This window comes from Modestobacter sp. SYSU DS0511 (assembly GCF_054050755.1).
Window position 1 is genome coordinate 1 of sequence record NZ_JBJGZY010000026.1, and the last position, 55,274, is coordinate 55,274.

Here is a 55,274-nt window from a genome sequence, read left to right on the forward strand (position 1 = left end):
GAACAGCTCCTTGCGGGCGCCGTTGACGAGCAGCCACGAGCGGGCGATCTCTGGGTCGACGTTCCTGCCTCTGTGCACCCGGTCATTCTGGGGCCCCGGTCGCCGTCCGGCCCGACCCGGGTCCTGCCGTGTCGCGGTGGGGGGGGGGGGGCGGGCGGGGGGGGGGGGGGTGGTGCGGGGTGGGGGTGGCGGGGGGCCGGCGCGCCCAGGCCGCGCGGGCGGCGAGCCGGTCGAGCAGGCCCACGTGCCAGTCGACGTCGACCCGCCGGCCGATCGTGCCCCGGGGTCGGACCAGGTCGAGCCGGACGAGCCCCGGCCCACCGCCCGGCAACCGGCCGTCGGCCCACAGCAGCGCCAGGTGGGAGCGGGCGGGAGCGGCCTCGGGCGGGTCGTCGAGGGCCAGCTGGGTCTGCAGCACCGGCCGCTGCCGGTAGAACGCGCGCAACCCCTGGGTGTCGGCGGCCGGGAGCTCGCCGTCGTCGGAGTGCCAGACCCGCAGCACGTCGGTGGGGGTGTGCAGGATCAGGCCGCTCATCGGCAGGCCGAGGTTGTCGGTGCCCAGGTCGAGCAGGTCCAGCTGGCCGCTGAGCGGACCGTCCTCCAGGTGCGCACCGAAGGGCCGCAGCCGCTCCATCGCCTCCCGGCGGACCAGCTGGTGGTCCAGGTGCCGGTCGGCCGAGGGCTGCCACCCGTGCTCGGCGTGGATCCGCCGGCTGACCGCGATGCCCGCGGACAGCGCCTCCTGCACCGCGAGCAGCAGCGGACGCAGCCGGGCGACCACCGCCTGCGGCCGGCTGTCGTCCTCCGGCGCGCTGTCCGACGCCGCGTTGTCGGGTGCCACGCTGCTCGACACCGGGTTGTCGGGGAAGTGCTCCACACCCCCGAGTCTGCCGTCGGGGGGTGACAGGACCGAGGATCACCGCCGTGAGCATCCCCGCCGAGTCGCCGTCCCGTCCGGTCACCGTCGTCACCGGTGGAGGGCGGGGCATCGGCGCTGCCGTGGTCGCCCGGCTGGCGCGCGACGGCCACGACGTCGCCGTCGGCTACCGGGCCGACGAGAGCAGTGCCGAGGAGGTGGTCACCGGTGCACGCGGGGCCGGCGCGCGGGCGGTGGCCGTCCGGGCCGACGTCAGCGAGCCGGCCGACGTCGACGCGCTCTTCGCCACGGCCGCCGCCGAGCTCGGCCCGGTGACCGGGCTGGTCGCCAACGCCCGGGGTGACCGCGCACCTCGGCGACCTGGCCGACACCCCGGTGGACGTCGTCCGGCAGGTGCTCGACGTCAACCTGCTCGGCGTCGTGCTGTGCGCCCGCCAGGCGGCCCGGACCATGTCACGGCGGCGCGGAGGGCCGGGCGGTGCGATCGTCGCGGTCTCCTCCAGCGCGGCGACGCTGGGGTCACCCCACGAGTACGTGCACCACGCCGCCGCCAAGGCCGGGGTCGACGCGCTGGTCGTCGGCCTGGCGAAAGAGCTGGCGGACGACGGCGTGCGCGTCAACGCCGTCGCGCCCGGACTGGTGGAGACCGGCATCCACGCCGGTGCGGGGATCCCGGGCGGCCCGCCCGCGTGGTCGGCCGGGTGCCGCTCGGACGGGCCGGGCGGCCCGACGAGATCGCGCCGGCGGTCGCCTGGCTGCTGTCCCCGGAGGCGTCCTACTGCACGGGTGCGGTCCTGCGGGTGGCCGGCGGGCTGTAGCGGCCAGATCCTGGGGCGAGCGGCCTGCGCGTGCCGCCGGAACTGTCGTACCTCGAACGTATGTTCGGGTCGTGTCGCGGAGGCGTGGTTCGAGCGTGGTCGAGGGGGTGTTGCTCGACTGGACGCTCGAGCACCCTGTCGAGCCGTCCCGGCTGCCGGCGGCGTGGCTCAGTGAGGAGGAGCTGGCCGCGGAGTTGCAGCGGGTGCAGCAGCGCCGTGCCCGGGACGCCGCCTACGAGGCGGAGCTGATCCTGGGCCTGGCGGCTGACCGTCCGGGGTCGGCTGATCCGCCGCCGGACCATCCGGGTGCGCGGCGGGCGGGGTGGACCGCGCAGCCGGCCGAGGGTGAGGTGAGTGAGTTCTTCACCGCCGAGCTGGCCACCGTGCTCAACGCCGGTCGGGGAACCGCGGCCATCCGGCTGACCCGGGCGTTGACCTGGGCGCGGAAGCTGCCGGCCACCTTCGCCGCGCTGCGGGCCGGTGAGCTCGACGAGCGCCGCGCCCAGCAGCTCGCCGACGCGTTGCAGCACACCAGTGCCGAGGTCGCCGCCCGCGTAGAAGCCGAGCTGCTGGGTGAGGCGACCGACGTGTCGGTGACCGGGCTGGGCAAGCGCGCCACCGAGCTCATGCTGCGGTTCGATGCGGCCGCGGCCGAGGAGCGCCGGGCGGCGGCGGAGAAGACCGCCGAGGTGCGGTTGTACCCCTCGGCCGCCGACGGGCGGTCGGTGCTGGCCGCGGACTTGCCCAGCGACGAGGCCGCCGAGTGCCACGATCTGCTCGACCAGTTGGCCCGGATGCTCAAGGCCGACGGTGACCCCCGGCCGATCGGGGCGCTGCGCACCCACGTGCTGTCGGCGCTGGTCCGCCGGCCCGCCGATCACGGCCTGCCGCTGGTGGCGGCGAACCTGACGGTCACCGCTGCGCTGGAGGCGCTGGAGGGCGGGGTGACGCCGGGTGAGGTGAACGGGCTGCCGATCACCGCCGCCCACCTGCGCGACCTGCTGGCCCGGGTCGGCGCCCTCGGGCTCACCGCTCCTGAGGGCGGCACGCTCACGTTCGCCATCACCGGCCCCGACGGGGAACTGCTGGCCACCGTCACTCCCGCGGAGCTGGCTCGGCTGGCCAAGCGCGGCTGCCCGCAGCACCCCGACGGACCGTGCGACTGCCCGGTGCTGGGCCCGCCACCACCCACCGAGCGCTACGAGCCCACCGCGCGGCAACGGGCCTTCGTCACGACCCGCGACCGGCGCTGCCGCTTCCCCAACTGCGGGCAGCGCGTGGGGTGGGCCGACCTCGACCACGTCGTCCCCCACGCCTGCGGCGGCGCCACCGACTGCGCCAACCTCTGCTGCCTGTGCCGCAGCCACCACCGGCTCAAGACCCACGCCCCCGGCTGGCACTTCGCCATGACCCCCGACGGCACGCTGCAGGTCACCACCCCGAGCGGGGTCACCCGCACCACCCGACCACCCGGCCTCCGACCACCTCCGCCGGAACCCGCCGAGCGATCCGGCGGGCCCGAGCCACCAGTCGCCGGCCCCGAATCACGACCGACCGAGCCCGCCGACGACCCGCCGCCGTTCTGAGATCGCGGGGAGAGGTGCTGCGACCGTGCGCGGCTCTGGTCAGCGAGCCGGGTCGCCGTCCAATCGGTGTGACTGGTGTGCCGGTAGTTGCTGTGCCGCGCTTCGTCGACCACTCGGGTCCCGGCGACGCAGGCTCGTGCCGATAAGAGCAGCGTGATCCGTCAGGACGTCCCGCAGGGCTCGCCGCGGAGCCCGCAGTGGTTCGACCCCGAGCACCAGGCCGACATCCTCGCGGCCTTCGACCATCACCTGGCCTCGGGGCTGCACGAGCGCACTCCGTTCTGCCCACGCCCGGAGCGCGTGCTCGAACTGGGTCAGCTCGCTGCCGCCAGCGCACTCCCCGCCCGTGCCGCCCTCCTCCGGTGGGGCGCGCTGCCTGCCTCGGTGCGCAGTCACCTGCTCACCGGCTGGTACGGGGTTCGCGAACCCCGCCGCCACGCCGCCTGACCGCACGCGCGCTCCGCCCACGTGCGGCTGACCCACGCGCGTCAGCCGTACGACCGCCGTGCCCGTGCGATCCGGCCGCATGACCGCCCTGCCCGTGCGATCCGGCCGCACGACCGCCCTGCCCATGCGATCCGGCCGCACGACCGGCTGACTGCACGACCGCCTGACTGCACGCTCGCGTCATCAGCGCGGGCGGTGGGCGGCCGCACTGGCCGGCGTCAGCCGGCGCCGCGGTCGCGGACCGGCGGTGGTGTGGGCAGCGCGCAGGCCACCGTGCCACCCGGCAGCCGCATCCGGTTCGCCGCCACCAGCCGGTACACGCCCGCAGCCACCCAGCGCACCGGCGGCAGCACCAGCAGCAGACCCAGCAGAGGCAGCGGCCGGCGGCTCACCAGCAGCGCGTGCGCCACCGCCTGTGCGCCGCCGTCCACCCGCCCCGAGCGCCGCACCCACAGCACCTCACGCGCCGCCCGCTCGGCCGTGGTGCCCAGCGCAGGCAGGTCGGCCGCCTGCCAGGCCAGCACCTCCGCGTCGGCGGGCAACACCCGCGGCGCCCAGCCGGCCACCCGCTGGCAGAAGCCGCAGTCGCCGTCGAACAGCAGCACCGGCCGGGCCACGGTCACCTCCACGGACGGGTGCGGGTCACGGCCGCGGGACGTTCCGCAGGTTGCTGCGGGCCAGGTCGATCATCTTCCCGACCCCGCCGCCCAGGACCATCTTCGACGCGGTCGCCGCGAACCCGCGGATCTGCTCCCCGGTGATCGCCGGCGGGATGGACAGCGCGTTCGGGTCGGTCACGAACTCCATCAGCACCGGCCCCGGCTCGGCCAGCCCCGCGGCGAGGGTGTCCCGCACCTCGCGAGGGTCCTCCACCCGCATCGACCGGATGCCGACCGCGGCGGCGATCGCCGCGAAGTCCGTCGGCTCGTGGTCGGTCTCGAAGTCCGGGATGCCGTCGACCATCATCTCCAGCTTCACCATGCCGAGCGACGCGTTGTTGAACAGCACGATCTTGACCGGCAGCCGGTGCAGCCGCGCCGTGATCAGCTCACCCAGCAGCATCGCCAGGCCGCCGTCCCCGCTCATCGACACGACCTGCCGCCCCGGCGCGGCGAACTGCGCGCCGATCGCGTGCGGCAGCGCGTTGGCCATCGACCCGTGCCGGAACGACCCGATCACCCGTCGCCGGCCGTTCGGCGTGAGGTACCGCGCCGCCCACACGTTGCACATCCCGGTGTCGACGGTGAAGACGGCGTCGTCGGCGGCCAGCTCGTCCAGCTGCGCGGCCACGTACTCCGGGTGGATCGGGCGCATCTTCTCCACCCGGTGCGTGTAGGCGTCGACCACCTTCTCCAGCGACTCGGCGTGGTCGCGCAGCATCCCGTCCAGGAAGCGCCGGTCGGTCTTGCGCGCCAGCAGCGGCAGCAGCGCGTGGATCGTCTCCCCGACGTCGCCGTGCACGGCCACCTCGACCGGACTGCGCCGGCCCAGGTGCGAGGCGTCGGCGTCGACCTGCGCGGTGTGCGCCTGCGGCAGGAAGTCCACGTACGGGAAGTCGGTGCCCAGCAGCACCAGCAGGTCGGCCTCGTGCGTCGCCTTGTGCGCGGCGCCGTAGCCGAGCAGGCCGCTCATCCCGACGTCGTAGGGGTTGTCGTGCTGGATGAACTCCTTGCCCCCCAGCGCGTGACCGACCGGGGCCAGCACGTGCTCCGCCAGCTGCATCACCTCGTCGTGCGCGTCCCGGCAGCCGGCGCCGCAGAAGAGCGTGACCGTGCCCGCGGCGTTGATCGCGTCGGCCAGCGCCTGCACCTGCTCGACCGGCGGCCGCACGGGGGAGGGGTGCGGCACCATCGCCGACTCCACCGTCGGGCCACCGGACTCCTCGGCGGCCAGGTCGCCGGGAAGCACCATGACCGACACGCCCCGCTGCCCGACGGCGGTCTGGATCGCGACCCGCAGCGCCTGCGGCATCTGCTTCGGGGTGACCACCTCGCACCAGTACGAGCAGTCCTGGAACGTCCGCTCCGGGTGGGTCTCCTGGAAGAAGGCCGTCCCGATCTCCTGGGACTGGATGTGCGAGGCGATCGCCAGCACTGGCGCTCCGCTGCGGTGCGCGTCGTACAGCCCCTGGATCAGGTGGGTGTTCCCTGGCCCGCACGAGCCGGCGCAGACGGCCAGCCGGCCGGTGACCTGCGCCTCGGCGGCCGCCGCGAACGCGCCGCCCTCCTCGTTGGCCACGTGCACCCACTCGATGCCGTCGGTGTGCCGCACGGCGTCCACGATCGGGTTCAGCGAGTCGCCGACCACGCCGTAGATCCGTTCCACCCCCGCGGCGCGGAGCATCTGCACCAGCTGGACGGCGACGGTCGGATGTGCCACGGGTGCTCCTCCAGACGGTGGGTCAGACGGCTGCCGTCGCACTCCTACCCGCGGTCGGCGAGCTGAACATGGCGCGGCTCAGTACTCCCCGGGCGGCGCGAAGCACTCCTCGGGCGGCGCGGAGTACTCCTCGGGCGGCGCGGAGCCGGCCAGCGCGTCGACCGCCGGGCAGGTGTCGGACGCCCCGGTCAGCGGCGTGAGGTAGCCGGTCGGCCCGTCGCGCACCCCGTCCCGGCGCCGATGATCGGCTCGTCGAGGCCCGGGGTGTCGGCGGGCGCGTCGGCCGGGGCGACGGCGGCCCACAACTCGGGCCGGAAGCCGACGACGACGTTCACGCCGCCGGTCGAGGAGAGCGGACCGGTCAGCCCGGCCACCCCGCGGACCAGGTCCGCCGCGGAGCGGCCGGGCGCCAGGTCGGGCGCCGGGTCGAGCTCCAAGTAGCAGTGCTCGGGCGTCCCGAGCGCGACGATGCCGGGCTGCGGGGCCACGGCCTCACTGTGCCCGACACCCCGCAGCCGAGGGCATCAGTCGTTCGACGGCGGCTCGTCCTTGCCGGCCTCCTCGAGCGCGTCGGCCTCCTCCTTCGTCTTGTGCACGGCCTTGTCCGCGTGCTCCGGCGGCCCGTAGACGGTGTAGAGCACCAGGGGGTTGACGCCGTCGTTGACGAAGTTGTGCTTCTTGCCGGCCGGCACGACCACCAGGTCGCCCTGCGCCACCTTCTTCTCCTGGCCGCCGACCTTGGCCTTCGCGGTGCCGCTGACGAAGGTCAGGATCTGGTCGACGTCGTGCACCTCCTCGCCGATCTCCCCACCCGGCGGGATCGTCATGATCACCAGCTGGGTGTGTTCGCCGGTCCACAGCACGCGGCGGAAGTCGGCACTCTGCTCGGCGACGGTGGCGATGGTGAAGTGCTCCATGGGCGCCGTTCCTCCGTTCCCTCGATCGACTGGCCGGCGCGCGCCGGCCTCGATGACGAGTCAAGAGCAGGTCCGCCGTCGGCGCGATCCGAAGCCCCCGCCGGAGCGCCGTCCCTCGTGGCGGACACCGCCGAACCGGACGCCGACGGCTGGCTGGGGGGGGCCGGTGCCGGCGTCGGCGGGTCCGGGACCTCCGGCCCTGTGCGGTCGGGGGTCCGGTGGTCCAGGCTGGGCGCGAGCAGCCCGGTCGTCGGTGAGGGTCATGGGACGGCAGGGCACGGACAGGAGGACACGGTGACCGAGCAGGACGGCACGCGGGACGCGCTCGCGGCGGAGGTCGACGAGGTGATGGGCAACGCTGCTGGGGACGCGGCGCCCGCGGAGTCGTCGACCGGGGCGGTCGGGGGCGGGGTCGTCGTCGGCCACGACGGCTCCGGGTGCGCCCAGGAGGCGCTCGTGTGGGCGGCCGGCCTGGCCGAGCGGGCCGGGTGGCCGCTGCACGTCGTCCGTGCCTGGCGGATCGCCACCGCGCCCCAGCCGGCCAGCTGGTCGCCGGGGTACGTCCCGCCGGTGAGCGACTACGAGAAGGCGGTTCAGGCCGACCTGGAGGCCGACGTCGTGGCGGCGCTCGGCCAGGACCGCGCTACGGGCGTCACCTGCCACGTCGCGCACACCGCACCGGTGAAGGCGCTCATCGCCGCCGCCCGGCAGGCCGATCTCCTGGTGGTGGGTGCCCGCGGCCGCGGTGGCTTCGCCGGCCTGCTGCTGGGCTCGACCAGCGACCAGGTCACCCGGCACGCGCCCTGCCCCGTCACCGTGGTCCGGAGCGACCGCGAGGACTGACCACCCCGGCGGGTCGCGGCCGGGCCCGTGGGTGTCCACTGTCCGGGTGCCCGCCCCCGATCGCGTCCCGCCGTCCTTCCTGCAGGCCCACACCCGGGTCGAGCGGCCCACCCTGGTGCCCGAGGTGCAGCTGCACGTCGCCGACGACGTCGTCGCCCTGTGGGAGGCGATGGAGACCGAGGCCGGCGGCGCCGGCCAGGACCCGCCGTTCTGGGCCGCGGCCTGGCCGGGCGGCCAGGCCCTGGCCCGGTACGTCCTGGACACGCCGGACCTCGTCGCCGGCAAGCGGGTGCTGGACCTCGGTGCCGGGAGCGGCCTGGTCGCCGTGGCTGCGCGGCTCGCCGGGGCGGCGCAGGTCGTCGCCAGCGACGTCGACCCGTACTCGCACGCCGCGGTCGCGCTCAACGCCGAGCTCAACGGGGTCACCGGCATCGAGGTGGTGGGCGACGTGCTGGGCGAGGACGGGCCGGACGTGGACGTCGTGCTGGCCGGCGACGTCTGCTACGACCGGGAGATGACCGCCCGGGTGCTGCCGTACCTGGGCACCCACTGGCTGCGCGGCGCCACCGTCCTGCTCGGGGACCCGGGCCGCGCCTACCTGCCGCAGGAAGGGCTGCTGCCGGCCGCCACCCACGACGTCCCGGACGCCGACGGCGGGGAGGTCCGCCGGACGACGGTCTGGCGCCTGCCCTGAGCCGCGTGCGACCGGTGCGGCCTGCGGGACGGATCACACCGCGCTGACCAGGGGCGCCGTGGCGCATCCCGACGAACTGCCGGCGGAGCATTGTCACGAGGTCGTAAAGCGCCTTACCGTGGACAGGTCCGGCCGGACGTCACGTCCCCACTCGGGGAGCCCGCGCCGGATGCCGCCGAGTCGCTGTCCGCAGCGATCCGGGGACCCACCGAAGCACTGGGGTGAATCCCGCCCGGGCACGTGCCCGGCCGGGTAGGGCGCCTTCCCGCCCGAATCCGTCAGCTAACCCGGTAGGCGGCCACGGAAGAGCCCGGAGCCCCCTCCTTCATGTCCCCACGCGCCACCCCGCACGACCACGCCGGCCACGACCTGCCGGCCGACGGAGAACTGCCCACCACGGTCCTCCCCGTCGCCGGGGAGGAGACCTCCCGCCGTGCCCGCCGCCTGGCGCCCCCGGCCGGCCTGCGCCGTCCGGCGATGTACCTGGCCGCCGCCGCGGTCGGCGCGGTCGTGGTGAACGTCGTCGTGAGCGGGCAGACCGGCGCGCAGGCCACGGCGGCGCCCGAGCCGGTGAGCATCGCCACCCAGCTGGGCCTCACCGCCCAGCACGCCAGCACCGTCGTCGCCGAGGGGCAGGTCGGCGACCGGCTCGGGGCGCTCGCGGCCGACCGCAGCCAGCGCCAGGAGGCCGAGGCCGCCGCCCAGCAGGCGCAGGCCGCCGCTGTCGCCGCGGAGGAAGCGCGGCTGGCCGAGGAGGCCCGGCTGGCCGAGGAGGCGCGGCTGGCCGAGGAGGCGCGGCTCGCGGAAGAGGCGCGCAAGGCTGAGGAGGCGCGCCAGGCCGAAGCGGCGCGCCAGGCCGAGGAGGCGCGCCAGGCCGAGCAGGCGGCTGCGGCTGCAGCCCCGCGGTCGCAGTCCGGCTCCCGGTCCTCCGGTGGCGGTGCGCCTGCCCCCGCCCCGGCCCCCGCCGCGCCGGCCGGCTCCTTCCAGAGCTACGCGCTGTCCCAGCTGAGCGGGGACGCCGGTCAGTTCTCCTGCCTGGAGAAGCTGTGGGGCAAGGAGAGCGGCTGGAACCCCAACGCGCAGAACCCGCGCAGCACCGCCTATGGGATCGCGCAGTTCCTGGACTCCACCTGGAAGGGCACCGGGATCGCCAAGACCTCCGACGGCTATCGTCAGATCGACGCGGGCCTGATCTACATCAACAACCGGTACGGCTCGCCGTGCGGCGCGTGGTCGCAGTCGCAGTCCGCCGGCTGGTACTGATCTGATCGACCTGCTCCTGAACGAACCAGCACCGACGAGGAGGGGCCGCTCGCACCGGGCGGCCCCTCCTCGCGTGCCCAGCACGTCACCGCCCTGCCCGAATGTCACCCCCATCGGTCAGGATCACCGGGTGGACCACCCCGACCAGGAGGGCTGAACCGTGGGCAAGCACCGGGCACCCGAGCCCGCGGCCTCGGACTTCGACGCCGCGACGGCCGCGTTGGCCGACGTGACCGGCGACTACGTCGTCGACGCCGCGCACACCCGCATCGGCGTGCGGGCGCGGCACGCGATGGTGACGACGGTGCGCGGCGCGTTCACCGAGTTCGCCGGCACCGCCCATCTCGACACCGCCGACCCGGGTGCCAGCACCGTGTCGTTGCGCATCCGCACCGCCAGCATCGACACCGGCGCCCCCGACCGCGACGCGCACCTGCGCTCGCCGGACTTCCTGGACGTCGAGCGGTTCCCGGAGATGCGCTTCGACTCGACCGCGGTGCGCCAGGTCGACGACGAGGTCTACCGGGTCACCGGCGACCTGACCATCAAGGACGTCACCCGCACCGTCGAGATCGACTTCACCCTGACCGGCTCGGCCCTGGACCCCTTCGGCAACACGCGGGTCGGCTTCGAGGGGGCGCTGGCGATCAAGCGCAGCGACTGGGAGCTCACCTGGAACGCGGTCCTGGAGACCGGTGGTGTCCTGGTCAGCGACCGGATCCAGGTGGAGTTCGACGTCTCGGCGATCCGGGCCGGCTGACCCGCCCTGTTCCCGCCCGCCGGGTCGCGCGCCGCGGCGGCCGGTGTCCGGGAGGCGGAAGGGTTGTGTCCCAGGCCACTTCACCCCGCTACGGTGGCACTGAGTGCCAGCGGCTGCGGCCGCGGGCAGCGGGGGACGACGGCGTCCTCCGGTCCGAGCAGCAGGGGAGTGCGCAGATGGCGAACGCGTGGTTCGAGACGGTGGCCGAGGCGCAGCGGCGGGCCAAGCGCCGGTTGCCGAAGGGCGTGTACGGGGCGCTGGTCGCCGGCTCCGAGCGCGGGCTGACCGTCGACGACAACCTGGCCGCCTTCGCCGAGCTGGGCTTCGCCCCGCACACCGCCGGGCTGGCCAACGGCCGGCAGACGGCCACTCGCGTCATGGGCCAGGACATCGCGCTGCCGGTGCTGATCAGCCCGACCGGGGTGCAGGCGGTGCACCCCGACGGCGAGGTCGCCGTCGCGCGGGCCGCGGCCGCCCGCGGCACCGCGATCGGGCTCTCCTCGATGGCCAGCAAGCCGATGGAGGAGGTCATCGCCGCCAACCCGCAGACCTTCTTCCAGCTCTACTGGGTCGGCGACCGCGACCTGATGGCCGCCAAGGTCGAGCGCGCCCGGCGGGCCGGGGCGGCCGGGTTGATCGCCACGCTGGACTGGTCGTTCTCCTACGGCCGCGACTGGGGCAGCCCGTTCATCCCCGAGCGCATCAACCTCGAGGCGGTGCGGCGGTACGCCCCCCAGGTGGCCCTCAAGCCCAGCTGGCTGTGGGACTTCGCCAAGACCAAGAAGCTGCCCGACCTCACCGTGCCGAACATGGTCGCCAACCCCGGCGACCCGGCGCCCACCTTCTTCGAGGCCTACGGCATGTGGATGCAGTCGCCCATGCCGACCTGGGACGACGTCGCCTGGCTCCGGGAGCTGTGGGGCGATGACCGGCCGTTCATGCTCAAGGGCGTGATGCGCGTCGACGACGCCCGGCGGGCCGTCGACGCCGGGGTCAGCGCCATCTCCGTCTCCAACCACGGTGGCAACAACCTCGACGGCACCCCGGCCTCCGTCCGCGCCCTGCCGGCGATCGCCGAGGCCGTCGGCGACCAGGTCGAGGTGCTGCTGGACGGCGGCATCCGGCGCGGCGGCGACGTCGCCAAGGCCCTCGCCCTCGGAGCGAAGGCCGTGATGATCGGGCGCGCCTACCTCTGGGGCCTGGCAGCCAACGGGCAGGCCGGCGTGGAGAACGTGCTCGACGTGCTGCGCGACGGCCTCGGCTCGGCGATGGTCGGCCTGGGACGGGAGTCGGTGGCCGACCTGTGCCGGGACGACGTCGTCGTCCCGCCCGGCTTCGAGCGGTACCTGGGCGTCGACCAGGTCGCCGACGCCCCCCTGGAGAGCGTTCCCGCGCAGCACCGGCCCGCCCGGGGGTAGGAGCCGGGGGCCGTGGCGAGGGACTGCGGGCACCGATGACTTCGGGGCGGCTCGGCGGTCTGGGTGGGCAGAGGACCCGCCCGGTCGCCGAGGAGGCCGCCCATGTGCCCGCTGTCCCGCTTCGTTCCGCTGTGGTCGGTGCTCGAGCAGCGGGTCGCCGACGGGCGGCTGCCCGGTTACGCCGCCGCCGTCCGCTACCGGGGCGACACCGAGGTGCGCACCGGTGGCTGCCTGGTCCGCGGCGGCGGCGATCCGGTCACCTCTGACTCGCTGTTCCGGCTCGCGTCGCTGTCCAAGCCCTACGCCGGCGTGCTGACCCTGGCCCTCGTCGAGGACGGGGTGCTCACGCTGGACGACCGGGTGGCCCGGTGGCTGCCCGAGCTGGCCGACCCCCGGGTCCTTTCCGGGCCCGGGGGTCCGCTGACGGAGACCGTGCCGGCGGCACGGGAGATCACCGTGCGCGACCTGCTGACCAACACCGCCGGGTTCGGTGCGCTGTTCGACGGCAGCCCGCTGGACGTCGCCATGGTCGCCGCCGGCCTGGGGGCCGGGCCGTCGTCCCCGGTGCTCCCACCCGAGGAGTTCCTCGCCCGGCTGGCCGGGCTGCCGCTGGCGGCCCAGCCGGGGGAGCGGTGGCTGTACCAGACGTGCACCGACGTCCTCTCCGTGCTGCTCGTCCGCGCGACCGGCTGCTCGTTGGGTGAGCTCCTCGCCCGGCGGGTCACCGACCCGCTGGGGGTCGAGGCGACCGGCTTCTGGGCGCGCGACGCCCGGCGGCTGACCGCCGCGTACCTGCCCGAGGGAGGAGACCTGGTGCTGCTCGACGGCCCCGACGGGGCCGCCGCCCGGCCGCCGGTGTTCGAGGGGCTGGCCGCCGGGCTGGTCGCGACCGCCGGGGACGTGCTGACCTTCCTCGCGGCGCTCGCCGACGGCGGCGGCCCGGTGCTCGCGCCCGGGTCGGTCGCCGAGCTGACCACCCCGTCGCTCACCGAACGGCAGCGGGCGACGGCCGGGGCGTTCCTGCCCGACGGTCTCTCGTGGGGGCTGCAGACCGGCGTGCGGGTGGACGACGGCGTGCCCGGCGGCTTCGGCTGGGACGGCGGCACCGGCACCACCGGCTGGGCCGACCCCGCCCGCGACCTGGTGGCCGTGCTGCTGACCACCCGCGGGTTCGGCGGCCCGGGGGAGGGCACCGACTGGTTCTGGCCGGAGCTGCACCGCTGCCTGTGACGGTCAGCCGCGGCGCAGCCGGCCCAGCAGGCCACCCGCGCCGCCGAGGGTGCGGGCGGCCAACTGCAGGAGGGGACCGCCGGGGATGCCGGGCGCGGACTCGACGACCGGCGCCAGCCGCATCAGCCCGCCCAGCTGGTGCACCGTGAGCCGGCGGCGGGCGAGCGCGGCCACCGGGTTCGCCCGGCCGGAGGCGGCGTCCAGCAGCAGGTCGGCCGGAGCCTCGACCGCGGGGCCGGCCGGCCGTCCCGGGGGCACGCGCGTCACGGTCCAGCCGCCGTCGGCCGCGGCGAACGTCCAGCCGCCGTCGGGGGTGGTCAGGGTGGCGCCCGCGGTGATGCCCGCGGCCGTGGTCAGCGCGCCGGTGACGTCGGCGAGGGCGGCCAGGCCGGCCTGCAGGCTCTCCGGTGGCGGCGCGGGCGCACCGGCGGAGACCAGGTCCAGGCCGTGCACGGCCAGCTCGTAGGCCTGCCCGAGGACGACGCTGAGCAGCGGCAGCCGGCCCACCGTGGAGACCGTCGGGGCGGTGTCGAGCGCGGCCGGTTCCTCGGTCAGGTAGTGCACCGTCGCCGCCCGGGCGCGCTCGAGGGCGGCGAGCACCTCCGCGCGGCTCGCGTCCCGGTGCGCCGTGGTGACCTGTGCGTTGACCACGTCCGGGTCCGCCGGGGTGCCGGTGGCGCCGGAGCGGGCGCCGGCGACCAGGTCGTCGAGCGCGGCGGCGTCCGGCCAGACGCCCAGGTGCGTGCAGACCTCCTGGGCGCGCCAGCCCGGCAACCGGGTGCGTCGGTGCAGGTCGACGGCGCGCGCCTGGGCCAGGAAGCCGTCCCAGGCCCCCAGCACCAGCGGGCCGACCTCGTCCCGTCCGGCGTCGGCCATCCCGCGGGTTGCGCTCATGCCCGGCCCCTACCCGCGCCCCGCGCCGCTCAGGCGGGCCGGAACCGGGCCGACAGCGGCTCGACGAACCGCGCCAGCACCGGCCCGCCGATCGCGAGCACCAGCACGTACCCGGTGGCCAGCGGCCCGACGTCGGTCAGCCCGGCGGTGACCGCCAGCCCGGCGATGACCACGGAGAACTCCCCGCGCGCCACCAGCGCCGCCCCGGCGCGCAGCCGGCCGGGCACCGCCACGCCGTCGCGGCGGGCGGCGAACCAGCCGGTGCCCAGCTTGGTGGCCGCGGTGACCAGCGCCAGCAGCAGCACGGCCGGCAGCACCGGCAGCAGGCCGCCCGGGTCGGTGGACAGCCCGAAGGCGACGAAGAAGGTCGCGGCGAACAGGTCGCGCAGCGGGGAGAGCACCGCCCGGGCCCGTTCGGCCAGCGACGCCGGGACGGCGATGCCCACCAGGAAGGCGCCGACCGCGGCGGAGGCGCCCAGCGCCTGCGCCGCGCCGGCGACCAGCAGGGTCAGGCCGAACAGCCGCAGCAGCACCTGCTCGTCGTCCGGGTGGTCCAGTACCCGGCCCAGCCGGTGCCCGTGCCGGCTGGCGGCCAGCAGCACCAGCAGCACGGCGCCGCCGGCCAGCGCGACCCCGGCGACGGCCTGCAGCGGTCCGCCGCCGGCCAGCGCGACCACCAGCAGCGGGAGGAACAGCGCCATCGCGACGTCCTCCAGCACCAGCACCGACAGCACCGCGGGGGTCTCCCGGTTGCCCAGCCGGCCCAGGTCGCCGAGCAGCCGGGCGACGATCCCGGAGGAGGAGATCCAGGTGACGCCGGCCATCGCCAGCGCTCCCTGCCAGGGCAGCCCCAGCAGCAGGCCGGCGGCGAACCCCGGTGGTGCGTTGAGCAGCAGGTCGACCAGCCCCGAGGGCCCGTGCCGGCGCAGCGAGCCGAACAGCTCGGCGGCGGAGAACTCCAGGCCGAGCGCCAGCAGCAGCAGGACGACGCCGATCTCGGCGGCCGCCTCGAGGAACGGCTCGGCGGTGGTCAGCGGGGCGACCCCGCCCTCGCCGAGCGCGAGGGAGGCCAGCAGCACGAACGGGATGGGGGACAGCCCGAGCCGGCGGGCGAGCAGTCCCAGCGCCGACAAGCCGAGGAACAGCAGACCCAGCTCGACGAGGAGCGCCGCGACGTGCTCCACCGCCGGCTCTCAGGACTGGCCGGTGAGCAGTGCGGCGAAGGCGGCCAGGCCGGATCCCGAGCCGATCGCCACGAGCACGTCGCCCACCTGCAGCACCTGCTCCGGCCCGGGTGCGGTGACGACGTCGCCGCCGCGGACCAGCGCCACGATCGAGCAGCCGGTCAGGGTGCGCGCGCGGGTGTCGCCCATCGGCCGGCCGGCGAACGGCGATCCGGCGGGCACGGTCACCCGGGTGGACTCCAGCCCGGGCACCTCGCGGGACAGGTCGGCGAAGCGCTGGGTCACCCGGGGCGCGCCCAGCACCTCGGCGACCGCGGCCACCTCGTCGGCCTCCAGCTGCAGCACCTCGCGGGCCTGGTCGGGGTCGCGCCGGTCGTAGAAGACCAGCTCCACCGAGCCCTCCCGGCGGACCACGATGCCGATCGGCTGGCCGGCCCGGGTGGTCAGCTCGTAGCGGACACCGACGCCGGGCAGCAGCGTCTCGACGAACTCCACGGGGCTCACCGTCACCGGTCCATCGTGGCAGCCGGCCGCCGGTCAGCGCGCGGACGGGGGCTGCAGCGCCAGCTGCGTGCGCAGCGCGGCGACCAGGGCCAGCGGCTGGTCGAGCATCGGGTGGTGCCCGGCGGCGGGCAGCTCGACCACGGGCAGCGGCCCCGGGGTGAGGCCGGCCATCTCGGTGGCCATCTCCGCGGTGACCAGCCCGTGCGCGCAGCGCAGCAGGGTGGCCGGCCGGCGCAGCCGGGGCAGCAGGTCGCGGAGCCGCAGCCGGGTGCCGAAGAACTCCGGGTCGAAGGCCCAGGTCCACCCGCCGTCGACGGCGCGCAGTGAACCGCGGGCGACGTGGTCGCGGACCTCCGGCAGGTAGACCTCCTGCGGCGGGAGGGTGCGGAACCTCGCCATCGCCGCGTCCAGCGTGGGGTGCACCGTGTGCGGGCGGCGCCGCTCGCGCAGCCGGCTCTCGTCCGGGGGCGCGTCGTTGAGCGGGGAGTCGATCACCACCACGCCGCCGACCTCGGCCGGGTGCTCGACCGCGGCGGTGACCGCGACCCAGCCGCCCATGCTGTGCCCGACCACCAGCGGCCGGTCCAGCCCGGCGGACGCGGCGACCGCCACGACCTCGCGGGCCCACACCAACGGGTCGTACTCGGGGCGGTGGTCGCTGTCGCCGTGCCCGGTGAGGTCCAGGGCGACCACCCGGTGCCCGGTCAGCTGCGGGGCGATGTGGTCCCACCAGCCCGAGTGGGCGGCGCCGCCGTGCACCAGCACCACGCCGGGGGCGCCGGCCGGCCCCCAGGTGCGCACGTGCACGCGGGCGCCGGCCACCACGACATCGCGGTGCTCGGGCTGGGCGGCGAGGGCCTGGGTGAACCACGTCGGCGGGGTCATCCCCGGATCCTGCCCGACGCGGTCACTGGCCCTTCAGCAGCTCCTCGAACGACGTCGTCGGGTCGGCGAACGGATCGGCCGGGCGGGCGCTGACCGGCCGGCCCGCGACCAGTCCGGCCAGCTCGCCGGCTGCCCGCTCGACCCGCTCGGCCAGCGACCGGTCGATCCCGCCGCCGGCCCAGTCCTCCGCGGCGGCGAAGACCCCGGTGGGCGTCGGCGCCGCCCGCAGGTAGGCGAACAGCGGCCGCAGCGCGTACTCCACGACCAGCGAGTGCCGCGCCGTCCCCGCGGTGGCGCCCAGCAGGACCGGCTTCCCGATGAGCGCGTCCTTGTCCAGCACGTCGAAGAACGTCTTGAACAGCCCGGAGTAGCTGGCCGAGAAGACCGGGGTCACCGCGATGACGGCGTCCGCCCCGACGACGGTGTCGATCGAGGCCTGCAGGGGCTCGTTGGCGAAGCCCGTCGTCAGGTGGTCGGCCAGGTCGCGCGCGTGCCCGCGCAGCTCGACGAGCTCGACGGTGGCGTCGTCGCCACGGACGCGCAGCGCCTCGACCGTGGCTGCGGCCAGCCGGTCGGCCAGCAACCGGGTCGAGCTGGGGGTGCTCAGCCCGGCGCTGACCACCGCGAGGGTGCGGGTGGTCATCGGGCCGGGACCTCCTGGACCTGGCCGGTGACGTCGTCGGCCGGGGCGTACACCGTTGCGTCCTTGCTGCCGCCGGCGGCAGCGACCAGCGAGGCGTGCGTCGGCGCCTCGGGGACGTGCGCCGGCTTGAGCGCGGCGAACTCCCGGCGCAGCACGGGCACGACCTCCTCGCCGAGGATGTCCAGCTGCTCGAGGACCGTCTTCAGCGGCAGGCCGGCGTGGTCGATCAGGAACAGCTGGCGCTGGTAGTCACCGACGTAGTCGCGGAAGCCCAGCGTCCGCTCGATCACCTGCTCCGGCGAGCCGACGGTCAGCGGGGTCTGGGTGCTGAACTCCTCCAGCGACGGACCGCCGCCGTAGACCGGCGCCTTGTCGAAGTACGGGCGGAACTCCCGGACGGCGTCCTGCGAGTTCTTCCGCATGAACACCTGCCCGCCGAGGCCGACGATGGCCTGGTCGGCGCTGCCGTGGCCGTAGTGCTCGAACCGCCGGCGGTAGAACTCGACCATCCGCTGGGTGTGCTCGGCCGGCCAGAAGATGTGGTTGTGGAAGAAGCCGTCGCCGTAGTAGGCCGCCTGCTCGGCGATCTGCGGGCTGCGGATCGAGCCGTGCCACACGAACGGCGGGACGCCGTCGAGCGGGCGCGGCGTCGAGGTGAAGCCCTGCAGCGGCGTGCGGAACTGCCCCTCCCAGTTGACGACGTCCTCGCGCCACAGCCGGCGCAGCAGCTGGTAGTTCTCCACCGCGAGCGGGATGCCGTCGCGGATGTCCTTGCCGAACCAGGGGTAGACCGGGCCGGTGTTGCCGCGGCCCATCATCAGGTCGACGCGGCCGTCGGCGACGTGCTGCAGGGTGGCGAAGTCCTCGGCGATCTTCACCGGGTCGGTGGTGGTGATCAGCGTCGTGGACGTCGACAGGACGAGCTTCTCTGTCCTCGCCGCGATGTAGCCCAGCGTGGTGGTGGGCGAGGAGACCACGAACGGCGGGTTGTGGTGCTGGCCCTGGGCGAAGACGTCGAGCCCGACCTCCTCGGCCTTGAGCGCGATCGTGATCAGCGACTTGATCCGCTCGGCCTCGGTGGGCACGCGACCCGTGGTCGGGTCGGGCGTCACGTCGCCGACGGTGAAGACCCCGAACTGCATCTCGTCCTCCTGGTGGTGGGAGCCGCACTGGTTGAGAGTGCAACTACTGTCGCACGGAACCCTCCGGGCTGTCCGGCCATTCCCGGCTGCGCCGGGACCAAAGGCCCCCGTGCGGGGGACCTGCTGCAGTCCCAGGCCGGCGGTCGATCGGGCATCGTGGGGAGCATGCCGACGTTCCTCTGGGTGCTCATCGTCCTCGCCGTCTGGGTCACGGCCGGCGTCGTCGCGGTCGTGGTGCTGCTCGGCCGGCAGGGGCACCGCACCGGGCGGTGGTGGCTGCCGGGGGTGGTGCTCGGCCCGCTCTTCCTGCCGATCGCGGCAGAGCGGGGACGCCACGGTGTGGTCGTGCTGGACCGCCGGGCGGCGCGCGGTGGTGACCCGGAGGAGCCGGGGCCGGGGCGGACCGTCCTGGTCGCGGTCGACGGGTCGCGCGAGTCCGACCAGGCGGTCCGGGACGCGGCCCGGCTGCTCGGCGGGGCGGGGACCCGGTTCGTGCTGGTCACCGTCGTCGACCCGGACGTCGCCGAGTTCGACGACGCCGACGTCCGGGCTGCGGCGCACGACCTGCTGGCCGAGCGGGCGCGCTGGCTGGACGCCGACACCGAGCCGGTGCTGGAGATCGGCTGCGGCCGGCCCAGCCGGGTGCTGGTCGACGTGGCCCGGACGGAGGGCGCGGACGTGCTGATGCTGGGCCGTCGGGGACGGGGCCTGTCGCAGCGGGTGCTGGGCAGCGTCGCGGAGCAGGTGGCCAGGCAGGCCACGACGCCGGTGCTGCTGGCCGGCCCGCCGGAGGCGGGTGGGCAGAGCGAGGGTTCCCGGGGTGCGGGTGTCCAGCAGGCTCAGCCCAGCGGGTCGACCGCCGGGTAGGAGTCGACCGAGGCGGCCAGCCGGGACAGCGCCCAGTCGCCGTCGCCGAGCAGGTGGTCGATCGCGACGAGCCGGCTGGTGCAGTGGCCCACCGAGTACTCGGCGGTCACGCCGATGCCCCCGTGCAGCTGGATCGCCTCCTCGCCGATGTGCCGGCCGGCCCGGCTGACCTGCAGCCGGGCGCGGTCCGCGGCGGCGACCACGTCGCCGTCGGCGTCGACCACCAGGGTCGCCCACAGGGCCGTGCTGCGCGCCAGCTCCAGGGAGACGTACATGTCCGCCGCCCGGTGGGTCAGCGCCTGGAAGCTGCTCAACGGAACGCCGAACTGCCGGCGCGTCTTCAGGTACTCGGCCGTGGTGGTCAGTGCGGTCTCCATCGCGCCGAGCGCCTCGTGCCCGTACGCCACCCGGGCCCGGGCCAGGGCCTTCTCGACGGCGGCCGCCTGGTCGGCGGGCCCCTCGCCGAGCGGCTCGGCCGGGGTGCCGGCGAAGGTGAGCTTCGCCGAGCGGGTGCCGTCGTGGTTGCGGTGGCCGGTCCGGGTCAGCCCCTCGGCGTCACCCGGCACCAGGAACAGCCGGGTCGTGTCGCCCACCCGTGCGCTCACCACCAGCAGATCGGCGCGGGCGCCGTTCGGCACCGGCTCCTTGACCCCGGTCAGTGTCCAGGCACCGCCGGCCCCGTCGTCGGCGCGGCGCGCGGTGACCGACCGGGCCACCGGCTCCCACCGGGTGCCGATCTCCGCGTGCGCGAAGGCCGGCAGCAGTCGACCCTCGGCGAGCGCACCGAGCACCTGCGCCCGCTGGGCGCCGCTGCCCAGGTCGGCCACCAGCCCGCCGGCGAGGACGACGGCCTCGACGAAGGGCTCGGGGGCCAGCACCCGGCCGATCTCCTCGGCGACGATGGACACCTCGACCGGGCCGGCGCCCATCCCGCCGTCGGCCTCGGCGAACGGGAGCCCGAGGACACCCATCTCCGCCAGCCGGGCCCAGGTCTTCTCGTCGAAGCCGGGCGCGGTGGCGACCACCGCCCGGCGCTGCTCGCTGTCGCCGTACGCGCGGCCCAGCAGTGCTCGTGCCGCCTCGCGGAGGGCGTTCTGCTCGTCGTCGTAGCTGAAGTCCACGGTCAGGTCACAGTCCCAGGATCGAGCCGGCGATGATGGTGCGCTGCACTTCGTTGGACCCCCCGTAGATGGAGACCTTGCGGTGGTTCAGGTAGTGCGGTGCGGCGACCTGGGCCCACTCGGGGACGTCGGAGTCCGCACCGGTGAACGAGGCGACCGCCAGCGGTCCGGCGACGTCGACCAGGAGCTCGGTGGCCGCCTGCTGCAGCTCCGAACCGCGCAGCTTGAGCACCGAGGACGCCGGGTGCGGCTTGCCGTCGGCGGAGTTCGCGACCACCCGCAGCGCGGTCAGCTCCAGGGCGAGCAGCTCGTTCTCCAGCTCGGCGATCCGGGCCCGAACGTAGGGGTCCGCCGCCAGCGGGGCCCCGTTGACCGTGATGCCGCGGGCGTGCTCCTTGGCGTCGATGAGCATCCGCTTGGTCGAGCCGATGCGGGCGATGCCGACCCGCTCGTTGCCGAGCAGGAACTTGGCGTAGTCCCAGCCGCGGTTCTCCTCGCCGACGAGGAACGCCCCCGGCACCCGGACGTCCTCGAAGAAGACCTCGTTGACCTCGAACCCGCCGTCGAGCAGCTCGATCGGTCGCAGCGTCACCCCGGGGGAGTCCATCGGGAACAGCAGCAGCGAGATGCCGCGCTGCTTCTTCTCCGCGGTGGGGTCGGTGCGCACCAGGCAGAAGATCCAGTCGGCGTGCTGCCCGAGCGTCGTCCAGGTCTTCTGACCGTTCACCACCCAGTCGTCGCCGTCGCGGACGGCGGTGGTGCGCAGCGAGGCGAGGTCGGAGCCCGCGTCGGGCTCGGAGAAGCCCTGGCACCACCAGATGTCGAGGTTGGCGGTGGGGGGCAGGAAGCGCTCCTTCTGCTCCTGCGAACCGAAGGTGGCGATGACCGGGCCGATCATGCTGGCGTTGAAGGCCAGCGGCTCGGGGACGCCGGCCAGCTGCATCTCCTCGCGCCAGATGTGGCGCTGCAGCGGCGTCCAGTCCCGGCCGCCCCACTCGACCGGCCAGTGCGGCACGGCCAGGCCCGCCGCGTTGAGGACCTGCTGGGCCTCGACGAACCGCTCCTTGGTCAGCTCGCGGTGGGCCATGACGGCCTCCCGGATCGACTGCGGCACCGAGGTGGTGAAGAAGGTGCGCAGCTGGTCCCGGAACGCCTCGTCCTCGGGTGACAGGTGCAAGCGCATGGGGCCCCATTCCCGACGGCGGCTCTGCCGTCTGTGACGTGGATCCCAACATCCCACATCCGCTACCGGCGGGTAACCGGGGGGCTCCCCGGGCCGTCCGGGGCGGACGACGGGAGCCGGCCGGTGGCGGTGACCACCCGTGTTCGGGCGCCGGCGCACCCCGCCCGAAGGGGGGAATCGGCCCCGGATCGGCTGGAGCCCGGATCGCCGGAGGACGAAGGTGGGCGCAGACGCGGCACCGCGTCCGGGGGCGGAGCGGAGGACGACGTGGCAGCGAGAGCACCGGTGGCGGGCGACCAGCCCTCGCCGGAGGTGGTCGCCGCCGTCTTCCACGGGGTCTCGGTCAGCTCCTCCACCGCCATCCTGGTCGTCGAGCGCACCGGCGGTGCGACGCGGGTCGGCTGGAGCAACGAGAAGGCCGTCGCGTTGCTCGGCTACGCGCAGGAGGACCTGCGGGCGCTCCCGGTCGACCAGCTGCTCCCCTCCCTGCGGGGCGGCGAGCTGCGCCTGCTGCTGCGCCGGGAGCGCGCCGTCGTCATGACCCTGCCGGTGCGCTGCGCCAGCGGCGAGTCGCTCGAGTGCTCGGTCTCCGCGGTGCCGGCGCCCGGCGGCCGGCGCTGGACCATGCGGCTGGGAACCACCTCGAACGAGGCCGAGCGCGCGCTGCGCGCGACCGCCGACGCGCACGAGCGGCGCTTCGCCACCCTCACCGAGCGCTCGCCGATCCCCACGCTCCTCTCCGAGCAGGGCATGCGGCTGGCCCACGTCAACGACGCGTTCTGCGCGCTGGCCGGGCAGCAGGCCGAGGAGCTGCTGGGCACCGGCTGGCTGGACGTCGTCCACCCCGACGACCTCGACGAGGTGATCGAGCAGGCCACCGGGGTGCTCCTCGGCGGCGATGGCAGCGACGGCGACGGCAGCGAGGGGGAGGCGCAGGCGCGGCTGGTCCGCCCCGACGGGACCGAGCTCACCACCGTCATCCGCTTCGCGCACCTATTCACCCCCGGTGTCGGCGCGGGCTTCGTCGGCACCATCGAGGACATCACCGACCGGCTGGCCTTCGAGACCCGGCTGGCCCACCAGGCCAACCACGACCCGCTGACCGGGCTGCCCAACCGCACGCTGCTCGCCGACCACGTCAGCACCTGGTTCGTGCCCGGCGCCGACAGCCTGGCCTGCATCTTCCTCGACCTGGACAACTTCAAGGTCGTCAACGACTCCCTCGGCCACGCCGCCGGTGACGAGCTGCTGGTCGAGGTCGCCTCGCGGCTGCGGGCCACCGTGCGCCCCGGCGACCTGGTGGCCCGGTTCGGGGGTGACGAGTTCGTCGTCGTCTGCCAGCAGGTCAGCGAGGCCGACGCGGTCGCCCTCGCCGAGCGGATCGGGGCGCAGCTGCGCCGGCCGGTCCGCCTGGGCGGCGTGGACCTCCGGCCGCAGGCCAGCGTCGGGGTCACCGTGCAGACCGCCGAGCACCAGGCCGCGGAGGAGCTGATCCGCGACTGCGACATCGCCATGTACCAGGCGAAGTCCGGCGGCAAGGGCCGGATCACCGTGCTGGACTCCGACGCCCGGGCGCAGGCCCGGGACAAGCTGCGGCTGGTCGCCGAGCTGCGGTCGGCGATCGAGCGGCGCGAGGTCACCCTGATGTACCAGCCGATCTTCGACGCCGTCGTGGGCACGGCGACGTCGGTGGAGTCGCTGGCCCGGTGGCAGCACGCCGAGCGCGGGTCGATCAGCCCGAGCGTCTTCGTGCCGCTGGCCGAGGAGAGCGGCCTGGTCGCCGGCCTCGGGCTGCTGGTGCTCGACGAGACCTGCCGCCAGCTCGCCGCGTGGGACGAGGAGCTCGGTGCCGCGGCGCCGCGCCGGGCGCACGTGAACGTCTCCGCCCTCCAGCTGGACGGCAACCTGCACGACCACGTGGCCTCCGCGCTCCGCCGGCACCGGCTGTCCGCCGACCGGCTGTCGATCGAGATCACCGAGTCGGCGCTGATGAAGGACCCGGCCGCGGCCCGCGCGGTGCTGCAGTCGCTGCGGGACCTCGGCTGCCAGATCTCCATCGACGACTTCGGCACCGGTTACTCCTCGCTGGCCTACCTGCGGCACCTGCCGGTGGACTGCCTCAAGGTCGACCGGTCCTTCGTCGCCGAGCTCGCCGACGGGCACGCCGAGATCACCTCCGCGGTGATCGCGCTGGCGCACAACCTGGGGCTGTGCACGGTCGCCGAGGGGGTGGAGACCCCGGCGCAGGCCCGGCTGCTGGCCGAGCTCGGCGCCACCTACCTGCAGGGGTTCAGCCTGGCCGCCCCCCTGGCCGCCGCCGAGGCGACCGCCTGGTTCGCCGCGGCCGCCCAGCGGTGACCGCCTCGCGCGCGCCCGGTCCCCGCCCGGCCCGCCCTCCCCGCCCCGCTCGAACCGCCAGCCCTGCCCGAACAGCCAGCCCTGGAGCCGTCGTGACCGCCCCCCTCGCCGCCGCGCCGACGTTCGACCTGGAGCGGGTGCTGGCCAGCATCGACACGATGGCCGCCCAGCGCCCGGTCGCCGCGCAGATCGTGTCGGTGGCCAACTCCGACGAGGCCAGCGCCGCGGAGCTCTCCCGCATCCTCAGCGCCGACGTGGCGCTCGCCGGGCGGGTGATGAAGCTGGCCAACTCCGCCTTCTACGGGATGCGCGGACGGGTGACCTCGCTGCAGTTCGCCGTCACCGTGATCGGCTTCGCCACCGTGCGCACCATGGCCACCGTCGCGCTCACCGACCTGGACGACGAGTCACGGCTGCCCGCCGACTTCTGGGAGCTCAGCACGAACGTCGCGCTGGCCGCCTCGACGCTGGCCCCGCGGTTCGCCGAGCGACCGCAGGACGCGCTGTGCCAGGGGCTGCTGGCCCAGATGGGCGTGGCCCTGCTGCACCACAACGACCCGGAGGACTACGCGGAGCTCTGGGCGGGTCACCGCTCCTTCACCGGCCGGCGGACGGCGGAGGTCCAGCGGTACGGGATCTCCGCGCTTCGGCTGACCGCGGTGGCGCTGGAGCAGTGGGGCTTCCCGCCGGAGATGGTCACCCCGCTCAAGCAGGTGGACGACCTCGGCTCGTTCGCCGGGGCCCTGCTGCGGGCCGCCTTCGAGGTCGGCGCGCGGCTCACCGACGACGACCACGAGGAGCAGAGCATCACCGGGCTGACCTGCGGGCAGCTGCGCGAACGCGACGTGCTGCCGATCATGTCCCAGGTGCGCGTCGACGCCGAGGAGCTGCGCAGCGCGCTGATCGGCTGACGGGCGGGCGGCTGACGGGCGGGCGGCTGACGGGCGGGCGGCTGACGGGGCCGGGCGCCGCGCGCCGGTCGGGGGGACAGTGGAGGGCGTGTACGACTCTGCCTCCTTCGATGCCGACTTCATGGCCCTGCTGGCCCGCGAGGTGCTGCGCGACCGCGCCGGTGCGCTGATCGCCGAGGCCTGCGCCTGGGCGGTGGGGCTGTCCGACCAGCCGCACCACCTGCGGGTGCGCGGCCGGGTGGTGAGCACCGGGCTGACCATCGGCGCCCGGGCGGTCACCGGGCAGCCGCTCTCGGGGGAGGAGGACGGCCGGCTGGAACTGGGCGACGCCCGGCCGGGCAGCTTCCAGGACGCGCTCAACGCGGTGACCGCTGACGGCACGCTGGTGGCCGAGCGGTTCGACCGCGAGGTCATCGAGCCCTTCACCCTGGAGACCTGCGTGCTGGCCGCCGAACGTGCGCGGGACACCCGCGCGGCGGCGTGGGCCGAGCTGCTCGACGAGCTAGGCGAGGACGGCCGGGACCTGGTCGAGGTCGTCCGGGTGGGGGAGTGGGAGGCGCCGCTGCGGATCGACGCCGAGCACCTCGTGCTCGCCGCCCTCGGCAGCGCGCCGCTGGTGCAGGTGGAGGCCGAGGGTCTGCCGCTGTCGCTGGTGCGGGCCGCGGAGGCGGTCACCCGCGCGGCCGCCCCCGCCCCGCCCGCGCCCGACCCGGCGCGGGACGACCTGGCCGGTGCGCTGTTCCTGGCCGAGGCGGCCGTCCGGGAGTCCGAGCTGACCCTGCCGGTGCCGCCGGCCCAGGCCGACCGGCTGCTGGAGCTGCTGCTCGCCGAGGGGCTGCTCCCCGAGGAGGTGCCGACCCTGCTCGCCTCGCTGCCGGTCGAGCCGGCCACCGCCGCGGAGGTGCGGGCGACGGTCGCCACCCTCGGCCCCGGTCTGTGACCCGCGGGCACCCGGACCGCGGGGTCAGCGCGCCGGCAGCCGCACCACGTCGGCGGTGACGCCGCCGGCGTCGTCCAGCCGGGACGGCGCCGGGCTGTCGTAGACCACCAGCAGCCGGGCGTCGTCGCCCGGCAGCAGCCCGATCCCCTCGGCGTGGTCGTCGCCGACCCCGAAGGGCAGGTCGACCTCGCGGCTGAGCTGCTCGCCGCGCACCACCTGCGGCGTCTCGGCGGTCAGCGCCCGGTGCCAGCGGAACACGTGCACCGGGCCGTCGAGGTCCATCGTCGGGCCGGTCAGCACCAGCAGGTCCTCGCCGTGCGGGCACAGGTCGCGCACGCCCAGCCCGCCCAGGTCCAGCACGTGCTTGCGGTACCGGCGGCCGTCGGCGAACGGCTTCAGCAGCAGGCGCCCGGGCGCCGCCGGGTCCGGCTCCGGGCGCAGCTCCAGGACGACGGCCCAGCCGCGCAGCACCGGGCCGCGCAGTCCCAGGTACACCCGCTCGCCGGCCACCGCGATGCCCTCGACGTCCAGCCCGTTGTCCTTGCCCGGGAGGGGCAGGAACGGGGCGAGGTGCTCGTCGTCAGCGAGCAGGTCGCGCAGGCCCGGGCCGGTGGCGCCGAAGACCGCCGCGGTGTGCCGGGTGCCGTCGACGGTCAGCTCGGGCACCGGGGTCGGCAGACCGTCGACCTCGGCGACCGGCAGCCGCACGATCACCTGCCGGTTGACCTGCCCGGTCACCTTCGCCAGCCGGCGCAGCGCCTTGTCGCCGTCGTGCTTGTCCTTGATCCGCTTGCGCCGCAGGCTGTGCGACCCCACCGCCCACAGGAAGTGGCCGGCGCGGGCCAGCCCCTCGACGTCGGCCTCCTCGTCCTCGGCGCCGGGGAGGTCCACGAGGTCGGCCAGCCGGAAGGTGGTCTCGTCGCCGTAGCCGGTGGGGTGCACGGGGTCGTCGGCGACGAGCCGTTCGATCGTCGCGGTCTCGTCGCCGGCGACCCACAGCACCGGGCCGTCGCTGCGGACGGCGGAGAGGTTGGTGTGGGTCTGCGCCGCGCGCGAGGCAGAACCGAAGGACAACCGGACGGTGCGTTCGACGCTCACGCCGGTCAGCCTGGCACGCCGGCCCACCCTCGGGGGTACGGCCACGGCGAGCGGCGCAGGAGAAGTCGCCGATCGGCGAGCTCGTCGGCTGGTCGGGGCCGGACGGGGTGAGCGCCACAGCCGTTTCCCGGTTCGCCGTCGCGCCGGCGGGCATGGAGGCTCTCGGACGATCGGCGAGACGAGGGGTGCAGCGGGATGGCGGAGCAGGGCAGCGTGCTGGTGACCGGCGCGGGCGGGGTGATCGGGGCGCACGCCGCGGCGGAGTACGCGAAGCGGCCGGGGTGGCGGGTGCGCGGCGTCAGCCGACGCGCGCCACGGGAGGCCGGCTGGGAGCACCTCGCCGTGGACCTCCGGGACGCCGACGCCACCCGCGACGGGCTGGCTGCGGCCGCCGACACCACCCACCTGGTGTTCGGCGCCTACGCCGAGCGGCCCACCGCGCGCGAGCTGTCCGAGGTCAACGTCGGGATGCTCCGCTCCACCCTCGACGGGCTGGCGGCCGCCGGGGCGCCGCTGGAGCACGTCACCCTCTACCAGGGCGGCAAGGCCTACGGGGCGCACATGGGGTTCTTCAACACCCCGGCCAAGGAGAGCGACCCGCGGATCGTCCAGCCGAACTTCTACTACGACCAGGAGGACCTGCTCCGCGAGGTGGCCGCCGAACGCGGGTTCCGGCTCACCGTGCTGCGCCCCGAGGGCGTCATCGGCTACGCCGTCGGCAACCCGATGAACCTGCTCATGGTCATCGCCGTCTACGCCGCGATCAGCAAGGAGCTGGGCCAGCCGCTGCGCTTCCCCGGCAGCCTCGCCGCCTACGACGCCCTCTACCAGGTCACCGACGCCGAGCTGCTGGCCCGGGCCACCGTGTGGGCCGGGAGCGAACCGGCCGCCGGCGGCGAGGTCTACAACGTGACCAACGGCGACCAGCTGCGCTGGCGGCACCTGTTCCCGGCCTTCGCCCGGGCCTTCGGCATGGAGTCGGCCGAGCCGCAGCCGGTGCCGCTGGCCGAGGCGATGGCCGGCCGCCGCGACGTGTGGGAGCGGCTGGTGGCCCGGCACGACCTGGTGCCCACCCCCTACGAGGACCTGGTCGGCTGGGAGTTCGGGCAGTTCATCTTCACCAGCGGCTTCGACAACGTCAGCTCCACGATCAAGCTGCGCCAGGCCGGGTTCGCCGACTGCCTGGACACCGAGGACCGGTTCGTCGAGCTGTTCGAGCGGCTCGCCGCCCGGAAGGTCATCCCGCCGCTGCGCTGAGCCCGCGCACCGTCACCGGCGGCGGAGCGCTCCGGTGACGGTGCGCAGCAGGCCGCGCCGCTGAGGCGGGGCGGGCACGTGCACGGTGCCCGGCGGCAGCTCGGCGGCGGTGAGCAGCGGCAGCACCGCCGCGGGCAGCCGGAGCAGGTCGGCCAGCTCGGGCAGCTGCGCGAGCGGGTCCGGCGCCGGCCGGGCCAGCAACGCCCGCAGCCCCGGCTCGAGCTCGGGCCGGCCGGTCGCCCGGGCGGCGATCGCCGGCTCACCCAGCTCCCCGGCGCCGGACGTCGTCCAGCTGTGCGCGGTGACGACGTCGCCGCGGTGCAGCAGGACGAACCCGGCCTCCGGCCCCGACGGGTCGGCCCAGAGCAGCACCGCCCCCGGTGCCCCCGTGCCGTGCCCGAGCGCCCGGGCCAGCGCCCCGGCCGCCGGCACCCCGCCGGTGAAGACGGTTTGGCCGCCCGGCTCGGGGGTGAGCCAGCCCCCCTGCCCGGTGGCCTGCAGCAGCGCCGTCGCCGTGGCCGGGTCCACCGGCGGCAGCAGCACCGCACGGCGGGTCGGCAGGGGGGCGGTCGCCGGGGGCGGGGCGTCGTCGGAGCCGGTCACCGGGCCATGATCGCCCAGCAGGGGACGGGCCGGCCGGACGTTCGGCTTGAGCACCGACCGCGCCGGTGCTATGAGAGATCACGGGAGCGATGCGAACCGTGGCCCGGCGCCCGGTGTGCCGCTGCCCCGGACAGCGTCGTCCGTCCACTGGTCCAGTAGTCCTTCGCGGAGGATCCCTGTGCTGGTCGACACCCAGAAGACCGTCTCCCCGCCGGCGCCCGTCCTGCACGCGGTGCCCAACGGCGGACCCACGCCCGAGCGGACCGGCGCGCCGCTGCGGGTGGCCCTCGTCGCGCCGCCCTACTTCGACGTCCCCCCGGGTGCCTACGGCGGCGTGGAGGCCGTCGTGGCCGACCTGGCCGACGCGCTGGTCGACCGGGGGCACGACGTGACCCTGCTGGGCGCGGGCCGGGACGGCACGCGCGCCCGGTTCCGCCCGCTGTGGCCGACAGCCGTCCCCGAGCGCCTCGGCGAGCCCGCGCCGGAGGTCGTGCACGCGGCCGCGGCCCGGCGGGCACTCCTGGAGCTGGCCGACACCGAGGGCCTCGACGTGGTGCACGACCACACGCTGGCCGGCCCGCTCAACGCCGCGGTGCTGGGTGCCCGTGGCGTCCCGACCGTGCTGACCGTGCACGGCCCGGTCGACGCCGACGCGGAACGGCTCTACCGCGACCTGGGCGCCGACGTCGGTCTGGTCGGCATCAGCCACCGGCAACGGGAGCTGGTGCCGGACCTGAACTGGCTCGGCGTCGTGCACAACGCCCTGCGCCTGGCCGCCTGGCCGTTCGCCGCCGACAAGGGCGACCACGCGCTCTTCCTCGGTCGCTTCCACCCGCAGAAGGCGCCCCACCTGGCCCTCGACGCCGCGCACGCGGCCGGGCTCCCCCTGGTGCTGGCCGGCAAGTGCCAGGAGCCGATCGAGAAGGAGTACTTCGAGCGGGAGGTGCGGCCCCGCCTGCGCGACACCGACCGGGTGGTCGGCGTGGCCGACGCGGTGACCAAGCGGGAGCTGCTGCTGGGCGCGCGCTGCCTGCTGTTCCCGATCCAGTGGGAGGAGCCCTTCGGCATGGTGATGATCGAGGCGATGGCCTGCGGGACGCCGGTCGTGGCGCTGCGCGGCGGCGCCGTCCCCGAGGTGGTCGACCACGGGGTGACCGGGCTGGTCTGCGAGACCCCGGCCGACCTGCCCGCCGCGCTCGACGCGGTGCGCGACCTGGACCCGGCGGCCTGCCGTGCCCGGGTGGCCACGCACTTCTCCGCCGAGGCGATGGCCCGCGGCTACGAGGCCGCCTACCGGCGGGCGCTGGCGAGCGCGACCGGGCCGGCGGCCACCGGCCGGCACCTGGGGGAGGTGGGCTGAGTGACCGACGGGCCGCTCAACGCCACCGAGCCGGTGCGGATCGGTGCCGACGGCGGGCTGGTCACGCTCGTCGACGGCTCGACCTTCTGCCTGTCCACCGCCACCGGCGACATCGTGCCGGGCGACGTCCAGGGGCTGTACTTCCGGGACGCCCGGGTCCTCTCCCGCCTCGAGCTGCGCCTGGACGGCGGCGTGCCGCAGCCGCTGTCCGTGCAGCCGGAGGAGACCTACGGTGCCCGCTTCGTGCTCCGCCGTCCCCCGGCGGGCGGCCGGGCGGACAGCACGCTGCTGCTGGTGCGTGAGCGACTGGTGGCCGACGGCCTGCGCGAGGTGGTCACGCTGCAGAACCTGGCGGCCGAGGCGACGACGGCGACCCTGACGCTCTGGCTGGGCGCCGACTTCGCCGACCTGTTCGCGGTGAAGGCCGGCCGGGCCGACACCGGCGAGGTGATGGCGCAGGTCGAGGGCGCCGCCCTGGTGCTGGCCGGTCGCGACGGGGAGCGCGGGCTGCGGGTCAGCGCGACCGGCGACGTGGTGGTCACGCCGTCGGCGTTCACCTGGCGGATCGTCGTGCCCCCGCGCGGGCGCTGGTCGACCGAGGTCACCGTGCAGCCGGTGCTGGAGGGCCGGCTCGTGCCGCCCCGGGTGGACCGCGGGCAGGGCATGGAGACCAGCCGCCCGGCCCACCAGCTGCGGGAGTGGCGGCGCGCGAGCACCGCGGTCACCGCCGACCACCCGGTGCTGGCCGAGGTGCTGCGCCGCACCGAGGACGACCTCGGTGTGCTGCAGATCCGTGACCAGCTCGGCGACCGGCCGGTGGTCGCCGCCGGCGCACCGTGGTTCATGACCCTCTTCGGCCGGGACAGCCTGCTCACGGCCCACATGGCCCTGCCGCTGGAGACCTCGCTGGCGCTCGGCACGCTGGAGACGCTCGCCCGGCTGCAGGGGCGCACGGTGGACCCGCTGAACGAGGAGGAGCCCGGACGCATCCTGCACGAGCTGCGGCTGGGTCCCGACCGGGACAGCGCGCTGGGCAGCAGCCGGTACTACGGCACCGTCGACGCCGCGCCGCTGTTCGTCTCGCTGCTGACCGAGGCCTGGCGCTGGGGTGCGGCGGAGGACGAGGTGCGGGCCCTGCTGCCGGCCGCCGATGCCGCGCTGGAGTGGATGGACCGGTACGGCGACCGGGACGGCGACGGCTTCCTGGAGTACCAGCGGGCCACCGACCGGGGGCTGCTGAACCAGGGCTGGAAGGACAGCTTCGACGGCGTCAACGACGCCGCCGGCCGGCTGGGCGAGCCACCGATCGCGCTCGCCGAGGTGCAGGGGTACGCCTACGCCGCCCGGCTGGCGCGGGCCGACCTCGCCGAGGCGTTCGGCGACCCGCTGACCGCCTCCCGCCTGCGCCGGCGCGCCGCCGAGCTGAAGGACGCGTTCGCCGAGCGGTTCTGGCTGCCCGACCGCGGCTGGTTCGCCGTCGCCCTGGACCGGGACAAGCGGCCGCTGGACGCGCTGACCAGCAATGCCGCCCAGTGCCTCTGGAGCGGGATCGTGACCGACGAGCACGCCGCCGTGCTGGTGCAGCGGCTGGCGGACGCCGCGATGGACAGCGGGTTCGGGCTGCGGACCCTCGCCGAGGGCATGGGCGCCTACAACCCGATGAGCTACCACAACGGATCGGTCTGGCCGCACGACACCGCGCTCGCGGTCGCCGGGCTGGTCCGGTACGCGCACCTGCCCGGGGCGGTCGAGCTCGCCCAGCACCTGGCCGACGGGCTGCTGGACGCCGCGGCGGCGTTCGGTGGGCGGCTGCCGGAGCTGTTCTGCGGGTTCAGCCGGGCCGAGTTCGACCCACCGGTGCCCTACCCGACCTCCTGCTCGCCGCAGGCGTGGGCCAGCGCGGCGCCGCTGCTGCTGGTGCGGGCGCTGCTGGGGCTCGAGCTCGACGTGCCGCGCCGCCGACTGACGCTCCGGCCGCGGCTCCCCGGGTCGTGGGGCCGGGTGGTGCTCGACGGGCTCGACCTCGGGGGCGCGCAGCAGGTCCGCATCGAGGCGGTGGGGGACCGGGCGGAGGTGTCCGGGCTGCCCGACGGCTGGACGGCCGACGGGCTCCGGCCGGCCGAGCCGGCGCCGGCGGCCCGCTCCGCCTGACCCGCACGTGCGAACGGGCCAGGAGCTCCGAGCTCCTGGCCCGTTCGCACGTGCCGATCGGTGTGTGCCGATCGGTGTGTGCCGATCAGGGTGTGCAGCTGATCAGCTGCTGATGGCGATCCGGCGCGGCTTGGCCGCCTGGGACTTCGGCACCCGGACGGTCAGCACGCCGTCGTGCAGGTGCGCCTGCACGCTGTCGGCGTCGACGTCGCCGGGCAGCGTCACCGAGTACTGGAAGGCGCCCACGCGTCGGGTGCGCCGGTGCAGCACCCCGGTGCGCTCCTTCTCCTTGACCTCACCGGAGACGGTGAGCACCCGGTCCTGCAGCTGCACGTCGACGTCGTCGCGGGCGACGCCGGGGAGCTCCAGCTCCAGCGACCAGGCGTCGTCGGTCTCCTCCAGGTCGGCAGAGGGGACCCAGCGGTCGACCACCCCGCCGAGCTCGGACTGCCAGAGCGAGGTGAACCGGTCGTAGAGCTCGTCGAGCTCACGGAAGGGGTCGCGGGTCGCCATGTTCCGCGACCGGGACAGGACGGGCAGTGCCATGCTGGCCTCCTCTCGTGTTCGGTGCCCTTCGTCGGACACCCCGTAGAACTTGTAGTCGCCGCTGTAAATTCCCGAGCGGCTCAGGAGAGCTCGCCGTCGAGCCAGCGGGAGACCCGGTCGGCCGGCTGTGCGCCGACCATCCGGGACCGCTCCTGCCCGCCGGTGAACAGTGCGAGCGTGGGGATGCCCCGCACCCCCAGGCGTGCGCTGGACCCGGGGGCCTCGTCGGCGTTCAGCTTCACCACCTTCAGCCGGCCGGCCCGTTCGCGGGCGAGCTGCTCGACGACCGGGGCGAGCACCCGGCACGGGCCGCACCACGGCGCCCAGACGTCGACGAGCACCGGCAGCGGGCTCTCCCGCACGGCGGCGTCGAAGTCCGCGTCGCCGGCGTCCACCAGCCAGGGCAGGTCGGCGTGGCACGCCGGGCAGCGCACCCGGCCCCGGGCGGCCACCGGCACCCGGGCGCGCCGTCCGCAGCCCGGGCAGGTGATCACAGCAGACCGTGGCGTGCCAGTGCCCACTGCAGCTCCCGGGGGGTCGGTTGCTCGAGCCACTCGCCGCCCACCTGGACGACGGGGTTGCGGAGGTCCCCGCCGGTCATCCAGCGCAGCCGGCGCCGGGCGGCGGGGTCCAGGTCGAGGTCGACGTAGCGGTAGGGGATCCCGGACCGGTCCAGCAGGCGGCGGGTCATCTGGGTGACGCCGCACCAGCGGTTCCCGTAGACCACCACCGGTGCGGTCGCCGTCGCCGGTCCGGCCGGGGTGATCGGCGCGCCCAGCGCCGTGGTCAGGTAGGGCGTGCTCATTGCCTCCTCCAGGGGTGTCAGTGCGTTCTCGGGCCGGCCTCAGGCCGCGTCGGGCCGGCCGGTGACCTCGTCGAGCGCGTCGAAGAGCTCGTAGACGTCGGGCAGGTGCTCCACCCGGGGCGAGACGTGCGCGTACCGGATGACCCCGTCGCCGTCGACCACGTACAGCGCCCGGTCGCTGAATCCGTCGGAGTCCCGCCAGACGCGGTACCGCCGGGCGACCTCGCCCTTGGGGTGGAAGTCCGACAGCAGCGGGAAGCCGATGCCCCGGACCGCGGCCCACGCGCCGTGGCTGTAGATCGAGTCGGCGGAGATGCCGATCAGCTGCACCCCGCGCCGGGTGAACTCCTCCCGCTCCTGCTCGTACAGCTCCAGCTGGCGGCTGCAGCCGGGGCTCCAGTCCAGCGGGTAGAAGACCAGCACGACCGGGCGGCCGCGCAGGTCGGCCAGGCGCACCGGGTGGCCCTGGCTGTCGGGCAGCGCGAAGTCCGGTGCCGGTGTGCCCACGGCCAGGCCGGTGGACTCCGCGGCGCCCGTCATGGGTGGCGCCGTCAGGTGGAGGTCCGCGACGTCCTGCAGCGTCGGGCCCGAGCTCCCCGGTGGTGCCGGCGGGGCCGGCGGCCGGGCCAGTTCGTGCACCATCGCGTGCAGCACCGACAGGGCGTCGGTGACGGGGGAGTCGTCGAGCCGGTCACCCAGCTCGGCGAACCGCTGTTCGAGCTCGGCCAGACGCGGCGACGGGCCGAGCTCGACCGCCGACGTCGTCATGTGACCCACCTCCTCGTCCCGCGCGCGGGACAGGTCCGGACGGTGCCGGGGCACCCGGCGGGTCTCCTGGCCGGAGGCCGGGGTGGACGGGGCGTCGCGCCTCGCGTCCCACCGGCCGCCGCGGTGCCCGGCATGGCTGTCAGTCGCATCGGTGTGCAGTTGTGCTCCGCCGGTCGCGGTGGCGTCCGGCCGCCGGCCGGGGTGGACGCTCCGCAGCAGGCGTCCCGATCGGCCACCGTCGAACCCGACGCCCGGAGAACTTGCAGTCGTCACTGGAAATTCCCGGCGTCGCCGGTTCGTTGAGCAGGGCGACGCACGGAGGTCCGCGACCGGTCCCGAGGAGGGGGGCGTACGCACGTGGTGGCGAGCGTGGAGTGGCTGGAGACCGACCACTACCGGGTGCTGGGTGTCCCGGAGACCGCCACCGACCAGGAGATCACTGCTGCCTACCGGCGGCTGGCCCGGCGGTTGCACCCGGACACCAACCCCGACAGCGGGGACGGCGCGGCGTTCCGGGAGGTGGCGACCGCCTACGAGGTGCTCCACGACCCGACCAGGCGCCGTGAGTACGACGAGCTGCGCCGGCCGCCCCGCCGCACCGGCCCCGGGACCCGCCCGGGTGGTGTCCGCGGCCAGGGACAGCGGATCCGGGTGCACCGGACCGGCGACGGCGCCGGTCGTCGCGGCGCCCGGGCCGGAGACGGGGCGTACTCCGGTGACCTCCGCGGTGACGTGTTCGGCCGGCGGCCGGGCGCGGGGCCGGGCCGCCCCCGCCGGGGCCGCGACTTGCGGGCCGAGGTGACGCTCGGCTTCGAGGAGGCCGTCCGCGGCGCCACCCGCCGGCTCGAGGTGGCCGAGGAGGTCCCGTGCGCCGTCTGCGCAGGGACCGGGAGCGGCCCGGCCGCCGGCCGGGCGTGCCCCGCGTGCCTCGGCTCCGGTGCGCAGCGCCGCACCCGCACCGTGGTGGTCCGCCTCCCGGCCGGGGTCGCCGACGGCCAGTCGGTCTCCCTGCCCGGCCGTGGAGGTCCGGGGGCGGACGGCGGTCCACCGGGGGACCTGCGGGTCCGGGTGCGGGTCGAGCCGCACCCGGTGCTCGGCCGGCAGGGCGACGACCTGACCGTCACGGTGCCGGTCACGTTCCCCGAGGCGGCGCTGGGCGCCGACGTGCCGGTGCCGACCCTGGGCCGGCCGGTGACCGTGCGGGTGCCGCCCGGCACCCAGCCCGGCGCCACCCTGCGGGTCCGCGGACGAGGCGTCCCGACCGCCACCGGGGCCGGTGACCTGCTGGTCACCGTCCGGGTCGAGGTGCCCCGCCGGTTGGACGAGGACCGGCGCGCGGCGATCGAGGCGCTCGCGCGCCTCACGCCGCCGGCGGCGCGTGACCGGATCGCGGGCTGACCCGAGACCCGGGACAGCCGACCACCAGCTCCAGCTCACCCACCAGATCAGCTCATCCACCAGGAGGTGTCCCACCGATGTCCCACGCGTTCGAACCCCAGCGGTGGACGCGACGCAGCCAGGAAGCGGTCCAGGCAGCGGTCGAGCGAGCCCGGGCGGACTCACACCCGGAGGTGACCCCCGACCACCTGGTCGCGGCGCTGCTGGCCCAGGAGGACGGGGTCGTGCTGCCCCTGCTGCAGCGGGCCGGCGTGCCGCTGCCCGCGGTCCGCGACCGCGTGCAGGAGCAGCTGGACCGCCTGCCGCACGCCTACGGTTCCGAGGCCCAGCCGGGCCGCGAGCTGCGCGAGGTGCTGCAGCGCGCCGACGGCGAGCGCGAGCAGCTGGGCGACGAGTACCTGTCCTCCGAGCACCTGCTGCTGGCCACCGCCGACCGACTCGGGGTGCCGCGCGAGCAGCTGCTCGGCGCCCTGCAGCAGGTCCGGGGCAGCCACCGGGTGACGTCGCCGGAGGCCGAGGACCAGTACCAGGCGCTGGAGAAGTACGGCCGCGACCTCACCGAGGAGGCCCGCGCGGGCACGCTCGACCCGGTCGTCGGCCGGGACGAGGAGATCCGCCGCGTGGTCCAGGTGCTGTCCCGGCGCACCAAGAACAACCCGGTCCTCATCGGTGAGCCCGGGGTCGGCAAGACCGCGATCGCCGAGGGGCTGGCCCGGCGGATCGTCGAGGGCGACGTGCCGGAGAGCCTGCGCGGCAAGCGGCTGATCGCCCTGGACCTGGCGTCCATGGTGGCCGGCGCGAAGTACCGCGGTGAGTTCGAGGAGCGGCTCAAGGCGGTGCTGCAGGAGATCGCAGACGCCCAGGGCCAGGTGATCACCTTCCTCGACGAGATGCACACCGTGATCGGCGCCGGCTCGGCCGAGGGGTCGATGGACGCGGGCAACATGCTCAAGCCGATGCTGGCCCGCGGGCAGCTGCGGATGATCGGCGCGACGACGCTCGACGAGTACCGCAAGCACATCGAGAAGGACCCGGCCCTGGAGCGGCGGTTCCAGCAGGTGCTGGTCGGTGAGCCGGGCGTCCAGGACGCCGTCGCGATCCTGCGGGGGCTCAAGGAGCGCTACGAGGTGCACCACGGCGTGCGCATCCAGGACGCCGCGCTGGTCGCCGCCGCGGTCCTCTCCGACCGGTACGTCACCGGGCGGTTCCTGCCGGACAAGGCGATCGACCTCGTCGACGAGGCCGCCAGCCGGCTGCGCATCGAGATCGACTCCCTGCCCACCGAGATCGACGTGGTCGAACGGCGGATCCGGCAGCTGGAGATCGAGCGCGTCGCCCTCGCCAAGGAGACCGACGACGCCAGCCGCGAGCGCCTCGCCGCACTGGACCGCGAGCTGTCCGAGCTCCGGGAGCAGTCCTCGTCGATGAAGGCCCACTGGCAGGCCGAGAAGGACGCCATCACCACCATCCGCGGGCTCAAGGAGGAGCTCGAGGCGCTGCGTGGTCAGGTCGAGCGGGAGACCGACCTCACCCGGGCGGCGGAGATCCGCTACGGCCGCATCCCGGCGCTGGAGAAGCAGGTCGAGGAGGCGACCGCCCGGCTGGCCGAGCTGCAGTCGACGCAGCGGATGCTGAAGGAGGAGGTGGACGAGGAGGACGTCGCCGAGGTCGTCAGCCGCTGGACCGGCATCCCCGTCGCCCGGCTGGTGGAGGGCGAGGTCGCCAAGCTGGTCCGGATGGAGGAGGTGCTGCACGCCCGGGTCGTCGGTCAGGACGAGGCGGTGCGGGCCGTGGCCAACGCCATCCGGCGCAGCCGCTCCGGCCTGGCCGACCGCAACCGGCCGATCGGCAGCTTCCTCTTCCTCGGCCCGACCGGCGTCGGCAAGACCGAGCTCGCCCGCAGCCTGGCGGACTTCCTCTTCGACGACGAACGGGCCATGGTCCGCATCGACATGAGCGAGTACATGGAGAAGCACGCCGTCTCCCGGCTGGTGGGCGCGCCCCCGGGCTACGTCGGGTACGACGAGGGCGGTCAGCTGACCGAGGTGGTCCGGCGGCGTCCGTACGCGGTGGTGCTGCTCGACGAGATCGAGAAGGCGCACCCGGACGTGTTCAACGTGCTGCTGCAGGTCCTCGACGACGGGCGGCTGACCGACGGGCAGGGGCGCACGGTCGACTTCACCAACACCGTGCTGATCATGACCTCGAACCTGCCCGGTGACCCGGCGGACTTCTTCAAGCCGGAGTTCGTCAACCGGATCGACGAGATCGTCCGGTTCCGCCCGCTCACCGAGGCCGACATCGAGCAGGTGCTCGACATCCAGGTGCGCGGGCTGGAGGCGCGGCTGGCCGAGCGGAAGCTGGCGCTGCACCTCAGCGAGGAGGCGCGGCACTGGCTGGCCCGGCGCGGCTACGACCCCGACTACGGCGCGCGGCCGCTCAAGCGGCTCCTCCAGCACGCGATCGTCGACCCGCTCGCGCTGGAGCTGCTCTCCGGCGTCTACCGGGAGGGTGACACCGTGCAGGTGGAGGTCGCCGGTGACGGCATCGTGCTGAAGTGAGCACGGACGCCACCCCCGCCGGCCCCGGCCGGCGGGGGTGGCGGACGGCCCCGGGCGGGTAGTGCCGCGGCATGCCCAGCTACCGAGTGAACGAGACCGGCGTCCGGCACGCCCAGCAGCTCATCGACGCCGGGGAGTACGACGACACCACCGAGTGGTCCGACGCCGCGCCGTCGACCCAGGAGCGGAACTCCGAGATCGAGGACGAGGGCCGCGAGGAGTGGAGCCGCTGGTACCTCGCCGAGGACACCGACGCGGGCGAGGGGACCAAGGCCCGGTTCCGCTTCCCCTACGGGGACTTCTCGAAGGTGAACCGGGCGGCGCTGATCCACGCCGAGCAGCGGGCCTCGCAGAACGACCACGAGGAGATCCGCCGCGCGGCGAAGGACCTCCTCGACCGGCTCGACGCGCGGCGCTCCTGAGACCCGGCCCGGTCCGCCGGCGCCCGGGACGGATGTCCTGGGCGCACCTGCCGGTCCGATCCGCTCGCCCGGACCCCGAGACTCACGGGCAGACTGCGGGCACGCCGGGGCACGGACGTCCGCGGCGCGACGGTCCGCGGGCGCACCGGCGCGGCCGCCGATGACGGGCCCGGTGCGGGGAGCGCAGATGAGAGCAACCGCCGCCGTCGTCGAGCAGCCGGACGCGCCGTTCGCCATCCGGGACGTCGAGCTGGACGAGCCCGGCCCGGGTGAGGTGCTGGTGCAGGTGACCGCGACCGGCTTCTGCCACACCGACGGGCTGGCCCGGGAGGGCAACATGCCGTTCCCGCTGCCCGGCGTGCTCGGCCACGAGGGTGCCGGGACGGTCGTCGCCGTCGGTGACGGGGTCACCAACGTCCGCGAGGGCCAGGCCGTGGTCATGGGCTGGCCGTGGTGCGGTCACTGCCGCAACTGCCTGGACGGCGAGCCCCGGTACTGCCTGAACCTGGGCGAGCTCGCCTTCAGCGGCCACCGGCCGGTCGGCACCTCCGGCCTGCGCATCGCCGGCGGCGACCCGCTGGCCGGGGCGTTCTTCGGCCAGTCCTCGTTCGCCACCCACTCGCTGGCCACGGCCACCTCGCTGGTGCCGATCCCCGACGGTCTCCCGGTCGACCTCATGGGGCCGCTGGCCTGCGGGCTGGCGACCGGCGCCGGCGCGGTCTTCCACACCGCCCGCCCGCTGCCCGGGGCCTCGCTCGTCGTCTACGGCGCGGGCACGGTGGGGCTGGCGGCGATCATGGCCGCACGCAACTCCGCGGCCAGCACCATCATCGCCGTCGACCGGCACGAGTCCCGGCTGCAGCTGGCCCGCGAGCTCGGCGCCACCGAGGTGGTCAACGCCGGGGACACCGACCCGGTCCAGGCGATCACCGACATCTGCGGCGGCCCCGCCGACTTCGCCCTCGAGTGCACCGGCATCCTGCCGGTCGTCCGGCAGGCCATCGACTCCGTCGGCATGCGCGGGAAGGCCATCCTGATCGGCGGGGCGCCGGCCGGGGCGGAGTTCACCGCCGACCACATGAGCACGCTGTGGGGCAAGTCGATCGTCGGCACGCTGGGCGGCAGCGGCCGCAGCGGGCCGCTGATCGGCGCGCTGATGGACCTCTACGCCGCCGGCCGCTTCCCGATGGACCGGCTGGTGGAGCGGTTCCCGCTGGAGCGGATCGGCGAGGCGATGGAGGCCTCGTACAGCGGCGCGGTGGTCAAGCCGGTCATCACCATGCCCGAGGCCTGAGCCGCAGCCCGACCCGGGAGTTCCGCGGACCGTCACACGGTGGTCGACCGTGCGACGTCCGCCGGCCTATCGCGGACCGGCCGGTCGGGCCTACCGTCGCCCTCGACGGAACCCGCCAGCGCCGGAAGGGGAACGCACCATGCCGAAGACCCTGGTCCTCGCCAACCAGACCCTGGGCGGCGAGCAACTCCTCGCCGCGGTGCAGGAGCGGGTCGCCGCCGGCCCGCACCAGTTCCACGTCGTCGTCCCGGCGACCCCGGTGCAGGACCAGGCCGGCCCGCTCGGGGCCGGCCCGCCGTCGGACGAGCGCGCCTATGCGCTGGCCGCCCAGCGGCTGGACCGCGCGCTCACCGAGATCCGGGAGCTCGGTGGCGAGGTCGACGGCGAGGTCGGCGACCCCGACGCGATGGAGGCGCTGCGCCTGGCGCTGGGGCGGTTCCCCGCCGACGAGGTGATCGTCTCCACCCTGCCGCTGGGCATCTCCCGCTGGCTGCGCGGCAACCTCCCCGCCAAGATCGAGAAGGCCTGCGGCCTGCCGGTCGTCCACCTCGTCGACGACCGGGCGCACGCGGGCTGACCGCCCCGGCTCCCGAGCCGGGGCGGTCAGCCGGCGGGTCAGCGGGGAACGGCCACCCGCGCGTCGCGCGGGGAGTCGCTGCGGGCACCCAGCTGGGCGACCGGCCCGCTGACCTTCCGCGAGCCCTTGACCGTGGCGAAGGACGTCTCGTAGCCGACCGTCGCCTGCGGGTCCAGCCGCGGGTCGACGGCCAGCCCCTTGTCCCCGTTGCTGCGGATGAACCAGTAGTCGGCCTGCACCCGCTCCGGCGTCACGTCCAGGACGACGAAGCCGTGCCCGATGCCCTCCAGGTACCGCACCCAGGGGTTGGCGGCCTGGAACGCGGCGGTGGTGGCGGACGCGGCGGCGGCCGACCCGACGGCCTCCTTGAACCCGTTGCTGGTCACCGACGGGCAGACGAACTCCACGCCCACCGAGTTGCCGTCGGTCTGGTAGGCGGCGACGTCGACGGGGAGGTCGTTGGCCCACGAGGAGTGGATGTCGCCGGTGAGCACCACCGGGTCGATCCGCTGGGCCGCCGCCATCGCCTCCAGCACCGTGCGCTGGTCGGCCTGGTAGCCGTCCCACTGGTCGGTGTTGAACACCGAGCCGGGCACGGTGCCCGGCCGGGGGACGGCGAACACCCGGGCGAACACCGTCTGGTTGCCGACCAGGTGCCAGTCGGTCCGCCCGGTGCGGATGCCCGTCGTCAGCCAGTCCAGCTGCGGCGGCTCGGGCAGGTGGCGGCGCGAGTCGGTCAGCGCCGGGTTGACCGCGCCGTCGACCGTGGCCGGAACCTGCTCGCTGCGGTTCTGCCGGGTGTCGATCACCGACAGCTCGGCCAGGTCGCCGAACCGGAAGCGGCGGAAGAACTGCCGGCCCTTGCTCGGGTGCGGCTGCCACATGGCGGGCTCGCGGATCGGCATCCACTCCAGGTAGGCCTGGAACGCCTTGGCCCGGCGGAACAGGAAGTCGCCCTCGGGTCGGACGCCGTCCGGCTTGCCCGGCTCGGTGTACGGGGTGTCGGGGTCGTCGTCCCGCTCGTGGTTCTCCGCGCCGAAGTCGTACGCGTCGTTGGTGATCTCGTGGTCGTCGAAGATGACGATCCACGGGTGCTGCTGGTGCGCCCGCTGCAGGTCCGGGTCGGTCTTGTAGAGCGCGTGCCGGATCCGGTAGTCCTCCAGCGACACGATCTCGCCCGCCGGCTCGTGGTCCCGGATGCCGATCAGCGCGTTCGGCCCGTACCGGTCACCGGAGCCGGCGACGCCGGCCACCCGCGGGGAGTTGCCGTACTCGTACAGGTAGTCACCCAGGTGCAGCACGACGTCCAGGTCGTCGCGGGCGGCGATGCCCCGGTAGGCGGTGAAGTACCCGCCGGTCCAGTTGCTGCAGGACACGAACGCCATGCGCAGCGCGTGGAGCTGGCCCGGCTCGTCGGGCGCGGTCTGGGTCCGGCCCACCGGGGAGGTCTGCCCGGCGCAGGTGAACCGGTAGAAGTAGCGGGTGTAGGGCGTCAGCCGGTTCACCACGACCTTGACCGTGTGGTCACGGCTGACGTCGGCGACGACGTTGCCGCTGCGCACGATCTCGGTGAACGCCTCGTCGGCGGCCACCTCCCAGCGGACCGGGACGGCCGGCCCGCGCCGGCTGCCGGGCAGCGACTCGGGGGTGGGCGTCACCCGGGTCCAGAGCAGCAGCTCGGTGGCCGTGGGGTCGCCACTGGCGACGCCGAAGCCGAAGACGCCGGAGCGGGCGGTCTCGGCCACGGCGGCGCGGGCGGCCGCGGGGGTGAGGCCGGCGAGGGCGACGGCGGCCGCCGTGGCGGCGCCGCCCTTGAAGACGGTGCGACGGGACAGGGGTGCATCGAGGGGCATGCGGGCACTCTCGGTGACCGCAGCAACCAGTCGAGGGGCGCCGGGTGAACACCGGACGTCGCGCCGCTGGCCGCCGGGCCGGGCCCCGGCGTGTCGCGCCGGCTCAGCGCGGCGGCAGCATCGACCCCGTCTCGACGTAGCGGGTGTGCCAGCTCAGCGCCTCGGCCGTCAGGTGCGGGGTGTGCATCCCGAAGGCGCCGCGCTCGGCCCGCTCGAGGTAGTCGGCCAGCATCGGCCGGTAGTCCGGGTGCGCGCACTTCTCGATCACCAGCTGGGCGCGCCGCCGGGGGGAGAGCCCCCGCAGGTCGGCCAGGCCCTGCTCGGTGACGACCACCGCGACGTCGTGCTCGGTGTGGTCGACGTGGGAGACCATCGGCACGATCGAGGAGATCGCCCCGCCCTTGGCCGTCGACGGGCTGACGAAGAAGGAGACGTAGGAGTTGCGGGCGAAGTCGCCCGACCCGCCGATCCCGTTCTGGATGCGGCTGCCCATCAGGTGGGTGGAGTTCACGTTGCCGTACAGGTCGGCCTCGATCATCCCGTTCATCGCCAGCACGCCCAGCCGCCGGATGATCTCCGGGTGGTTGCTGATCTCCTGCGGCCGCAGCAGGATCCGGTCGCGGAACTCGTCGACGTGCGCGGTGAAGTCGGCGATCGCGGTGGGGCTCAGCGAGAACGCGGTCGCGGAGGCGAACGACAGCGTGCCCGACCGGAGCAGGTCCAGCATGCCGTCCTGGATCACCTCGGTGTAGGCGGTCAGCTGCTCGAACCGGGACTCCTGCAGCCCGGCCAGCACCGCGTTGGCGACGTTCCCGACCCCGGACTGCAACGGCAGCAGGTCCGCCGGCAACCGGCCCCGGGACACCTCGTGCTCGAGGTACTCGATCAGGTGGCCGGCGATCGCCCGCGCCGTCCCGTCCGGTTGGGCGAAGGGGGTGTTGCGGTCGGGGGCGTCGGTCTCCACCACCGCGACCACCTTGTCCGGGTCCACCCGCAGGTGCGGGACCCCGATCCGGTCACCGGGCCGGACGAGCTGCACCGGGCTGCGGTTGGGGGGCAGCGCGGTGCCGTAGTAGACGTCGTGCATCCCGGCGAGCCCGGCCGGCTGCCAGCTGTTGACCTCCAGCACCACCCGGTCGGCCAGGTCCAGCCAGGTCTTGTTGTTGCCCACCGACGACGACGGGACGAGCAGGCCGTCCTCGGTGATCGCGCTGACCTCGACGACGGCGACGTCCAGTGGGCCGAGGAACCCCTCCCAGGCCAGCTGCGCCACGTGCGAGAGGTGCACGTCGACGTACTCGGTCTCCCCGCGGTTGATCTTCTCCCGCAGCACCGGGTCGGATTGGTAGGGCAGCCGCAGCCCGATCCCGTCGGCGGTCGCCAGCGCGCCGTCGACGTCCGGGGCGGTCGAGGCGCCGGTCCACAGGTCGATCCGGAACGGGTCGCCCGCGGCGTGCGCCTCGGTGATCCGCCGGGCCAGCACCCCGGGCACCGCCTTCGGGTGCCCGGCCCCGGTGAAGCCGCTCATCCCGACGGTGTCGCCGGGCCGGATGACGGCGGCGGCCTCCTCGGCCGGCACGACCTTCCGGGCCAGAGCAGTGTTCCGGATCCGTCCGGCGTCCATCCGACCTCCGCGCTCCCATGGCCGCACGGTCGCGGCCGTCCTGCTCCGACGCTACGGGCGGGACGTTGGTCCCGCCCGCCGCGGGCCGGGGCTCCGCCACGGGCGCTCCGGGGGACCGGTGGCGACATCGGCCGTTTCCGCGGCGCAGTGACCGGGCAGATGAGCCAACCGTTGCCATCCATCACGGGAGGACGGACCCCCAGCTCATGCAGACAGCCGTGAAGCGTTCCCTCGAGGCACTCGGCGTGCGCACCGGATCGGTCATCTTCTCGGCGTCCGCGCTGGTCGCGCTGGTCTTCGTGGTGGCGACCCTGCTGTTCACCGAGCAGGTGGACCGGATCTTCGCGGCGGTGACCGGCTGGATCCTGACGAACCTCGGCTGGTTCTACGTCCTGGGCGTGACGGTGTTCCTGGTGTTCCTGCTCTACATGGCCGCCAGCCGGTTCGGCCGCATCCGGCTCGGCGCCGAGGGCGAGGAGCCCGAGCACTCGGGCGCTGCCTGGTTCGGCATGCTGTTCGCGGCCGGCATCGGCACGATCCTGCTGTTCTGGGGGGTCGCGGAGCCGGTCAACCACTTGGCCAACCCCCCGATGCAGGACGTGGAGCCGGGATCGCCGGCCGCCTTCCGCGAGGCGATGGCGTTCACGCTGTACCACTTCGGCCTGCACACCTGGACGATCTTCACGCTGCCGGGGCTGGCCTTCGCCTACTTCATGTACAAGCGGAACCTGCCGCCCCGGGTGAGCTCGATCTTCCAGCCGCTGCTGGGCGACCGGATCCACGGGCCGGTCGGCGCGGCCATCGACGTGACGGCGATCGTCGGCACGATGTTCGGCATCGCGGTCTCGGTGGGGCTGGGCACCCTGCAGATCAACGGCGGGCTGGCCGCGCTGTTCGGGGTGCCGCAGAACCGCCTGGTCGAGGTGCTGATCATCGCCGCGGTGTCGGTGGTCGCGATCGTCTCGGTGGCCCTGGGGCTGACCCGGGGGATCAAGCGGCTGTCCAACCTCAACATCGTCGTGGCCGTCGCGCTGCTGTGCTTCGTCGTCGTCACCGGCCCGACGCTGCTCCTGCTGCGCGGCACCATCCAGACGGCCGGCACCTACCTGTCCTGGCTGCCGGAGCTGGCCTTCTGGACCGACGCGGTCAACCAGAGCGGCTGGCAGGACAACTGGACCGTCTTCTACTGGGCCTGGACCATCACCTGGTCGCCGTTCGTCGGCATCTTCATCGCGCGCATCTCCCGGGGGCGGTCGATCCGCCAGTTCGTGATCGGTGTGCTGGCCGTACCGGTGGGCTTCAGCGTCATCTGGTTCGGTGTCTTCGGGTGGGCCTCCTTCGACATCGAGCGGACCGACCCCGGCACGCTGACCGGGCCCGTGGTCGAGCAGGGGGACATCCCCGGCGCGCTGTTCGTCTTCCTCGAGCAGTTCCCGCTCAGCACGGTCGTCTCGGTCGTCGCCATCCTGCTGGTGGTCGTCTTCTTCGTCACCTCGGTGGACTCCGCCGCCCTGGTGATGGACACCATCGCCAACGGGCACGAGGACCCAGCGCCCACCCGGCAGCGGGTGTTCTGGGCGTTGAGCGTCGCCGTCGTCGCCAGCACCCTGCTGGGCGGTACCGGCGCCGGCGGGCTGGAGGCGCTGCAGCAGGTGATCATCGTGGTCGGCCTGCCGTTCTTCGTCCTCGGCTACGTGATGATCTACAGCCTGCTGCGGGCTCTGCGCGAGGACGCCGGGGAGGTGCCGCCGCTGCGGACCAAGCGGTGGCGCAAGGTGCTCCCTCCCGAGGAGGCCGAGCGGCGCGCCGGTCAGGACGCCGCCCAGGCCTGACCGACCGCCACCGCAGGCCGGGGGTGGCCGGGGGCACACCCCCGGCTGCTGCCCGGCAGGCTCCTCGCCTGGGAGGGTGGTCGGGGCGGAGAGGTGACCGCGGCGTGGGCCGGGGGATGGAGCAGGAGGTCGCGGTGGTCGCTGGACGCCGGCGCGCGGAACGGCGTTCGGAACAGGTGCTCACGCGTGAGCCGGTGCACCTGGCGGAGCCGGACGAGCGCGAGGCCTACCGGATCCTGGACTTCGCGCTCCACGCCGGGGAGATCCTGCTGTCCGGCGGTGCCGGGGCCGCGGACGTGATGGCCACGATCACGGCGCTCGCCCGCGCCTGCGGGCTGGAGCGGGTGGTCTGCGAGGTCACCTTCACCTCGATCACGCTCTCCTACGTCCGGGCGCCGGATGTCGCACCGGTCACCAGCGTGCGGCTGGTCCAGGTCCGCACGCCCGACTACACCCGGGTGACCGAGATCGACAACCTCGTCACCGACGTGGTGCAGCGGCGCATCACGCCGGACGAGGCGATGGCCCGGCTGGAGCGGATCCGCCGGGCCGCGCACCCGTACCCCTGGTGGGCGGTGACCGCCTTCCGGGCGACGTTGGCCACGGCCATCGCGGTGCTCATGGGCGGCGGCGCGCTCGTCGCCGCGGTGGCCTTCGCCGCCACCGTGGTCATCGACCGGATGGCCGGCGCGCTCTCGCGGCGGGGTGTGCCCGACTTCTACGCCAACGCGATGGGCGCGGCGTTCGCGACGGCGGTCGCCATGGGGCTCATGATCGCCGACCTGGACGTGCGGCCCTCCCTGGTGGTGGCCAGTGGGATCGTGCTGCTGCTGCCCGGGGTCACCCTGGTCGGGTGCGTGCAGGACGCGATCTCCGGGTTCCTGCTCACCGCCAGCGCCCGGGCCTTCGAGGTGTTCGTCCTCACCGCCGGGATCGTCGCCGGGGTCGCCGGGGTGCTCTCCGTCGCCGATCGGCTCGGGGTGAGCCTCGCGGTGAGCCAGCCGCCCGCGAGCGGCCTGGGGGACCTGCCCGCCCAGTTCGTCGCCGCGGTCGTCTCCGCGTCCGCGGCCGCCGCGGCGAACTTCTCACCCCGGCGGACCCTCCCCGCTGCCGGGGCGGCCGGAGCCCTGGGCTGGGGTGCCTTCCGGGCTCTGGACCACTTCGACTTCCACGCCGCACTCTCGACCGCGGTGGCCGCCGTGGTGGTCGGGCTGGGGGCCTACGCCTTCGCGCACCGGCAGCGAGTCCCACCCCTCATCCTGGTCGCCGCGGGGATCATCCCGCTGCTGCCCGGGCTGACCATCTACCGCGGCATGCTGTTCCTGGCCTCCGGCGACACCGGGACCGGCTTCCTGTTGCTGAGCCAGGCCACCTCGATCGGGCTGGCGCTGGCCGCGGGCGTGATCCTGGGCAGCTTCCTGGCTCAGCCGGCGCGCCGGGACGTCCCGCGCTCCGAGCGGCGGGTCGCCGGCCCCCGGATGGTCGGCGGGCTGCAGCGGCCGAAGGCCTGACCGGGGCGGTTTCACCGCTCTCCCGTCGGGCAGGTGCACAGCGCACCGGTGCCCGTCCGGGCCGCCCGAGCGCCCTGTGCCGAGCGCCGCCGTCCGGACCCGCGCCCCCAGCAGACGACGGGAGACCCCCCCATGGCCATCGCCACCACCAACCCCGCCACCGGCGAGACGCTGAAGACCTACGAGCCGCTCTCCGACGAGGCGCTCGAGGAGAGGGTCGCCCGCGCGGCCGCTGCCTTCCGCAGCTACCGGCTGACCTCGGTCGAGGACCGCGCCGGCTGGCTGCGCGCCGCCGCCGACGCGCTCGAGGCCGACCTCGACGACGTCGCCGCGCTGATGACCACCGAGATGGGCAAGACGCTGGCCGCGGCCGAGGCGGAGGCGACCAAGTGCGTGGCAGCGCTGCGGTACTACGCCGAGCACGGACCGGGCTTCCTGGAGCCGGAGCAGAAGGACGCCGCCGCGGTGAAGGCGACGCAGGCCTACGTCACCTACCAGCCGCTGGGCGTCGTGCTGGCGATCATGCCGTGGAACTTCCCCCTCTGGCAGGCGATGCGCTTCGCCGCCCCGGCGCTGATGGCCGGCAACGTCGGGCTGCTCAAGCACGCCAGCAACGTGCCGCAGACCGCGCTGTACCTGGAGGAGCTGTTCCGCAAGGCGGGGTTCCCCGCTGACGTCTTCCAGACCCTGCTCATCGGCTCGAGCACGATCGAGCGGGTGCTCCGCGACGACCGGGTGGCCGCCGCGACGCTCACCGGCAGCGCGCCGGCCGGGCAGTCGGTCGCCTCGATCGCCGGGGACGCGCTCAAGCCCACGGTGCTGGAGCTGGGCGGCTCCGACCCGTTCATCGTGATGCCCTCCGCGCACCTGGAGACCGCCGCCGACGTCGCGGTGACCGCGCGCAACCAGAACAACGGGCAGAGCTGCATCGCGGCCAAGCGGTTCTTCGTGCACCGCGACGTCGCCGAGGAGTTCACCCGGCTGTTCGCCGAGAAGATCGGGGCGCTGACCGTCGGAGACCCGATGGACGCCGACACCCAGGTCGGCCCGCTGGCCACCGAGTCCGGCCTGCAGGACGTCGCGGACTACGTCGACGACGCCGTCGGCAAGGGTGCCACCGTCGTGGTCGGTGGCGAGCGGGTCGACCGGCCGGGCTGGTTCTACGAGCCGACCCTGCTGACCGGGATCACCCCCGAGATGAAGCTGTACTCCGAGGAGGTCTTCGGGCCGGTCGCCGCGCTGTGGACCGTGGACAGCCTGGACGAGGCGATCGAGATCGCCAACAGCCACCCCTACGGCCTGGGCTCGAACCTGTGGAGCGAGGACGAGGCCGAGCGGGCGCAGTTCGTCCGCGACATCGAGTCCGGCATGGCGTTCATCAACGGGATGACCACCAGCTGGCCGGAGCTGCCCTTCGGCGGGGTGAAGCAGAGCGGCTACGGCCGGGAGCTGACCGAGCTGGGCATGCGGGAGTTCATGAACACCAAGACCGTCTGGGTCGGGGCGCCCAGCAGCGAGCAGGAGAAGGGCAGCACCGCCGGCGCCGCCTCCGAGTGACCCCTTCCCGCCGAAATGGCCATTCTGGCGGGCGCCTGAGCCGCCGAAATGGCCATTTTGGCGGGCCGGTCAGGCGGGGCGGGGTGGGGCGCCGACGCCGGCGACGGCGCCGCGCAGGCACTCGGGCAGCACCCCCGACCCGTCGTCGCGCACCCAGTTGACCAGCGCCGCGGTGCGCTCGGGGGTCTGCGTCTCCGCCAGCCAGATCGCCGGCCCGGCCGCCCGGGCGTCCGGTGGCCGTCGCGCGACGCCGACCACCGACGCCCGGTCGCAGGCACCGACGCACTCGGCGGTGACCAGCACTGCGCCGGACGTCGCCCGGACGGCGGCGGCCAGCTGCGGCACCCCGTCGTCGGTGCCGGCCAGCCGGCGCAGCGCGGCGCACCGGTGGCCGGTGCAGACGGCGACCACCGGACCGCCGCGGTCCGGCCGGCCGGTGGTCACCGCAGCAGCCCCCGGTTCGCGGCCGCCACAGGTCAGCCCTGCTTCCGGGCGCCGCGCGCCATCGAGCCGTAGCGCTGGTTGAACCGCTCGACCCGACCTGCGGTGTCCAGCACTCGCTGGTTGCCGGTCCAGAACGGGTGCGACGCCGCGCTGTTGTCCACGGTGACCAGCGGCAGGGTCTCGCCGTCCAGGTCGATGGTCTGGTCGCTGCCGATGGTGGACCGGGTGCGGTAGGTCGCCCCGCTGGCGGTGTCCCGGAAGACGACCGTGCGGTACTCGGGGTGGACGCCGTCCTTCATCAGGGGTGTTCCTCTCGGTTGCCGATGTGCAGGTCGCTGGGGTCGGCCGGGGTGGAGGCCTCGCAGGGGTCCTCGTGCCAGGTGCCGAAGGGGTCGGGCCAGGTGGCCCACAGGTCGGGGCCGGCGGCCAGCTCGGCATCGGTGAGCAGCGCGGCGAACAGGGTGGTGGTGATCGCCATCGGTGACTGCCGGTGGGTGAGGACGACGAGCTGCACGTCGCGGTCGCCGAACACCGGGTCCCACCGCAGCGAGGCCGCGGCCGCCCGTTGCGGGTCGACCTGTGCCCACAGCTCGGCGTCCTCGCCGAGCCTGTCCAGCCACGGCCCGGCGTCGCCCACCCGGAGCCCACCGCCGGCGGACTCCAGCCACACCGCCCGGTCGTGCTGGGTGGCCAGCCAGAGCCGGCCGCGGGTGCAGACGACCCCGTCGAGCAGCACGTCGAGCGCGTCGTGCAGTCGCTCGGGGTGGAACGGCCGGTCGGCGGCGAAGCGCACCAGGCCCACCCCGGCGTCGTCGTCCAGCGGTGGCTGACCGGCCAGCAGTGGGTCGTGCGGGGAGGAGACCCGGCCGCGGCGGGCGTCGCGGGGGAGCGCGGTGAGCAGCTCGTCGGGGTGGGCGGTGCCCAGCGCGGCGCGCGGTGCGCCGGGCAGCAGCCGGTCCAGGACGGCGGTCAGCCGGGCGCCGGACCAGGCGTCGGCCGGCTCCCCGGCCAGGAGCACCGCGTCGGCGAACCGCACCTGCGCGATGGCGACCTGGGCGAGGGTGCGCTCGTCGTCGGCGGTGGCGGCGAGCCCGGCGTCGGCCATGTCCTCCTCGCCGGTGGCGGCGTCGAACCAGGTCGCGGCGTCGAGCACCGCGAGCACACCGGTCACCTGCACGTGGTCGCCGGCGGTCTCCGGCGCACCGGCCGGTTCCTCGCCCGGCTGGTGGTCCAGCACCACGTCGGCGATGGACCAGCACAGGCGCTCAGGTTCCAGGGCCGGGTCCAGCTGGAGCACCACCCGGCTGACGTCGGCGCGGCGGCCCAGGGTGCGCAGCAGCGGCAGCAGGTCCAGGCGCAGCGTGCAGGACAGGCACCCGTGCGCCAGCCTGATCGCCGCCGTCTCCTGGGTGATCCCCCCGGGCCCGGACTCGCGCACCGTGCGGACGACGACGCCGCCGTCCAGGCCGGAGACGTCGTGGTGGACGACCACGGTGCCGGGGCGGTCCAGCAACGGGACGGCGGCGCGGGCGGTGAGATCCGGGAGCAGCCCGGTGACGAGCACCAGGGGAGTGCGGGGCGCGGTCATGTCGACCACCCTAGATGCAAACGAGAATCATTCCCAGCTGGGGTGGTCGACGAATCGCCGTCCCCGACCCCTCGGAGGTGCACGACCCGTGGCCACCTACTGCGAGGTGACCGGCCGCCGTCCTGCCTTCGGCAAGACCGTGAGCCACTCGCACCGGCGCACCAGCCGCCGTTTCGACCCGAACCTGCAGTCCAAGCGCTTCTTCCTGCCCGGTGAGAACCGGTGGATCCGGCTGACCGTCTCCACCAAGGGCATCAAGACCGTCGACGTGCAGGGCATCGAGGCGGTGGTGGCGCGGATCCGGGCCACCGACCCCGACGCCCGCCGCCGCCTGGGCGCTGGGCGGGGGAACGGCTGATGGCCCGCGGCAACGACGTCCGCCCGATCGTCAAGCTCAGGTCGACCGCCGGCACCGGCTACACGTACGTGACCCGGAAGAACCGGCGCAACGACCCCGATCGGCTGGTGCTGCGCAAGTACGACCCGAAGGTCCGCCGGCACGTCGACTTCCGCGAGGAGCGCTGAGATGGCCGAGAAGTCCATGATCGCCGAGGACCTGCAGCGGCGGGAGGTCGTCGCGCGGTACGCCGAGCGGCGCGCGCAGCTGAAGGAGGCTGCCCGCACGGCGGCAACCCCGGAGGAGCGCGCCGCCGCCCAGGCCGCGCTGCAGCGACTGCCCCGGGACGCCAGCCCCACCCGGCTGCGCAACCGCGACGTCGCCGACGGCCGCCCCTGCGGTCACCTGCGGAGGTTCGGGCTCTCCCGGGTCCGGTTCCGGGACATGGCCCACGCCGGCGAGCTCCCCGGCATCCGGAAGAGCTCCTGGTGAGCCCGGCCACCCGCCCGGCGCGGCCGCGGAAGAAGCGCCGACTGGACTGGCGCTGCTGCCGTATCCGACCAGGGTCGCTGAGGGCTCGGCCCGCCCGCGCACCACTGCTGATCGAGGAGAACTGGTGTTCGACTGCTGTTCGCCGCGGGGTTGCAGCGACCCCGCCCGCTCCCACCCCTGGCCAGGCTGTCGCGCGGCCCGGGAACCTGCCTGATCGTCGCAACCGCGCCGAGCGGCGCCGGGACGCCCGGCGGGCCAAGCGCTGACCATCCGCGCAGGACACCGGCGACCGGGCCTGCCGGGCTGATGCCGCCCGGCACCCGGTCGCCGCAGCCCGTAGCGGCGGATGCCGAGCAGCGCCAGGGCGGCCGCCGCCGACGGCGATCCGCACCAGCTCACCGTTGGCGACGTCGGCCGAGCGCGGTGCGCGGGCGACCTCGGCGCGCTCGGGCAGCGCAACCGCCGAGGCGGCGACGCGGAGCACCTCCGCGCGGGCACCGGCGTCGGCGTCGGCGTCCAGCCAGACGAGCACGTGCCCGGTGACCGGGTAGGCGTGCGCGGTGCGGACACCGTCGACCGCGTCCAGCAGGTCCTCCAGCGCCACCGCGCGGGCGGGCGCGCCGGTCAGCGCGGGGACGGCGAGCCGCAGCCGGCCGCCGGCGTCACTGACCAGCCGGGCGGTGCCGGTCGCCGTCTCCACGGGGCTCAGTGCTGGTGGTCGTGGCCGCCGGAGCGGTCGGCCGGCGGGGGCACCTGCTCGCCGAGGTCGGCGTAGGCCTGGGCGCGCACGTCGCCGGCGGCGAGGCGGGCCTTCTCCACGCCCACCTCGGCCCGGCGGGCGCCGCGGATGCCCAGCTTCGTGGCCCCGACCGCCAGCCGGCGGGGCAGGCTGCCGGCCTCACCACGCTCGGCGGCGCGGACGACCACCACGCCGACGACCCCGGTGAGCACCGTGCCCCCGGCCTTGCGGAGCAGGCGGGCGGCGCCCGCGGTGCGGTTCGTCGACGACTCGGCCACGGGTGGGCTCCTCGGGTCGGTGGGGCGTGAGACGCTGACCGGCACACGCTAATGGGAACCGTTCCCGAACGCGCGAGGTGCACGGGAGGCGGAGATCAGTGAGCTGGTGGCCGCCGGGCCGACCCGGCGGCGGGGACCGCGCAGCGGCGACCTGCTCGGGGCGGTCGTCGTGCTGCTCATCGTGGCGCACTTCGCCGCCCCCGGCGTGCTGAGCTCCCCGGCGCTGCTCGCGTGGAGCACCGTCTTCGTCGCGGTCTGCCTGCAGGCGCTGCCGTTCCTCGCACTGGGCGTGCTCCTCTCGGCGGCGATCAGCACCCTGGTGCCGGCCTCGTTCTTCACCCGGGTGCTGCCGCGGCGCCCGGCGCTGGCGGTGCCGGTGGCCGGTGCGCGGGCGTGGTGCTGCCCGGCTGCGAGTGCGCGTCGGTGCCGGTCGCCGGCAGCCTGGTCGGCCGTGGCGTCCCGCAGGCGGCGGCGCTGGCGTTCCTGCTGGCCGCGCCGGCGATCAACCCCGTGGTGCTGGTGGCCACCGCGGTGGCCTTCCCGGGGCAACCGGAGATGGTCGCCGCGCGCTTCGCCGTCTCGCTGCTGGTCGCGGTGCTGATGGGCTGGCTGTGGACGGCGTTCGCCCGCCCCGGCTGGCTGCGGCTGCCGCGTCCCGCGGCGACCGAGCCGGGCGCCGGCCGCGGCGACGCGTTCCGCAGTGCGGTGCAGCACGACCTGGTGCACGCCGGTGGCTTCCTGGTCGTCGGCGGGCTGACCGCGGCCACGCTGAACACCCTGGTGCCCCGGGCCTGGCTGGACACCGTGGCCGGGTCCGCCGTCCTCTCGGTGCTGGTGCTCGCGGCGCTGGCCGTGGTGCTGGCGATCTGCTCGGAGGCCGATGCCTTCGTCGCCGCCAGCCTCACCTCGTTCTCGCTGACCTCGCGGCTGGTGTTCCTGGTGGTCGGCCCCGCCGTCGACGTGAAGCTCGTGGCGTTGCAGGCGGGCACCTTCGGGCGCGGGTTCGCGCTGCGGTTCGCGCCGGCCACCCTGCTGGTCGCCGTCGCCGTGGCCCTGGGGGTGGGGGAGGTGCTGCTGTGACCGCGCGCCCGGACCGGCCCACCCAGCAGGTGCTCCTGCTGCTGCTCGGCCTGGTCGTGCTCGTCGTCGCCCTCACCGACCAGCACCTGGCCTACGTGCGCGGCGCCTTCCAGCCCTTCCTCGTCATGGCCAGGGTGCTGCTCGTCGTCGTCGGCGGGCTGGGCCTGCTGCGCGACCGGGGGCGCCGGTCCGACCACCTCGGCCCCGGGGTCGGCTGGCTGCTGGCCGCGCCGGTCGCCGTCCTGGTGGTCGTCGCGCCCCGGCCCTGGGGGCCTTCTCCGTCGACCAGCTCGAGGCGCAGCCGGTGGTGGCCGCGGAGGCCCCGGGAGAGGGGATCGGCCCGGACGACCCCGGCGCCGACCACCGGACCATGACGCTGCTGCAGTACACGATCTGGTCGCAGGCTGACCCGGCGGCGCTGGCCGAACGGCGGGTGCGCCTGGTCGGCTTCGTCGTCCCCCGCGACGACGGCGGACCGGGCGACGGCACGTGGGACATCGCCCGGTTCTCCATCGCCTGCTGCGCCGCCGACGCAGCGGCGCTGCGGGTGCAGGTGCTGGACGCGTCGTCCGGGCTGTCCGCCGACCAGTGGGTCGAGGTCGTCGGCACCGCGGTCCCCCGGGAGCCCGGCGGCCCACCGGTGCTGCGCGCTGCCTCCGTCGAGCCGATCGCGGCACCGGCCGAGCCCTACGAGTGACCCGCCGTTCCGCCAAAATGGCCATTCTGGCGACCGGAGGGTGCGCCGTGGCGGGCGTCAGCCGGCCCAGTGCTCCGGCCGGGGCAGGTCCACGGGGACGAGGGTGGTGGCGTCGCCACGCGCGGCGGTCAACTGCGGCACGGTGAGGAAGAGCGCGCCGGTCAGGTCCGCGCCGCGCAGTGGCCCGGCCGGTACCAGCACCGCGTTCAGCAGCAGCTCGGCCTCCGCCAGGTGCCAGAGCGCCTCGGTGAGCTGCCGCATCACCGGGAGGACGGCGAACACCTCGGCCGCCGTCGCCGGGTCGGCCCGCCAGTCCCGGCCGGCGCCGGTCAGCGCGGTCACCCGCTGGCCGGCGCCGAAGCAGTCGAAGACGACGCAGCCGGGCATGCCCCGCTCGCGCAGGTCGGTGTGGATGCCGCAGCGGGTGTCGGGGCGCAGGTGCCGGCAGGGGGTGCCGGCCGGCTTGTCGAAGGCGAAGTCGGCCGACGCGCTGAACGCCGGCGCGACGCAGCACAGCGCGACGCACCGGTCGCAGTCG

Annotated in this window: 57 protein-coding genes, 2 pseudogenes and 1 riboswitch (1 of these 60 running past the window's edge); of the genes and pseudogenes, 32 read left to right on the forward strand and 27 right to left on the reverse strand. The window is 75.0% G+C overall.

Features of this window, described 5'->3' with window-relative positions:
- Positions 1-82: 82 nt before the first annotated feature.
- Positions 83-877 (reverse strand): hypothetical protein, encoded by a 795-nt coding sequence (locus ACI783_RS13590; protein ID WP_457140929.1) that lies wholly within the window; start codon positions 875-877, stop codon positions 83-85.
- Between the two features lie 47 nt (positions 878-924).
- Between ACI783_RS13590 and ACI783_RS13595 the strand changes: the two are divergent.
- From ACI783_RS13595 to ACI783_RS13615, 5 genes and pseudogenes are all read left to right on the forward strand, one after another.
- A pseudogene (locus ACI783_RS13595) lies at positions 925-1,200 on the forward strand (SDR family NAD(P)-dependent oxidoreductase); the annotation flags it as partial.
- 70 nt (positions 1,201-1,270) lie between these two features.
- Positions 1,271-1,483 (forward strand): annotated as a pseudogene (locus ACI783_RS13600) (SDR family NAD(P)-dependent oxidoreductase); the annotation flags it as partial.
- Between the two features lie 95 nt (positions 1,484-1,578).
- Positions 1,579-1,695 carry an SDR family oxidoreductase gene (locus tag ACI783_RS13605; protein ID WP_457140984.1) on the forward strand — a complete coding sequence of 39 codons (117 nt, stop codon included), beginning with the start codon at positions 1,579-1,581 and terminating at the stop codon, positions 1,693-1,695.
- Between the two features lie 71 nt (positions 1,696-1,766).
- Positions 1,767-3,281 carry a DUF222 domain-containing protein gene (locus ACI783_RS13610; protein ID WP_457140930.1) on the forward strand — a complete coding sequence of 505 codons (1,515 nt, stop codon included), beginning with the start codon at positions 1,767-1,769 and terminating at the stop codon, positions 3,279-3,281.
- A gap of 153 nt (positions 3,282-3,434) precedes the next feature.
- Positions 3,435-3,728, forward strand: a complete 294-nt coding sequence (locus ACI783_RS13615; protein ID WP_457082663.1) for a hypothetical protein — start codon at positions 3,435-3,437, stop codon at positions 3,726-3,728.
- A gap of 218 nt (positions 3,729-3,946) precedes the next feature.
- Here ACI783_RS13615 and ACI783_RS13620 read toward each other — a convergent pair whose 3' ends face one another.
- The 5 genes from ACI783_RS13620 to ACI783_RS13640 form a co-directional block, all read right to left on the reverse strand.
- Entirely contained in the window at positions 3,947-4,345 is a 399-nt protein-coding gene (locus ACI783_RS13620; protein ID WP_457140931.1) for a thiol-disulfide oxidoreductase DCC family protein, read from the reverse strand.
- 25 nt (positions 4,346-4,370) lie between these two features.
- Entirely contained in the window at positions 4,371-6,107 is a 1,737-nt protein-coding gene (locus tag ACI783_RS13625; RefSeq protein WP_457140932.1) for a pyruvate dehydrogenase, read from the reverse strand.
- Between the two features lie 78 nt (positions 6,108-6,185).
- Entirely contained in the window at positions 6,186-6,332 is a 147-nt protein-coding gene (locus ACI783_RS13630) for a hypothetical protein (protein WP_457140933.1), read from the reverse strand.
- Positions 6,296-6,595 carry a hypothetical protein gene (locus ACI783_RS13635; protein ID WP_457140934.1) on the reverse strand — a complete coding sequence of 100 codons (300 nt, stop codon included), beginning with the start codon at positions 6,593-6,595 and terminating at the stop codon, positions 6,296-6,298. Before ACI783_RS13635 ends, ACI783_RS13630 begins: the two co-directional genes overlap by 37 nt.
- Positions 6,596-6,631: 36 nt before the next feature.
- On the reverse strand, positions 6,632-7,024 hold the full coding sequence (locus ACI783_RS13640; RefSeq protein ID WP_457140935.1) for a cupin domain-containing protein: 393 nt from the start codon (positions 7,022-7,024) through the stop codon (positions 6,632-6,634).
- Positions 7,025-7,318: 294 nt separating this feature from the next.
- On the opposite strand from ACI783_RS13640, the gene ACI783_RS13645 reads away from it, so the two are divergent.
- The 6 genes from ACI783_RS13645 (at position 7,319) to ACI783_RS13670 (ending at position 13,232) form a co-directional block, all read left to right on the forward strand.
- Positions 7,319-7,867, forward strand: coding sequence for a universal stress protein (locus ACI783_RS13645; protein ID WP_457140936.1), 549 nt, complete (start codon positions 7,319-7,321; stop codon positions 7,865-7,867).
- Positions 7,868-7,913: 46 nt separating this feature from the next.
- Positions 7,914-8,561, forward strand: coding sequence for a class I SAM-dependent methyltransferase (locus ACI783_RS13650; RefSeq protein ID WP_457140937.1), 648 nt, complete (start codon positions 7,914-7,916; stop codon positions 8,559-8,561).
- A 163-nt stretch (positions 8,562-8,724) separates the two neighbouring features.
- A riboswitch (cyclic di-AMP (ydaO/yuaA leader) is annotated at positions 8,725-8,873 on the forward strand.
- 15 nt (positions 8,874-8,888) lie between these two features.
- Positions 8,889-9,824 (forward strand): aggregation-promoting factor C-terminal-like domain-containing protein, encoded by a 936-nt coding sequence (locus tag ACI783_RS13655; RefSeq protein ID WP_457140938.1) that lies wholly within the window; start codon positions 8,889-8,891, stop codon positions 9,822-9,824.
- 160 nt (positions 9,825-9,984) lie between these two features.
- Entirely contained in the window at positions 9,985-10,584 is a 600-nt protein-coding gene (locus tag ACI783_RS13660; protein ID WP_457082645.1) for a YceI family protein, read from the forward strand.
- Positions 10,585-10,760: 176 nt separating this feature from the next.
- Complete coding sequence (gene mftD / locus ACI783_RS13665) at positions 10,761-12,002, forward strand: pre-mycofactocin synthase MftD (protein ID WP_457140939.1); 1,242 nt, start codon at positions 10,761-10,763, stop codon at positions 12,000-12,002.
- A gap of 102 nt (positions 12,003-12,104) precedes the next feature.
- Positions 12,105-13,232, forward strand: coding sequence for a serine hydrolase domain-containing protein (locus tag ACI783_RS13670; protein WP_457140940.1), 1,128 nt, complete (start codon positions 12,105-12,107; stop codon positions 13,230-13,232).
- A 3-nt stretch (positions 13,233-13,235) separates the two neighbouring features.
- Here ACI783_RS13670 and ACI783_RS13675 read toward each other — a convergent pair whose 3' ends face one another.
- The 6 genes from ACI783_RS13675 to ACI783_RS13700 are packed head-to-tail and all read right to left on the reverse strand — an operon-like array spanning position 13,236 to position 18,484.
- Positions 13,236-14,126, reverse strand: a complete 891-nt coding sequence (locus ACI783_RS13675; protein WP_457140941.1) for a maleylpyruvate isomerase N-terminal domain-containing protein — start codon at positions 14,124-14,126, stop codon at positions 13,236-13,238.
- A 29-nt stretch (positions 14,127-14,155) separates the two neighbouring features.
- Positions 14,156-15,310 carry a cation:proton antiporter gene (locus ACI783_RS13680; RefSeq protein WP_457140942.1) on the reverse strand — a complete coding sequence of 385 codons (1,155 nt, stop codon included), beginning with the start codon at positions 15,308-15,310 and terminating at the stop codon, positions 14,156-14,158.
- Between the two features lie 9 nt (positions 15,311-15,319).
- Complete coding sequence (locus ACI783_RS13685; RefSeq protein WP_457140943.1) at positions 15,320-15,820, reverse strand: cation:proton antiporter regulatory subunit; 501 nt, start codon at positions 15,818-15,820, stop codon at positions 15,320-15,322.
- A 27-nt stretch (positions 15,821-15,847) separates the two neighbouring features.
- A complete protein-coding gene (locus tag ACI783_RS13690) occupies positions 15,848-16,699 on the reverse strand; it encodes an alpha/beta fold hydrolase (protein ID WP_457140944.1) in 852 nt (283 codons plus the stop codon).
- A gap of 22 nt (positions 16,700-16,721) precedes the next feature.
- Positions 16,722-17,342: an FMN reductase gene (locus ACI783_RS13695; protein ID WP_457140945.1), complete on the reverse strand. Its 621-nt coding sequence runs from the start codon at positions 17,340-17,342 to the stop codon at positions 16,722-16,724.
- Positions 17,339-18,484, reverse strand: a complete 1,146-nt coding sequence (locus ACI783_RS13700) for an LLM class flavin-dependent oxidoreductase (RefSeq protein WP_457140946.1) — start codon at positions 18,482-18,484, stop codon at positions 17,339-17,341. The genes ACI783_RS13695 and ACI783_RS13700 overlap by 4 nt, the downstream gene beginning before the upstream one ends.
- A 165-nt stretch (positions 18,485-18,649) precedes the next feature.
- Between ACI783_RS13700 and ACI783_RS13705 the strand changes: the two genes are divergently transcribed.
- Positions 18,650-19,351 carry a universal stress protein gene (locus ACI783_RS13705; RefSeq protein WP_457140947.1) on the forward strand — a complete coding sequence of 234 codons (702 nt, stop codon included), beginning with the start codon at positions 18,650-18,652 and terminating at the stop codon, positions 19,349-19,351.
- On the opposite strand, the gene ACI783_RS13710 is transcribed toward ACI783_RS13705, so the two are convergent.
- Together ACI783_RS13710 and ACI783_RS13715 are read right to left on the reverse strand one after the other, a co-directional pair.
- Positions 19,324-20,472: an acyl-CoA dehydrogenase family protein gene (locus tag ACI783_RS13710; RefSeq protein WP_457140948.1), complete on the reverse strand. Its 1,149-nt coding sequence runs from the start codon at positions 20,470-20,472 to the stop codon at positions 19,324-19,326. The genes ACI783_RS13705 and ACI783_RS13710 overlap by 28 nt on opposite strands.
- Before the next feature lie 7 nt (positions 20,473-20,479).
- Positions 20,480-21,655 carry an acyl-CoA dehydrogenase family protein gene (locus tag ACI783_RS13715; RefSeq protein ID WP_457140949.1) on the reverse strand — a complete coding sequence of 392 codons (1,176 nt, stop codon included), beginning with the start codon at positions 21,653-21,655 and terminating at the stop codon, positions 20,480-20,482.
- A 267-nt stretch (positions 21,656-21,922) separates the two neighbouring features.
- Between ACI783_RS13715 and ACI783_RS13720 the strand changes: the two genes are divergently transcribed.
- From ACI783_RS13720 to ACI783_RS13730, 3 genes are all read left to right on the forward strand, one after another.
- Positions 21,923-24,013 carry a putative bifunctional diguanylate cyclase/phosphodiesterase gene (locus ACI783_RS13720; protein ID WP_457140950.1) on the forward strand — a complete coding sequence of 697 codons (2,091 nt, stop codon included), beginning with the start codon at positions 21,923-21,925 and terminating at the stop codon, positions 24,011-24,013.
- A 92-nt stretch (positions 24,014-24,105) separates the two neighbouring features.
- Entirely contained in the window at positions 24,106-24,924 is an 819-nt protein-coding gene (locus ACI783_RS13725) for an HDOD domain-containing protein (RefSeq protein WP_457140951.1), read from the forward strand.
- 88 nt (positions 24,925-25,012) lie between these two features.
- Positions 25,013-25,864 carry a hypothetical protein gene (locus ACI783_RS13730; RefSeq protein WP_457140952.1) on the forward strand — a complete coding sequence of 284 codons (852 nt, stop codon included), beginning with the start codon at positions 25,013-25,015 and terminating at the stop codon, positions 25,862-25,864.
- 24 nt (positions 25,865-25,888) lie between these two features.
- Here the strand turns inward: ACI783_RS13730 and ACI783_RS13735 are convergent, their stop codons facing one another.
- On the reverse strand, positions 25,889-26,962 hold the full coding sequence (locus ACI783_RS13735) for a DUF3616 domain-containing protein (RefSeq protein WP_457140953.1): 1,074 nt from the start codon (positions 26,960-26,962) through the stop codon (positions 25,889-25,891).
- Between the two features lie 195 nt (positions 26,963-27,157).
- Here ACI783_RS13735 and ACI783_RS13740 point away from each other — a divergent pair, with 195 nt between their 5' ends.
- Positions 27,158-28,219, forward strand: a complete 1,062-nt coding sequence (locus ACI783_RS13740) for an SDR family oxidoreductase (RefSeq protein ID WP_457140954.1) — start codon at positions 27,158-27,160, stop codon at positions 28,217-28,219.
- A 12-nt stretch (positions 28,220-28,231) separates the two neighbouring features.
- Here ACI783_RS13740 and ACI783_RS13745 read toward each other — a convergent pair whose 3' ends face one another.
- Entirely contained in the window at positions 28,232-28,822 is a 591-nt protein-coding gene (locus ACI783_RS13745) for a hypothetical protein (RefSeq protein ID WP_457140955.1), read from the reverse strand.
- A 178-nt stretch (positions 28,823-29,000) separates the two neighbouring features.
- Here ACI783_RS13745 and ACI783_RS13750 point away from each other — a divergent pair, with 178 nt between their 5' ends.
- Both ACI783_RS13750 and ACI783_RS13755 read left to right on the forward strand, forming a co-directional pair.
- Positions 29,001-30,182, forward strand: a complete 1,182-nt coding sequence (locus ACI783_RS13750; RefSeq protein ID WP_457140956.1) for a glycosyltransferase family 4 protein — start codon at positions 29,001-29,003, stop codon at positions 30,180-30,182.
- Positions 30,183-32,333 carry an amylo-alpha-1,6-glucosidase gene (locus ACI783_RS13755; RefSeq protein ID WP_457140957.1) on the forward strand — a complete coding sequence of 717 codons (2,151 nt, stop codon included), beginning with the start codon at positions 30,183-30,185 and terminating at the stop codon, positions 32,331-32,333.
- A 102-nt stretch (positions 32,334-32,435) separates the two neighbouring features.
- On the opposite strand, the gene ACI783_RS13760 is transcribed toward ACI783_RS13755, so the two are convergent.
- The 4 genes from ACI783_RS13760 to ACI783_RS13775 form a co-directional block, all read right to left on the reverse strand.
- Positions 32,436-32,879 (reverse strand): Hsp20/alpha crystallin family protein, encoded by a 444-nt coding sequence (locus tag ACI783_RS13760; RefSeq protein WP_457140958.1) that lies wholly within the window; start codon positions 32,877-32,879, stop codon positions 32,436-32,438.
- An 80-nt stretch (positions 32,880-32,959) separates the two neighbouring features.
- Positions 32,960-33,373: a thioredoxin gene (trxA, locus tag ACI783_RS13765; RefSeq protein WP_457140959.1), complete on the reverse strand. Its 414-nt coding sequence runs from the start codon at positions 33,371-33,373 to the stop codon at positions 32,960-32,962.
- Positions 33,370-33,684, reverse strand: a complete 315-nt coding sequence (locus ACI783_RS13770) for a glutaredoxin family protein (RefSeq protein ID WP_457140960.1) — start codon at positions 33,682-33,684, stop codon at positions 33,370-33,372. Before ACI783_RS13770 ends, trxA begins: the two co-directional genes overlap by 4 nt.
- Before the next feature lie 39 nt (positions 33,685-33,723).
- Positions 33,724-34,452, reverse strand: a complete 729-nt coding sequence (locus tag ACI783_RS13775; RefSeq protein WP_457140961.1) for a redoxin domain-containing protein — start codon at positions 34,450-34,452, stop codon at positions 33,724-33,726.
- A 369-nt stretch (positions 34,453-34,821) separates the two neighbouring features.
- Between ACI783_RS13775 and ACI783_RS13780 the strand changes: the two genes are divergently transcribed.
- The 5 genes from ACI783_RS13780 to ACI783_RS13800 all read left to right on the forward strand — a co-directional run bounded on the left by ACI783_RS13780 (position 34,822) and on the right by ACI783_RS13800 (position 40,704).
- Positions 34,822-35,850, forward strand: coding sequence for a DnaJ C-terminal domain-containing protein (locus ACI783_RS13780; RefSeq protein ID WP_457140962.1), 1,029 nt, complete (start codon positions 34,822-34,824; stop codon positions 35,848-35,850).
- A 77-nt stretch (positions 35,851-35,927) separates the two neighbouring features.
- Positions 35,928-38,411 (forward strand): ATP-dependent Clp protease ATP-binding subunit, encoded by a 2,484-nt coding sequence (locus ACI783_RS13785; protein ID WP_457140963.1) that lies wholly within the window; start codon positions 35,928-35,930, stop codon positions 38,409-38,411.
- Positions 38,412-38,482: 71 nt separating this feature from the next.
- Positions 38,483-38,833, forward strand: a complete 351-nt coding sequence (locus ACI783_RS13790) for a hypothetical protein (protein ID WP_457140964.1) — start codon at positions 38,483-38,485, stop codon at positions 38,831-38,833.
- A gap of 187 nt (positions 38,834-39,020) precedes the next feature.
- Positions 39,021-40,127 (forward strand): NAD(P)-dependent alcohol dehydrogenase, encoded by a 1,107-nt coding sequence (locus tag ACI783_RS13795; protein WP_457140965.1) that lies wholly within the window; start codon positions 39,021-39,023, stop codon positions 40,125-40,127.
- Positions 40,128-40,266: 139 nt separating this feature from the next.
- Positions 40,267-40,704: a hypothetical protein gene (locus tag ACI783_RS13800; protein WP_457140966.1), complete on the forward strand. Its 438-nt coding sequence runs from the start codon at positions 40,267-40,269 to the stop codon at positions 40,702-40,704.
- A gap of 38 nt (positions 40,705-40,742) precedes the next feature.
- Here ACI783_RS13800 and ACI783_RS13805 read toward each other — a convergent pair whose 3' ends face one another.
- Positions 40,743-42,557, reverse strand: coding sequence for an alkaline phosphatase D family protein (locus ACI783_RS13805; protein WP_457140967.1), 1,815 nt, complete (start codon positions 42,555-42,557; stop codon positions 40,743-40,745).
- A 103-nt stretch (positions 42,558-42,660) separates the two neighbouring features.
- Positions 42,661-44,181 (reverse strand): acetyl-CoA hydrolase/transferase family protein, encoded by a 1,521-nt coding sequence (locus ACI783_RS13810; protein WP_457140968.1) that lies wholly within the window; start codon positions 44,179-44,181, stop codon positions 42,661-42,663.
- A 218-nt stretch (positions 44,182-44,399) separates the two neighbouring features.
- Here ACI783_RS13810 and ACI783_RS13815 point away from each other — a divergent pair, with 218 nt between their 5' ends.
- The 3 genes from ACI783_RS13815 (at position 44,400) to ACI783_RS13825 (ending at position 49,081) form a co-directional block, all read left to right on the forward strand.
- The gene (locus tag ACI783_RS13815) at positions 44,400-46,013 is read left to right on the forward strand and encodes a BCCT family transporter (protein ID WP_457140969.1); all 1,614 of its coding nucleotides are present in this window, start codon (positions 44,400-44,402) and stop codon (positions 46,011-46,013) included.
- Between the two features lie 104 nt (positions 46,014-46,117).
- A complete protein-coding gene (locus ACI783_RS13820) occupies positions 46,118-47,524 on the forward strand; it encodes a threonine/serine ThrE exporter family protein (RefSeq protein WP_457140970.1) in 1,407 nt (468 codons plus the stop codon).
- A 132-nt stretch (positions 47,525-47,656) separates the two neighbouring features.
- Positions 47,657-49,081, forward strand: a complete 1,425-nt coding sequence (locus tag ACI783_RS13825) for an NADP-dependent succinic semialdehyde dehydrogenase (protein ID WP_457140971.1) — start codon at positions 47,657-47,659, stop codon at positions 49,079-49,081.
- Between the two features lie 69 nt (positions 49,082-49,150).
- Here ACI783_RS13825 and ACI783_RS13830 read toward each other — a convergent pair whose 3' ends face one another.
- From ACI783_RS13830 to mrf, 3 genes are read right to left on the reverse strand one after another with little or no spacing between them, the layout of a single operon-like run.
- Complete coding sequence (locus ACI783_RS13830) at positions 49,151-49,525, reverse strand: hypothetical protein (RefSeq protein WP_457140972.1); 375 nt, start codon at positions 49,523-49,525, stop codon at positions 49,151-49,153.
- Between the two features lie 32 nt (positions 49,526-49,557).
- Positions 49,558-49,824 (reverse strand): type B 50S ribosomal protein L31, encoded by a 267-nt coding sequence (locus ACI783_RS13835; protein ID WP_457140973.1) that lies wholly within the window; start codon positions 49,822-49,824, stop codon positions 49,558-49,560.
- Complete coding sequence (mrf, locus tag ACI783_RS13840; RefSeq protein WP_457140974.1) at positions 49,824-51,113, reverse strand: ribosome hibernation factor-recruiting GTPase MRF; 1,290 nt, start codon at positions 51,111-51,113, stop codon at positions 49,824-49,826. Before mrf ends, ACI783_RS13835 begins: the two co-directional genes overlap by 1 nt.
- An 88-nt stretch (positions 51,114-51,201) precedes the next feature.
- Here mrf and rpmB point away from each other — a divergent pair, with 88 nt between their 5' ends.
- Genes rpmB through rpsN form a run of 3 tightly spaced genes read left to right on the forward strand, consistent with a single transcriptional unit; the run spans position 51,202 to position 51,942 of the window.
- The gene (rpmB, locus tag ACI783_RS13845; protein ID WP_457140975.1) at positions 51,202-51,471 is read left to right on the forward strand and encodes a 50S ribosomal protein L28; all 270 of its coding nucleotides are present in this window, start codon (positions 51,202-51,204) and stop codon (positions 51,469-51,471) included.
- Positions 51,471-51,638 carry a 50S ribosomal protein L33 gene (gene rpmG, locus ACI783_RS13850; RefSeq protein WP_457140976.1) on the forward strand — a complete coding sequence of 56 codons (168 nt, stop codon included), beginning with the start codon at positions 51,471-51,473 and terminating at the stop codon, positions 51,636-51,638. Before rpmB ends, rpmG begins: the two co-directional genes overlap by 1 nt.
- A gap of 1 nt (position 51,639) precedes the next feature.
- Entirely contained in the window at positions 51,640-51,942 is a 303-nt protein-coding gene (gene rpsN / locus ACI783_RS13855) for a 30S ribosomal protein S14 (protein WP_457140977.1), read from the forward strand.
- Between the two features lie 705 nt (positions 51,943-52,647).
- Here rpsN and ACI783_RS13860 read toward each other — a convergent pair.
- Positions 52,648-52,959: a DUF1490 family protein gene (locus tag ACI783_RS13860; protein ID WP_457140978.1), complete on the reverse strand. Its 312-nt coding sequence runs from the start codon at positions 52,957-52,959 to the stop codon at positions 52,648-52,650.
- 393 nt (positions 52,960-53,352) lie between these two features.
- Here ACI783_RS13860 and ACI783_RS13865 point away from each other — a divergent pair, with 393 nt between their 5' ends.
- From ACI783_RS13865 to ACI783_RS13875, 3 genes are read left to right on the forward strand one after another with little or no spacing between them, the layout of a single operon-like run.
- Positions 53,353-54,039 (forward strand): permease, encoded by a 687-nt coding sequence (locus ACI783_RS13865; RefSeq protein ID WP_457140979.1) that lies wholly within the window; start codon positions 53,353-53,355, stop codon positions 54,037-54,039.
- Positions 54,036-54,413: a hypothetical protein gene (locus ACI783_RS13870; protein ID WP_457140980.1), complete on the forward strand. Its 378-nt coding sequence runs from the start codon at positions 54,036-54,038 to the stop codon at positions 54,411-54,413. Before ACI783_RS13865 ends, ACI783_RS13870 begins: the two co-directional genes overlap by 4 nt.
- Complete coding sequence (locus ACI783_RS13875; protein ID WP_457140981.1) at positions 54,410-54,736, forward strand: TIGR03943 family putative permease subunit; 327 nt, start codon at positions 54,410-54,412, stop codon at positions 54,734-54,736. Before ACI783_RS13870 ends, ACI783_RS13875 begins: the two co-directional genes overlap by 4 nt.
- A gap of 57 nt (positions 54,737-54,793) precedes the next feature.
- Here ACI783_RS13875 and ACI783_RS13880 read toward each other — a convergent pair whose 3' ends face one another.
- Positions 54,794-55,274: the 3' portion of a hypothetical protein gene (locus ACI783_RS13880; RefSeq protein ID WP_457140982.1), read on the reverse strand. The gene runs 65 nt beyond the window's last position; 481 of the gene's 546 nt are visible here — the last part of the coding sequence; its start codon lies beyond the right edge, outside the window — the gene reads right to left on this strand; its stop codon occupies positions 54,794-54,796.

Coding starts and splice junctions, on each gene's coding strand:
- ACI783_RS13770 (WP_457140960.1), bottom strand. CDS start 33,684: ATGAGCACGCCCTACCTGACCACGGCGCTGGGCGCGCCGATCACCCCG.
- ACI783_RS13775 (WP_457140961.1), bottom strand. CDS start 34,452: ATGACGACGTCGGCGGTCGAGCTCGGCCCGTCGCCGCGTCTGGCCGAG.
- ACI783_RS13705 (WP_457140947.1), top strand. CDS start 18,650: ATGCCGACGTTCCTCTGGGTGCTCATCGTCCTCGCCGTCTGGGTCACG.
- ACI783_RS13805 (WP_457140967.1), bottom strand. CDS start 42,557: ATGCCCCTCGATGCACCCCTGTCCCGTCGCACCGTCTTCAAGGGCGGC.
- ACI783_RS13835 (WP_457140973.1), bottom strand. CDS start 49,824: ATGAAGGACGGCGTCCACCCCGAGTACCGCACGGTCGTCTTCCGGGAC.
- ACI783_RS13740 (WP_457140954.1), top strand. CDS start 27,158: ATGGCGGAGCAGGGCAGCGTGCTGGTGACCGGCGCGGGCGGGGTGATC.
- ACI783_RS13670 (WP_457140940.1), top strand. CDS start 12,105: ATGTGCCCGCTGTCCCGCTTCGTTCCGCTGTGGTCGGTGCTCGAGCAG.
- ACI783_RS13785 (WP_457140963.1), top strand. CDS start 35,928: ATGTCCCACGCGTTCGAACCCCAGCGGTGGACGCGACGCAGCCAGGAA.
- ACI783_RS13655 (WP_457140938.1), top strand. CDS start 8,889: ATGTCCCCACGCGCCACCCCGCACGACCACGCCGGCCACGACCTGCCG.
- ACI783_RS13715 (WP_457140949.1), bottom strand. CDS start 21,655: ATGCGCTTGCACCTGTCACCCGAGGACGAGGCGTTCCGGGACCAGCTG.
- ACI783_RS13700 (WP_457140946.1), bottom strand. CDS start 18,484: ATGCAGTTCGGGGTCTTCACCGTCGGCGACGTGACGCCCGACCCGACC.
- ACI783_RS13800 (WP_457140966.1), top strand. CDS start 40,267: ATGCCGAAGACCCTGGTCCTCGCCAACCAGACCCTGGGCGGCGAGCAA.
- ACI783_RS13825 (WP_457140971.1), top strand. CDS start 47,657: ATGGCCATCGCCACCACCAACCCCGCCACCGGCGAGACGCTGAAGACC.
- ACI783_RS13790 (WP_457140964.1), top strand. CDS start 38,483: ATGCCCAGCTACCGAGTGAACGAGACCGGCGTCCGGCACGCCCAGCAG.
- ACI783_RS13695 (WP_457140945.1), bottom strand. CDS start 17,342: ATGACCACCCGCACCCTCGCGGTGGTCAGCGCCGGGCTGAGCACCCCC.
- ACI783_RS13795 (WP_457140965.1), top strand. CDS start 39,021: ATGAGAGCAACCGCCGCCGTCGTCGAGCAGCCGGACGCGCCGTTCGCC.
- ACI783_RS13810 (WP_457140968.1), bottom strand. CDS start 44,181: ATGGACGCCGGACGGATCCGGAACACTGCTCTGGCCCGGAAGGTCGTG.
- ACI783_RS13675 (WP_457140941.1), bottom strand. CDS start 14,126: ATGAGCGCAACCCGCGGGATGGCCGACGCCGGACGGGACGAGGTCGGC.
- mrf (WP_457140974.1), bottom strand. CDS start 51,113: ATGACCGCGCCCCGCACTCCCCTGGTGCTCGTCACCGGGCTGCTCCCG.
- ACI783_RS13875 (WP_457140981.1), top strand. CDS start 54,410: ATGACGCTGCTGCAGTACACGATCTGGTCGCAGGCTGACCCGGCGGCG.
- mftD (WP_457140939.1), top strand. CDS start 10,761: ATGGCGAACGCGTGGTTCGAGACGGTGGCCGAGGCGCAGCGGCGGGCC.
- rpsN (WP_457140977.1), top strand. CDS start 51,640: ATGGCCGAGAAGTCCATGATCGCCGAGGACCTGCAGCGGCGGGAGGTC.
- ACI783_RS13640 (WP_457140935.1), bottom strand. CDS start 7,024: ATGGAGCACTTCACCATCGCCACCGTCGCCGAGCAGAGTGCCGACTTC.
- ACI783_RS13760 (WP_457140958.1), bottom strand. CDS start 32,879: ATGGCACTGCCCGTCCTGTCCCGGTCGCGGAACATGGCGACCCGCGAC.
- rpmG (WP_457140976.1), top strand. CDS start 51,471: ATGGCCCGCGGCAACGACGTCCGCCCGATCGTCAAGCTCAGGTCGACC.
- ACI783_RS13690 (WP_457140944.1), bottom strand. CDS start 16,699: ATGACCCCGCCGACGTGGTTCACCCAGGCCCTCGCCGCCCAGCCCGAG.